This window comes from Neoaquamicrobium sediminum (assembly GCF_040970315.1).
GTDB classification, from domain to species: domain Bacteria; phylum Pseudomonadota; class Alphaproteobacteria; order Rhizobiales; family Rhizobiaceae; genus Aerobium; species Aerobium sediminum.
In genome coordinates this window covers 57,672-114,033 of sequence record NZ_JAZHFV010000008.1, presented here as the reverse complement: position 1 = coordinate 114,033, position 56,362 = coordinate 57,672, and the positions used below count along the sequence as shown (strand labels likewise).

Here is a 56,362-nt window from a genome sequence, read left to right as displayed (position 1 = left end):
CACCGGACAGTCTGGTATTGGGTGACGACGCCCCAATAGCTGCTATTGAATGCAAGCTGATTTCAGGGACGGTTTCTGCCTCCGCCATTCGCGGTCAGGCCGCGCCAACCAAGAGCAGCCGTTTCTTAGCGCTCGAGTCCGCATCGAGAGATACTGGACGCTTCAATGGCAGCAATCAGAGCAAACCAGACCAGCCGCCATTGCTCTTTAGCGCGCGATGAGTTTGTGTGACGACAGAAGCTAAAGTGAATTAGCTGCACTTCGAGGGACGCAATGACGTTGCCGGCAGTACTGTCAGATCTGATCGCTTACGACGCTGACACACTGCGAGTCACCAGCCGCGAGAGCAAGCGCCTCGAATTTAAGCAGGCATTCGTTCGGAACAACCTACCGGCGTATGAGCGCACGATGGCTGCTTTCGCCAACGCTCAGGGCGGCGTCATCGTCTTCGGCGTCGACAACAACCCGCGTGTCATCGTCGGAACTCCGCCAGCGGACATCGCTGATGAGGCTGACATCACGACGTTGCTACGCCAGGATTTCGCACCGGAGCTGGCTTTTGAGAGCAGGACGTACGAGGTCGACGGCAAGACGTTGTTCGCCATCTCCGTCGAGCCGGCTCTCGATCGACCGCTAATCTGTACGAAGACGCGGAACCGCGCTTACACCGATGCGGCTGGTAAGAAAGTGACCGAACCAGTAATCACCGAGGCGGCGATATACTATCGGTACACAGCGCGCACGTCTGCAATCGGGTATCCTGAACTAAAGGCACTGCTGGACGACCGTGAGCAGCGCCGTATGACAATGCTGTTGGAGACGATCGAGGCAGTCGAGCGCGTAGGCGTCGAGCGGGCCGGCGTCGTGGACATCACGACGTTCGGCGACGCGAATAGATCCACCAATCTCTATGTATCGCAGGAGACCGCCCGGTCGATGAACTTCATCGAGGAGGGGCGCTTCACTGAGAAGGAGGATGAGGGCTCGCCGGCGTACATGGTCGTCGGCAAAGTCTCGTTAGGTGAAGTCATACGGGCACCTCTCGAAGACGCTGATAAGAATCTTCCTTCCGAAGCCGCTGCGGCGCTTGCCGATGTCGTGCATGAGGTGTGCGGCGACGAGGTCACGCTAAACCAGAGCGGTGTCCTTCCTCTGCTCAAGGCATTCGAGCTAATGGAGCTGCCGCACCATGAATACGATGCAAAAGTGAAGCGGCGATATATCACCCGCACCGGCATTACTGCATTGAAGGATGCGATCCGAGCCGATCCGCTCAAGGCACTGCATAGCTTCGCCTCTAAGAAGACGATCGAAGCGTACTTGGCCAAGCTGCCAGCAGCAGTCCCCGCCATGTCTGGTCCTATGACTTTGTCGAGGGGCGGACCAGGCATGCCATGATCCGACAGTTGCAAGGTGCACGTCCAATGCCTGGGACTTCGACCGTTACTTTCAGTGTACGCCGACCTGATATTCGACGGCATGGACAAAGCACGTGAATTCAAAGAAAATCTGCCGCGGGACGCTAAAAACGTCTCGACAGCATTGAGATGTAAAGACCTCGGCGTTTCGGAGCGTAGATCAAATCTGTCGGGCCGCAGGGCGTCCTCCAGCTTCACCAAAGCGTGGCGCTGGTCTGTGCTTGCCGTCGCCCGCAAATGCACCGGACTTGTGAGCCAGATCTTCGATGATCGGGCATTCGGGTCTGTCATCGCCAACACAGTGATCGGCGAGGTGTTCGAGTGTCCGGGTCATGGCTTCCAGTTCGATGATTTTTGCTTTCAGTTCAGCAATGTGCGAGAGGGCCAGCGCCTTGACATCGGCACTTGCTCTGCTGCGGTCTTGCCAAAGAGTGAGAAGTCCACCGATCTGCTCGACCGTAAAGCCCAGATCGCGTGCCCGCCGGATGAAGCGGAGCGTATGAACGTCCTGGTCTTCGTAGTTCCGGTAGCCGGCATCCGTTCGATATGCTTTCGCGATCAGGCCGGTGGTCTCGTAGTAGCGGATCATCTTCGCCGAGACGCCGGAAGCCTTCGCTGCCTGCCCAATATTCATCGCTGTCCTGTCCTTCCATTACGCGGCTCAAGCCGCATTCGCCTCGTCGGGTGTGAAGAATACGTCCGCATGAAGATCCTGTGTCCGCAGTCCCCGGTCGCTCAATATCTGGAAAGCTGCGTCGACCATGGCCGGCGGGCCCGCGACGTAGGCTTTCCAACCATCAAGGTCACGTAAATCTTCTGCGACGGCATCGGTCACAAAACCGGTACGCCATATGCTCTGTGGCGAGGCATCCGACAAAACGGCACTAACACTAAGATTGTGGTGTCGCCTCGACAATGTTTCGAAATGGTCTACGAGATAGAGGTCGCGTTCTGATCGCGCTCCGACGTAGATATGGATCGGCTGCTTCATGCCGTGCTCGAGCGCGGTTTCGACGATTGACTTGATCGGCGCTAGGCCGGAACCGCCGGCGATGCAGAGGATCGGTCCGGTATGCATCTCACGTAGATAGGATGAGCCGAAGGGTCCGTCGACCTGGAGCGTGTCACCGACTTTGAGGTTCAAGGCTATGTGAGTGCTCGTTTCGCCGCCTGGAACGCGGCGAACATGAAACTCAAGCTCCTGTTCGCCAGGTTTGTTGGCCATTGAATAGTCGCGCGACGGGGCGCCGGGAAGGGTCAGGCGGGCGTATTGCCCTGCGGTAAACGCGAATGGCCCGCCATCCTCGATAGCCAGCCGGATGCGCTTGATGTCATGCGTGGCGTCGTCGAGTGCTACGACGCGGCAGTGCAGCTTGCGGCGCGGATGGTCGGCTGTCTCGGCGCTGCCGCCCAGCCATGCGATACGCGAATCCACCTTTGGCAATGCCCGGCAAGCAAGCACGAAACCCTCCGCCTTTTCCTCATCGGAGAGTGCAAACCGGGTATGTTCAAGCAAATCGACCTGACCGGAGACGAGACGAGATTTGCAAGAGCCGCATCTGCCGGAGCGGCAACCGTGAGGGTAGGGGATGCCTTCCGCTAACGCCGCTTCCAGGATCGTGCGGCCCTCAGGCACCTCGATCTTGCGGCGGGCTGGTAAAATGTCGACGCGTCTGGTCATGGCAAAGGCTCCGCTTCATGCAGCTTTCGAAGCGCCGAGAGCGCTTAGGATGCCCGGCTTCTGCGCGGCGAATGTTCCGAAAAGAATCCGGTCGCCGATGATGGTGATCGGCGCCACGCGAACACCGGTTCTTGTCTTGGCCTCCTCGGCGATCGCGGGATCGGTCAGATCCTTCTCGACGAAAGGAATGCCTTGCGCATTGAGCCAGGCTTTCAGTGCGTGGCAGTCGGGGCAGGTCGGTGTTGTGTAAACGACGATCCATGCGTGCTGTTGGCTGTTCATATCGAAACTCCTCGGGGATTGGGGGGCAGCCCGCCGGATGGCGGCTTCAGACAGTCATTCGGCCGGAACTGGATGAGGCGTGCCGAGCCGCCCTTCCTGGGCGCCGATCGGAACCGGCGCCCGGAAGGACTTCAGGCGCAGCGCATTGCCGAGCACGAAGACGCTGGAAAGTGCCATCGCGCCTGCCGCGATGACCGGCGACAGAAGCATGCCGTACGTCGGATAGAGAACTCCCGCGGCGACCGGGATCAGAAGCGTGTTGTAACCGAAGGCCCAGAACAAGTTCTGGCCGATGTTGCGAAGGGTCGCCTTGCTGAGCGCAATGGCGTTGGTGACACCACGCAGGTCGCCGGACATCAGCACCACATCAGCCGATTCGATCGCCACATCCGTGCCGGTGCCGATCGCGAGGCCGACATCAGCCTCGGCAAGCGCCGGCGCGTCGTTGATGCCGTCGCCCACGAAAGCGACCGCGCGCCCGCCCTGCCTCAGCCGCTTCACCGCGTTGACCTTGCCGTCGGGCAGTACGTCGGCAACAACTTCGTCGATGCCGAGCTGACGTGCAATGGCGTTTGCCGTGCCTCCATTGTCGCCCGTGATCATCGCCACCTTCAGACCAAGCCCGTGCAATGCCCTGATCGCATCTGGCGTGGTCGGCTTAATCGGATCGGCGACTGCGATCACCGCAGCCGGCTTGCCGTCTATGGCCGCGTAGAGCGGGCTCTTGCCCTCGCCAGCCATGCGTCGGGCTGCCGGCAGCAGATCGGATACATCGTAGCCGAGCTTCGTCATGTACCGGTCGGCACCGACCTCTACTCGGTGACCCTCTACAATAGCCGAGACGCCGAAGCCGGGAAGCGCGTCGAACGTTTCAGTCGCGGCAAGCGACAGTCCGCGCTTCCTTGCGCTGCCCACAATTGCTTCCGCAATCGGATGCTCGGAACGCGCCTCCACTGCCGCAATCAGCGCCAGGGCCTCATCTTCCGTGTACCCATTCACAGTCACGAAGTCGGTGAGCTCGGGCCGGCCCTTGGTGAGCGTGCCGGTCTTGTCGAGGGCTATGACGTTCACGTCGCGCAGCGCCTGCAGTGCCTCGCCCCGGCGGAACAGCACGCCCATTTCCGCCGCGCGGCCCGTTCCGACCATGATCGATGTCGGCGTTGCCAGACCCATGGCGCAGGGGCAGGCAATGATCAGCACCGCGACAGCATTCACAAGCGCGAAAGTCAGTGCCGGGTCAGGGCCGAAAACGAGCCAGACCAGGAATGTGAGTGTAGCTGCTGCCATGACCGCCGGCACGAACCACATCGTGACCTTGTCGACGATTGCCTGGATCGGCAGCTTGGAACCTTGCGCCTGCTCGACCATGCGGATGATCTGCGCGAGGACAGTGTCCGCGCCGACCTTTTCCGCACGAAAGGAGAATGAACCTGTCTTGTTGATTGTGCCGCCGACGACTTCGGCGTCGACACTCTTCGCAACCGGGATCGGTTCGCCTGTGATCATGCTTTCGTCGACATAGCTCGAGCCTTCGACGATTAGGCCGTCGACCGGGACTCGCTCGCCCGGACGGACCTGAACGACGTCGCCCGGCTGAACCTCCGTAAGCGGGATTTCGACTGCCTCGCCATCGCGCAGAACACGCGCTGTCTTTGCCTGAAGCCCCATCAGTCGCTTGATCGCTTCCGAGGTTCTGCCTTTCGCACGCGCCTCAAGGTAGCGGCCGAGCAGGATGAGGGTCACGATTACGGCGGCCGCTTCGTAATAGACATTTGCGGTGCCCTGCGGGAGGACACTGGGAACAAATGTTGCGACAAGAGAATAGCCGTAGGCGGCCGCTGTCCCGAGCGCCACCAGGGAGTTCATGTCGGGTGCGCCGCGCAGGAGCGCGGGCACGCCCTTCTTGAAGAACCGCAGGCCAGGGCCGAACAACACCAGGCTGGTCAAAGCGAACTGCAGATACCAGGCTTGCGGATGGCCGATCGTCGTCATGACCCAGTGATGCATGCCCGGCACAACGTGGGAGCCCATTTCGAGCACGAACACCGGCAGGGTCAGAACAGCCGCAACCAGAAGATCGCGGCGAAGCCCCTGCGTTTCCGCTTCCCGCCGCTCTCCTTCGATGTCGGCAGGGGCGTTGTCCGTGAGCGGGCGCGCTTCGTAACCGGTGGCCTCGACGGCTGCCACGAGATCGCCGAGGGTCAGCGCGCCGGGGACATATTCCACATGGGCGCGCTCGGTCGCCAGGTTGACGGTAGCACTCGTTACGCCGGAAAGGCGGGCAAGCGCTTTCTCAACCCGACCGACACACGACGCGCAGGTCATGCCGTCAATCGCCAGTTCGGTCGTTTCCCCGCGAACGGCATACCCCGAGCTTTCAATCGCTCGCACAACACCGGCGACATCCGGCTCACCTGAAAATGTGACTTCCGCACGTTCTGTCGCAAGGTTGACTGAAGCAGCGGCAATGCCTGGCGTTGCTTTCAATGCTCTCTCGACGCGACCGACGCACGACGCGCAGGTCATGCCTTCGATGGGAATCGTGATTGTTCCATCGCTCCCGGGGAAACGTGTTTCTTTGCGCTGAAGCGCGTTTGTGGCAGCCATTGCATCCACTCCTGTTGAATCGAATGGACGGAAGGTGGGGCTTCCAACGATTGGAAGGTCAATGGGGCGCCGGATCTTTTTTTCACCTTGACCTTACCACGGTGGCAAACCCTAGCTTTTGACGAGTGAGCAATAAGGAGACCACCAAAATGCTTCGTTTCAACATCCCCAACATGACCTGCGGCGGCTGCGCCGGTTCGGTTACCAAGGCCCTGCAGAGCGTCGATGCTCAGGCAAGGATTTCGGCCGATCCGGGCTCGCGCGAAGTCACGGTAGAGAGTGCCGCTGATGAGCAGCGTTTCCTCGCGGTTCTGGAGGAAGCTGGCTATCCGGCGGTACAGGTAGCAGGCTGAGGACGCCAGTCGGCCGCAGGCGTCGCGGTGGATGTTCAATGTGTCCGCCGGTGTGATTGCGCCCATTTCGATGTGTGAACCGGAATGGACGCAACCTGCTCGGGCGCTGGGATCGATGCTTCCGGACCTGCCGGGTGCGGAAGCATCTCAACTTTGGCAAATCTGGGCGACAAAATCGCGCGCTCTCGAAGTTTGGGGCGAGCCGAAGAATTCGTTGGGCGGGGCCTTCTCCACGATCCGGCCCTCGGCCATGAACACCACATCATGACAGACGCGCCGAGCGAAGCCCATTTCGTGCGTGACCACGATCATCGTGCTTCCTGCTTCGGCCAACTCCACCATCAGTTCGAGCACGCCGCCGATTGCTTCAGGGTCAAGTGCCGACGTCGGCTCGTCGAACAGGAGTACTTCCGGCTTCATGGCCAATGCACGCGCAATGGCAACTCTCTGCTGCTGACCGCCAGAAAGCGATGCGGGCATTTTGTGCGCGTGCCCAGCAAGACCGACCGTTGCAAGCAGCGACGCCGCGCGTGTCTCCGACTCGTCGCGCGAGAGCCGCATATTGATTCTTGGCGGGAGAGCGACATTGTCGAGCACCGTAAGATGCGGAAAGAGATTGAAGTTCTGAAAAACCATGCCAACCTTCCTGCGCAACGCGACGAGGTCTCGTGCCCTGTGGCCGACGGGGTTGGCACCGAACCGAACCTCTCCGGTGTCCCAATCTTCCAAGCCATTCAGACAGCGCAGAAGCGTGGACTTGCCGGAACCGGACGGACCGCAAAGCACGAGGCATCGACCACGTCCTACCGTCAACTCTATGTCGACCAGAGCTTGAAAGCCGCCGAACGATTTCGACAGCCCTTCAACCGTGATTGTAGGAATTTCGTTTTCCGGCAAAGCTCATACCCCCGCAGCTCTAGATTGGCCCTCGCCGAGACGGCGCTCCAGACTGTCGCCGACACGCGTGAGAAAGAAACAGAAGCTCCAATAGACTAGACCGACAAACACATATCCTTCTGTCGCCAGTCCAAGCCATTGGGGATCAGCGATCGCTGCGGTGACAATGTTGAGGAAGTCAAAAAGGCCGACGACCAGGACATAGGTGGTATCCTTGAAGAGCGCCACCACGGTATTGAGGATGCCGGGTAGCACCGCTCTGATCGCCTGAGGGATGAGGATGTATGCCTGCGCGTTCCAGAATGTGAAGCCGAGCGCGGCCGCGGCTTCACCCTGTCCCTTGCCGATGCTTTGCAGCCCGCCACGGAACACCTCCGCGAGGTAGGACGAGGTGTACAGCGAAATCCCGATCAGTGCCAGCGCGAGACGGGGAAATTCCGTTCCCGGCGGCAAGATTAGCGGCACCATAACCACGGCGATAAATAGGACCGCGATCAGTGGTAAGCCACGCCAGACCTCGATGAAGACAGTTGCGAGCACATACAACGCTGGCAAGCGTGACATGCGGGCAAGTGCCAGTAGGAAACCAATGGGGAAGGCCGATACGAATGCCACGGTTCCGACGTAGACGGTCATCGTCATGCCTCCCCACTGGGTCGTGGGGACGAGCGTCAGTCCAAGCAGTTCGCCATGCAGGATCAGGGTCGAGAAGACTGGATAAGTTGCCAATACAAATACGACGATCGGTGTGCGCCATCGGAAAGCGGGGCCGAGGGCCAGGCCCAGGGCGATGATCGGTGCCAGTAGCGCGACGGCGGCGCGCCAGCGCTCCTGTGAAGGGAAGAACCCGAAGGCAAACTGCGGTAGCCGGCTTATTACAAAGGCCCAGCATGCTCCATCCGGATCGCAGCCTTGCCGGTTTTCGGCTGACCAGGTCGCATCAAATATGGCCCACTGCAGGAGCGCGGGAACCAACATGGCCAAGGCCAGCAGGAAGATCGCCCATACTGCCATGCTGAAGGGACGGTCGCGCAGTGTTTTGAAGGCGGACCATGCCAGGTTCGGTTTGGGTCCGCCAGGGGGCCGGCTCCGGTGTAATGCAACAGCGTCTATCGTCATCGCTGCTTCAACCCTTTTCGACTGTTGTATGCCGCGGAGGCCGACCCAAGCGCGACGTTGATCGTCAGATATACAAGCGCCGTCAGGATGACGATCTCGACAGCGCGGCCAGTCTGGTTGAGCGAGGTGCCGAGGAAGACGTTCACGAGATCGGGAAAACCTACAACCGTCGCCAACGAGGAAGCTTTTACAAGATGCACGTATTGATTGGTGATTGGCGGAATCATCAGGCGCATTGCCTGCGGCAACACGATGCGGCGTTGGATGAAGCCATGCCTGAAACCGAGCGCACGGGCCGCTTCAACCTGCCCCTTGTCGACGCTGATTATCCCTGCCCGGACGATTTCGGCGATGAAGGCGGCATTGTAGACGACAAGCGCGACAAGCAAGGCCACCAACTCGGGCATGAGCTTTATACCGCCGTTGAAATCGAACCCGCCTAGTTTTGGGCGTTCCCACTCGAGAAGTACTGCTGCGGCCAGCATCGAACCTGCGGCAAGCATGGCTGCGACCAACATAGGTGCTCTTTCTCGTGCCCGGCTGACTGGTACGCGAGGGCGCGTCAGATAGGCAGCTACAGCGGATACCAATCCAAGAACAAATAGACCTGCAGCAAACGTGGTGTTTGGTCCTGCGAGGGGAGCGGGAAGATAGATGCCGCGATTGCTGAGAAAGAAGCCGCCGCCGAGGTTGAGGGCGTCGCGCACAACGGGAAGCGATCGTAGCGCCACCGTTTGCGTGAAGATAAGGATCAGGAGGAGCGGAACGTTGCGGACCGCCTCGACATAGACTTTTGCCATGACCCGGATAGGTCTGGCCGGCGCGCTCCGCGCAAGCCCGACGGCGACGCCGAGGAGGGTTGCCAGAACGAGCGCCATGCTGGCCACGAACAAAGTGTTCAGGATGCCGGCTATATAAATCCGCCCGTATGTCGCCTCGGCGGTCATCGGGATCAAGCTGAAGCTCATGGAAAAGCCGGCTTCTTGCCAAAGGAAGCTGAATCCGCCGGTGAGCCCGGTCGCCTCCAGGTTGCGCACGACATTAAGGCTGAAATAGCCGAATGCGAATGCAGCGCAGAGAACGACCAGAACCTGATAAATGAGCGCACGACGGCGCCGTTGCACTCGTCGCTCACGGTTGTTGAATCGCTTCCCCATTGCATCGTCTATCGCGGATGGTGGAGAAGGGCTCACCGCCTCGGCCAAGGTTGACACGGCTCAGCGCACCGGGGGAGCGTAGAGCAGGCCGCCTTCGGACCAGAGTTTGTTTCTCCCGCGCTCGACGTTGGCTTTGCTCTTGGAGCCGAGGGTGCGCTCGAACAACTCTTCGTAATTCCCGACAGCCGAAATGACGTTGACGGCCCAGTCGTTTTCAACGCCCATCATCGCGCCGAAACCACCTTCCGAACCGAGAAGACGTTTAACTTCCGGCTTTGATGCGGTTTCTGCCATTTCGACTGCGTTAGCTTGAGTAATTCCCAACTCTTCACCGATAATCAGTGCATAAAGTGTCCATTCGACGACATCCTCGAATTGCGGATCGTCTTGGCGCACCACGGGCCCCAGCGGCTCCTTGGAAATTATGTCCGGCAAAATGACGTAGTTGTCCGGTTCCGAGAGGCCGAGACGATAGGAAGCAAGGCCGCCAACTTCGTTGGTGTATGCGTCACAGCGGCCAGCCTCGAGATTGGCTGTGCTTTGGTCAGGGGAGCTTACGGTGATCGGCGTATATTCCAGGCCGTTGGCGCGGAAATAGTCCGCCAGATTGAGCTCGGTGGTGGTGCCCGAGGTTACGCAGATCGAGGCTCCGGATAGCTGAGCCGCTTCTGCAATGCCGCTATCCTTGCTGACCAGGAACCCCTGTCCGTCGTAGAGGTAAACTCCAGCCCACTCAAAGGCGAGATCGTTGTCGCGCGAAAAGGTCCACGTTGCCGACCGGGCGAGCATGTCGACGCTTGACGACTGGAGCGAGGCAAAGGCATTCTTGAACTCGAGCGGAACGAAGTTCACCTTTGTGCCGTCGCCAAGAACGGCGGCCGCGACCGCTCGGCAAAAATCCGCCTCGAAGCCCGTCCAGTTGCCCTGGTCATCAAGCGTGCTCTTGCCGATCGACGTGCCGGTGCTGACGCCGCAGTTCAGCTCGCCCCGCTGCTTGATGGTATCGATTGTGACGCCAGCATGTGCGGTAAACGGCATCGCGATTGCGGCAGCCGCAAGGTATAGAGGCTTCAGTTCTTTCATATCCATCTCCTCCATTGCGCCGTTTAGCACTTCATCTACTCGGTCGTGGCGCTGCGACCAGTCGCGCGGTTCTTACTGGGCGGCATTCTCGAATTGGCGCATGTACCGTTCGAGGCCGAGTTCCAGATCGTCGCGGAGATCCTCCGCTGCTTCCAGTCCGATACTTATTCGTACGAGCGGGCCTGTATCTGCCCAGTTCGAACTGCTCCGCATCGCGCGCATGTCTGCCGGCGCCACCAGGCTGTGCAGTCCACCCCAGCTTGCGCCGATGCGGAAAATGCTGAGCTGTTCGAGAAACGCGGCCAAGTTGTTGGAGTACCTGGGGTCAAGCAGGACCGAGAATACGCTTCCGGCACCTGCAAAGTCGCGAAGCCATATCGGGTGGCCTGGGTCGTTGACCAGGGCCGGGTGCAGAACTCGAGTTACCCCATCACGCCCGTCGAGCCATCGTGCGAGTTCCAATGCCGTGGCCGATTGCCGATCCATGCGCACGGATAGCGTTCCAAGACCACGTAGCGTGAGGTAGCAGTCGTCGGGCGAGACGCCGTAACCCAGAGCCTTCATCCGGTCCTTGAGCCGCCGGAAGCGCGATTGATCTGCAACGGCGACTGATCCCATGAGGACATCGGAATGGCCGCTCACATATTTCGATAGGGCCTGAACGGCATAGTCTACGCCGTGCGAAAGAGCTTGGAATCCAAGTGGTGAGGCCCACGTTGCGTCGGCCGCCACCTCTGCGCCCCGGGCATGGGCGGCTGCGACGATGGCCGGCACATCCTGCATCTCCATTCCAAAGGACCCCGGAGCTTCTACCCATACCAAGCGGGTCCGGTAGGATATGAGGGTGGAGACGTCCGCATCCGGTGGGTAGAAGGTCACGTCGATGCCCAGAGGCGCAAGCAGGGCGTCGGCTGCCTGCCTGGCCGGCCCATAGGCGGATGTGGGAATCAGCACCCCATCGCCCGCCTGAAGAGCGGTCAGGTTTACAAGCGTGATTGCGGCCATGCCGGATGGCGTGATCAACGCCTTCTCAGCGCCTTCCAACGTTGCGATCGCCTTCTCGAGGGCACGCAGGGCGGGGTGGCCGTAGAGGCCGTATGCATAGCCGTCGTAGAACGCACGATGGCGGTCAAGGAACTCGTTCACCGTGTCGAAAACGATGGTCGATCCGCGATGCACCGGCACGGTCAGTGCGGGAAAGGGAAGGTCGCTGGCATCGACATGCAGCAATTTGGTGTCACGCTTCATGGGCTATCGGCGTTCCTGTGTTGGACAGGACCAACATCCGGCAACCCTGGCATGATTTCAAATACTGAAGTGTTCGGACTCTATGCAGAAACCTGATATAGATCCTGAATGAACTTTCGTCAGATCGAAGCCTTCCGAGCCGTAATGATCTGTGGCACCGCGAGCCGTGCCGCCGAAATGTTGCGAATTTCACAACCCGCCGTCAGTAGGCATATCGCTGAACTCGAGGCATCTGCACGGCTAACGCTGTTCGAACGGTCCAGAGGGCGCCTGAAAGTCACTGCCGAGGGCAAGGCCTTTTTCGAAGAGGTGACCAGAGCGTTTACCGGTATCGAAAGGCTACGGTTTGCTGCAGAGAATATTCGCAGCTTCGTCGGTGCCCGCTTGCGAGTCGTAAGCATGCCGGCGCTTGGGCATGCTTTCCTTCCAAGGGTGGTTGGCAGGTTCGCGAGGCAGTTCCCGAATTCCTCGGTGCTGTTGCAGGTACGAAGTTCGGAATTCGTTCGCGAGGAGATCGCGGCGGGCAATTACGATCTCGGCTTCGCCGCCGATGAAATCAACTCCGCCGGGGTTGAAGTGCAGCCTTTTGCCAGTCCCGACGCAGTCTGCCTCTTGCCCCAGGGGCATCGCCTTGCTGGCTATCAAACGGTCAGGCCGGTCGATTTTGACAACGAGCGGTTCGTGACCTTGGCAAATGAAGACGCTGCGCGCAGCCGTTTCGACCGCATTTTTGCGGAGGCAGGCGTTCGTCCGAAGATTGTCAGCGAGACGCAGTACTCGTTGACGGTCTGCAATCTGGTGCGCAACGGCGTCGGTATTGCTCTTGTCAATCCGTTCTCGCTCGATGGTCTCGATCTTACCGGTATGGCGCTCGTGCGCTTTCGTCCTTCCGCGCAATTTAGATCCCTGCTGGTGCGCCCACCAAACGCGCCCCAATCACGGCTGGCGGACGCGTTCCTCGGGATGGCCGAGTTGGAACGCGACAGGCAAGCCGCTGGCTGGCTTTAGTCGTATCATAACGTAAGAGGCCACCGAGCTGCGCAGAACCTTGCGACAATAGGAATTGGCAAAAGAGATTTGCAAGAATCCGATTGACCTTCCAGTAGATGTAAGGTCTAGCCGTTGCCCTCTTTGTAAGGCGTGGCCAGCGCGTCGTACATGTGCTTGGTACTGAACTCCCGTAAGCAGACTCAAGAACTGGCAGCGACGGACGTCGACTTGCTATCGACGCGGACAAGCCGATTCGCCAGGCCACGCAACCTGAGTTCGGAGGAGATATTGTTATGTTCGTCCAGCCCATAGACTACATACTCGCAGTATGGTTCCTCCTCGCTGCCCTGAGCACCGCCTATGTCGCGTGGGACCAGTTCCAACACAATCCCGAGCCGCCCGTCATGAAGTGGGGCTTCGTGCTCGTGACCCTCTACCTCGGACCGGTCGGACTGCTGCTTTATGTTCTAGCGGACAAGGAACCGAGACCCGGTACGCACGAGCAGTTCATCAAGCCGCTCTGGAAACAGGGCCTAGGCAGCACCATCCATTGTGTCGCCGGCGACGCGACCGGCATCATCATCGCCGCCGCCGTGACGGCGATCATCGGCCTGCCGATGTGGGTCGACATCATCGTCGAGTATATGGCGGGCTTCGCGCTCGGTCTGTTCATTTTCCAGGCGCTGTTCATGAAGCGCATGATGGGCGGAAGCTACTGGGAGAATGTGCGAAAATCGTTCATCCCGGAATTCATCAGCATGAACGCGATGATGGCCGGCATGGCACCGGTCATGGCGGTGCTGATGATGGGGCGCGATATGCGCGCCATGTGGCCCGGCGAGTTGCTGTTCTGGGGCGTGATGGCACTCGGCATCGGCGTCGGCTTCTCGGTGGCCTATCCCTTCAACGTCTGGATGGTGTCCAAGGGTATGAAGCACGGGCTCATGACCGATCGTGGCGGCGCGGCGGGCGCCGCGCACCATCATTCGCCTGCCGAGGCGAAGTCGGCTGGCGGCTACTCGAGCGGCAGCAACGGCGAAAGCCGCCTTTCGCTGGCCTTCGCGCCCACGAGGACGCAGATCACGGCGATGGCCTCCTTTACGACGCTGATGCTAATCGGAGGGTTTGCCTATCCGTTCACGCAGGTGAACATGGCGCTCAGCGCCCACGACGTGGGCGACGTTATCATGCCGCCCGGGATGATCATGGATTTCGACACTCCCGGCGATGCGATGCGTGACATGGCCGCTGTCGATCCTCGCCGCGTCGCATATCGCGCCGGACCGGACGAAACAGGCGGCCGCCCTCTCGAGCCACGCGTCGAGGATGGCGTCAAGGTCTTCGATCTCGAGGCCGCCGTCATACGATGGCAGATTCTACCCGGAGAGTATGTTGATGCGCTGGCTTACAACGGACAGGTTCCCGGCCCGACGTTGCGCGTCACGGAGGGCGACAGAGTTCGCATCAACGTCACAAACAGCCTACCCGAGACCACGACAGTTCACTGGCATGGGCTGATATTGCCCAACGAGATGGATGGGCCGGCCCATGTAACGCAGGAACCGATCGCACCGGGCGAGACGTACAGCTACGAATATGACGTGGGCCAGCACGGCACCTACTTTTACCACACGCACGATCATGTCGACCGCCAGCAGTCGCTGGGCCTCTATGGAACGCTTATCATCGATCCCCGCGAGCCGGGCGATGAGATTGAAGCTGACGCCGAATATACCGTCCAGTTGCAGGAATGGCTTAAGCGCGAGTGGCTGACCTATCCGGCGATGCCAATGGAGGGTGGTTTGCCGAATTTCTTCACGATCAACGGCAAAGCCTATCCCGCGACAGAGACGGTCAAGCTGAAGGTTGGCGAGACGCTGAAGGTCCGCTTCGTCGGCTCGCACACGATGGCAATCCATCCGATGCATATTCACGGCGGGCCGTTCCTGGTCGCCGCCGTCGATGGCGAGACGCTGCCCGAGAGCAACCGCTACCTCGCGGATACCGTCAATGTCGGACCAGGCCAACGCTTTGACGTGCTGTGGCCAGCGCGGCAGCCAGGAAAATGGCTGCTCCACTGCCACATCCCTCACCACACGACAAACAACAACGTCGAAATGGAAGGCGGCGGCGGTCTAATGCTGGTGATCGACGTCTCGGCAGACTGAACGAAAGGCTACGACAGTGGCGTCGGAATTCAGGTGATGGGATGCGGCGCTCGCATCGACTGTCTGGCGCAATTCCCCGCCGGGGCGAAACGCGCCGTTAGGCTTTGTCGCGTAGTTGGAGAAGCATGACCGATGAAAAACCCGCGATTATTCTCAACGGCCGAAACCAGTTCCTAGCCGCAGCGATGTTCGGCCTGCTGGCATTGGCCTTTCTTGCTGACATGCATGCGATTGATCGCTTGCTGCTGGCAGGTCTCGGAGACCCAGGCAATGTTCGGCAGGGATCGGGCATCGTCCACGCGTCGGCATGGGGTCTTACGATGCTCGGAAGTCCGCACTTTTTTGTGCTGGCCTCGGCGATCCTTGTCGGAACCCTGTTAGCTCGACGAGAAATTGATCGAGCGATCTTTGCCGTGCTCACATTGCTCGGAGGGGCGGCCTTGGCATACCTGACCAAAACGGCGTTCGGTATCGCCAAACCCCACCATCTGCCAGGATCAGAGGAGATTGCAGCGACAAGCTTCCCAAGCGGCCATGCAGTCCTTTCCTTGCTCTTGGTATCCACGCTGCTTGTTCTGTGGCCTTCGCCCGGGCGAATTCTACAGGGGGCGGTGTGGATATTGGCGGCAGCAATCGTGCTCGGCGTCGGCGTGAGCAGGGTATTCCTGGGCACGCACTGGCCGTCGGATGTGTTGGCAGGCTGGCTTTTCGCCCTCCTCTGGATCGCTGCCGTTCATCGCGGCACATCCCGTCTCGGAAGGCCTGTTGGCCAAGGGTAACAGCAACCCCGTTCCGTCGTCCAAGGTCTAACATGGATTCCAAGGCGGGCGGGTTTTGCCGCCCGCCTTGGAAGTCATCAGAAGTAGCGGGTAAAGCGCATGAAACCGGACACTGTACCTCCGAGGCCGTCGATTTTGCTGTAGGCAAGTTCGTTCCGGACCTCGAAATTGGTGACCGGCGTCCAGACGGTCGACAACTCGGCAGCGTACGCATCCAGGTTCGTCGTCACGAGACCAGCGTGCAAATTCCGGTAGTAGTGTGCACCCACGGAAGCCGACAGGTTGGACGTAAATTGGTGCTTGTAGGACGCAAGCGCTGACCACTCTGCGCTGATCTTGTCGAACTGCCCGCGCGAATAATCGTTCGCGTTGCTGGCATATGATCCTACAACACGCACTGACGAGCCGGTGGCATTCGGAAGGTTCCACTGCAAGCCGACTTTAGCGGCGTATCCGTCCGAGCCCAGGAAGTCCTCGTCGTAGCCGAATTGCGCCCAGGCGCCGCCCCATCCCTGATTTACGCCGACTTTTGCAACGGCATCTGGAATGTAGCCGTTGCCTGCCAGGGCATCGTCTTCCAGTGAAAGGGTTGCGAAATAGCCCGAGCCGAACGTATGCGTGTACGAAAGCTGCGCCCGCTGCATGTAGCCGTAGCCGAGGCCAGCCCACGAGTGGGTGCCAGGGTAGTTGGAAACGCCCCCTGCCTGAGTCGACGTCCAGGCGGATTCTGTATACCCCATGCGCAAGCCGCCCAGTTCAAGATAGGCTTGGTCAATGTAGGCAGGGCCGTCGCTACCCCCGCCGAGGCCATTTGTTCCGTCCCAATTCGCTTCGACGCGGACATAACTGCGTAGCGTTCCCCAATCGGTCTGAGACCGGGCATCGAAATTGACACGCGTCCGCACGGTCTTGTACCAGCCGTCGGTAAGCTCGCCCCCAGGATGAAAGGTGAGCGGCGGCGTATCGCCTGGTCCGCGACTTTCAGCGCCGATCTGATAATAGACGTAGCCGCCGATCGAAAGACACGTTTCGGTGCCGGGAATATAGAAGAAGCCGGCCCCATAGGTGTCACATATACGGACATACTCGAGGGGTTCGGGCTCGGGCACGGCGTAGACGGTCGGGTCCGCGGCATATGCCTGGGATGCGCCCATAAGCGCGGCAACCGAGCTAAGCATAAGTTTGGTATTCATGGTCCCACCTCCAGATTGGGATTGAAGAGCACGACGCGATTTCACGAAACGAACCGCGTCGAATGGGACTAGGCCGGGCGAGTTTTTCAGCAGGCTTGCGGGAACTTTACATTGCTGTAAGGGACGCTCGCGGCATTCGTTGGGAACAAGTAGTGTTGCCCATCTGCAACGCAGGCGCGCGATGCACCGCACCATGCCGGTGCTCTTGGTCCGCATTGGTTGCATGGTGGATGCCCGTCGACAGAGGCGGTACCGGTAAGATACAGCCTGCTGTTAAGCCCGTTCGTTTCGTGTATCCGAACTGACGCCGAGCCAAGCCCGAAGAACAGAGATGCGCCCCTGCGCGGTGTTTAGGCGACCACCCGAGTAGCCGCACAATTCGCACCCGATGCTGCTTGGACCCCAGCGCGTGGGTGAGGTCGAGGCTTCTTACACATCTGTAAGATTCGGGACAAACAGCCACAAGAAATGCGGCCTAGCATAAGCCGGTATCCGATGTTGACGCAGCATCCCTGCCTCGTCGACCAAATTGCCCGCCTGTGTGTCTGACCTCCACAGGCGGGCTTTTTTTGGTCTTCGGTAGATCGGCGTGAAAGCGTCAGGCATGAAGCTTGGTCGGAAACACTACGCGCACGGCCAAACCTGGCGCGCGATCCGTCAGGATAACATGTCCCCCGTGCAGATCGGCAACAGCCTTCACCAGGCTCAGGCCAAGGCCGGTTCCTTCGGTCGTCCTGCTCTTTTCCAAACGGTAGAATCTCTTGAAAACCTTGGTACGTTCTGCCTCCGGGATCCCGGGGCCATTGTCGGCGACCATGAGAAAGGGCCTGCCCTGATGGCAGCCGCTGGCAAGGCGGATTATGGCGCCTTTCTGTGTGTGACGAATGGCATTGGCAATTAAGTTGGCGCACATCTGGCGCAGCAAATCTTCGTCGCCCCAGACTTCCGATCCGCCTCTATCTCCTCCTGGAAGCAAACTCAGTTGCTTGCCCGCTTCGTCCGCGATCGGTTCATGGATTTCATACATTTCCCCCAGAAGTAGCTCAAGGCTCACGAGACCGAAACGCCCGCGGCGCGCACCGGCTTCTATCTGAGAGATCCTCAGCAATGCCTCGAAGGTGGACGAGATCTGAAGAACTTCGGCAAGTGCCCCTTCGAGACGCAACCGAGCTGCGGTGTCCGACCCAGATTTGTCGATGGCATCTTCAAGCGTGAGGCAAAGCCTGCCGATCGGTGTTTTCAGATCGTGGGCAATATCAGTGGTCACTTGTTTCATCGCGGCCACGCTGGCTTCTAACTGCTTTAGGGAGACATTGACTTCGGTGGCTAGGACATCAAGATCGTCCTGTCTGGCTGATACCGGAAGTCTTGTCCCAAGTTGTCCAGCGCCGACGAGTTTCATGGTTGCCGACAACGTTGCGATGCGACGGCGCGTACGGAATGCCAACAGCGCTCCTCCTCCAAGTCCAGCGCCCAGAACGACAGCGGTTGCCCAGCCAAAGCTCAACAAAGCGATCCGTCTCAGGCGATTCGTATCGTCGTAGTTGACGCCGATCACCAACTGCAGTTCGCCAAGAGATCCTCGATAGAGCCTGTAGTTCGTGGTGGATCCGTCCTCGTTCTCGCCGGTAAAGGTCGAAAACCCCTGTGGAACGGAGGGTACCCGGAAGTTTCCCGCGAGGAATTCTCCATCGGAACCGCGGAGGAGATAGAGCGTTTCCTGGCCGCGGATTGCGGGACCGTGACTGCCGATCATTGCGGCAGCACCTTCTATTCCACGGGCTTCATATGCTGACTGGATTTCGCGATAACGTTCCATAACGTGGGAATCCAGTCGTTCGTATAGATAGGCCGCTACCATGTTGTAGGCGACGACATTTCCTCCAGACAGCGAAGCCAGGAAAAGTGCCACGTACAGTGCCGCAAGGCGAAAGGGAGTGCTGCGTACCAGTCTACCGAGGTGCATGTAGACTGTATCCGGTGTTGCGAATCGTGTGGATCAACTGAACTGCGAACGGCTTGTCGATCTTCGCACGGAGACGGCTGACATGTGTCTCTACAACGGTGCTCTGTGGATCAAAGTTGAAGTTCCAGATCCGTTCCAGCAACATCGTTTTTGTCAGGACGCGTCCTTCATTCTGCATGAGAAATTCCAGCAACGCGAATTCGCGTGGGAGTAATTCGACGCAATGGCCGGCCCGTGTTGCAACTCGCCGTACCAGGTCGAGTTCCAGATCCGCCACTCGTAGTACGGTTTTTTGCTGAGCGATGGGTGGACGCCTGCCAACCGCATTCAAGCGTGCAAGCAATTCGCTAAACGCGAACGGTTTGGCAAGATAGTCGTCGGCACCTGCGTCGAGGCCCTCTACCCGATCTTCGAGGCCACCCATCGCGGTCAATAGGATGATGGGGAGCTTGCCGCCGGCTGCCCGCAAGCTGCGGACTAAGGAAAGGCCATCGAGGCCTGGGATCATTCGATCGACAATAGCGGCATCGTATGGCTCTCTCAGCCCGGCTGCTAAAGCATCCCTACCGTCGCGCAGTACGTCCGTTACATGACCCGAGGATGCTAGGCCGCTCGAAATGTAGTCACTTGTCCGCTTGTCGTCTTCGACCAGCAAAATCCTCATATTAATCGCCCCGTTTCGGAGATAGCCTCCCGCGGTGATGACCTCGTGCGATACCCGAGCTGGATGCGTAGCTCGGGCGGGCGTATCCGTTTTCTTTTTTTGATTTTTGGCGATCGGGGTCGCTGTAGTGTCAGCAACCACCGCCCCGACGGGGCGGTGGTTGAACGCGAATGGTGACTATTTCAGATCCGTAATCGTCAGCTTTCCGCGTACGCGATCGGCCACGAATTCGATGTCGCCGCCTTCTTTAAGCTTGTCGAGCATGGCCGGGTCAGCGACCTTGAACACCATGGTCATGGCCGGCATGTCGAGATTCTTGAGTTCTTCGTGCGTCACAGTAACCTTCTCTTGGTCAGCCTTGATCTCCTTGACCGTGCCCTTCGTGTATTCTTGTGCCATGACCGGAGCGGCAATGGAGACGGCTATGGCTGCGGCGATGATGAACTTGGTTTTCATTCTTTGTGCTCCTTCTGGTGAAAGTTACATTGCAGAAACTTCGACGGTACCGTGCATGCCGGATTCGTAGTGGCCGGGTATCAGGCACGCGAACTCAAAAATGCCCGCGTTGGAGAATGTCCAGACGATGTTGCCGCGCTTGCCCGCTTCCAGGCGAATGGCATTGGGATCATCGTGCTCCATCTCGGGAAACTTCATCATCAATGCCCTGTGCTCGGCGTTCTTTTCCTTCTGGTCGAGCACGAATTCGTGGTCGAGTTCCCCTTTGTTCAGGATGCTGAAGCGGACGGTCTGCCCTTCCTTCACCTCGAACGTATTGGGTTGAAAGAGCATCTGGCCGTCTTCATTTTCAAACATGGTGACGTTGATCGTTCGCGTCGCCTTGTTCGCGTCTCCTGGAATTCCGACCGCCATTTCCTCATGGCTACCAGAATGGCCTGGTGAGGCAGCGGCCATGCTTGCGGACAGGATCAGTAGTGCGACGGATGCGATTACTGTCTTCATTCGGTCTGTCTCCATTGTTGATGCTGATGTTGTTGGTCTTCGGGTCAGTCGTGGCCGCCGTGCCCGGCTGCCGGTTCTGGCGCCGGCTTGGCCGGTGCCTGCGTCTTCGCGCCTGTTGTGCTTGATGCGGCAGGCAAGTCGCCCGTCCATTCATAGGCAACGGTTCCTGGCGGGTGCTCATAGTCACCCGGATCCGAGTAATCGTCGGAAGCGATGCCTTCGCGAACCTTGACCACCGAGAACATTCCGCCCATCTCGATCGCACCGAACTGACCCCATCCCGTCATCATCGGAATGGTGTTATCGGGCAGCGGCATCGACATCTCGGCCATGTCTGCCATGCCCCTGGTACCCATCGGCATGTAATCGGGTTGCAGGCGCCGGATCATTGACGTTACGCGCGATTTCTCAGCGCCGATGAAGGTCGGCACATCGTGTCCCATGGCGTTCATCGTATGGTGAGACTTGTGGCAGTGGATCGCCCAGTCGCCCTCATGGACGGCGTTGAACTCATAGGCCCGCATCGCGCCCACGGGAATGTCGATCGATACCTCCGGCCATCGCGCTTCGGGCTTCACCCATCCGCCGTCGGTGCAGGTAACCTCGAAGTCGTAGCCATGCATATGGATCGGATGGTTGGTCATGGTGAGGTTGCCGACCCGGACGCGTACCCGGTCGTTTCTCGAAACCACCAGGGGATCGATGTCGGGAAATATGCGGCTGTTCCAGCACCACATATTGAAATCGGTCATCTCCATGACCCGCGGCAAATAGGAACCGGGATCGATATCGTACGCGTTGAGCAGGAAGACGAAGTCTCGATCGACGCGCATGAATTGCGGGTCTTTGGGATGAATGACGAAAAAGCCCATCATGCCCATTGCCATTTGAACCATTTCGTCGCCATGCGGGTGGTACATGAAGGTACCGCTCTTCACGAGGTCGAACTCGTAGACGAACGTCTTCCCTGCGGGGATGGCGGGCTGTGTAAGTCCTGCCACCCCGTCCATGCCACAGGGTAGGATCATGCCGTGCCAATGGATGGTGGTATGTTCCGGAAGCTTGTTGGTCACGAAGATGCGTACCCGGTCACCTTCTACAGCTTCGATCGTCGGGCCTGGCGATTGGCCATTGTATCCCCAAAGATAGGCGGTCATCCCGTCGGCCATTTCGCGTTCAACGGGTTCGGCGACGAGATGGAACTCCTTGACGCCGTTGTTCATTTTGTGGGGCAACGTCCAGCCGTTGAGGGTGACGACCGGCTGGTAATCCGGACCGGATGTCGGAACCAACGGTGACTGCGTCGAAGCGCTTTCCATTATCGGCGCGTCTGGCAGGCCCATGGCTGAGGTCTTGGTCCATGCCGCAGCACCAACGACGGTGGCGCCGGCACCAAGCAATTGTCTTCTATTCATCATAGCTCCAACCTTTCTCAATGGCCTGCCGCTTCGCCCGCATCGGCGACTGCCTCTGGTTCTCCGCCACCGGTCTCCGCGCCGCCGGAGCGGCCTCCGTAAATGGTTGGAGCGAGATTGGCCTCGGCGAGCCAGAAATCGCGCTTCGCATCGACGGAGAGCAGGACGGAATCTATCTTGGCGCGCGTATCTGCCAGCAATTCGAAGGTGCTGGTGATCATGCCGTTGTAAGTCAGCAGGGATTGTTTCTCGATCGTTGTGCGGAGGGGGAGGACGTTGTTCCGGTAGTGGCGCGCTATGTCATAGGTGGACTTGTACTGGTCGTAGGCTGAGCGAGCCTCTGATCGCACCGTTACAGCCCTTTCCGCGAGACGGTTGGCTGCCGCCATGTAGTCCAGTTCAGCGCGTCGCATGCGTGCTCGGCCGCTGTCGAAGATTGGAATTGCAAACTCGACCTCCAGGTCCAGGTCGCCCGAAACTGACACTTTCCGTTCACCGTCCTCTCGTTCCCCCTCGGCTTCAAAGCCGGCTACCAAAGCGATATCGGTCATGTACCGGGTGACATCGGTCAGACCGTACTGCTTGGCCAGCGCCTCAAGTTCCAAAGCGGCTGCCTTGAGGTCTGCGCGATGACCGAGGGCATCGGTTTCAATGGTTTCGATACGGGCGAGTGATTTCGGCAGCGGGGGCAATCGGTTTGGAACCTCGTATTCTACGTTCGCCCCCCAAAGCCCCATCAGACGGGTGAGTTCGGCCTTGGCGCTCCGAGCCGCGAGCCGAGCTCGCGCTGTCTGCCCTGCCAACTCGGCGTAGAAGACATGTTCGCGCGCCTGACCGGATTTGTTCAGAGCCCCAGTATCACCAAGTCTGGTCGCTAGTTCCGACGCTGCATCGGCAGCTGCCTTGGCCTGATTGAGATAGGCAACACGCTCCCACGCCGAGGCGGCTTCGATCCAGGCGCGACGAGTATCCGCGGCCAATGCCAATGTCGCGACCGCCGCATCAAGCTGTGCCTTGCGAAAGCGGGTGTCCGCAATGTCGATGCGCCTGTCCCGCGTCACGAGCGCAAAGATGTTGTTTACGATCATTCCCTCGACAGCTCGGAAGGCACCGAGTTCGGGCGCGCCCAGGCCGAGTACGCCGATCGAAGCCGTCGGATTGACGAACATGGTTTCCTGCCATGCGTCGGCAGCTGAAAGTCCAAGCTCGGCGTAGGCAGCCTGAAGCCCCTTGTTGTTCAGAAGAGCGACCTGCACGGCCGTGTCGGCGTTGATCGTTTTGCCTCGGACCAAAGCCTGGACTTTCGAGCTTGTCGCGTCGGCAGTCTGCTTGTCTTGGATCCAAACGGCATTCTTGCCGGTGGCCGTCCGTGTGGTGGCCTCTACCGTGCTGAAGCCAGCGAAGGCGTCCGCGTAGACGGCCTCCTGGGCGGTGACTGCACACCCGCCCGCGACAAGAGGGAGGGCAAGGATCAATGCTGTTCTCGCTGTGCGGTTCATCGACCACCTCCCGGTCTCTGAGCATCGTTTTGCTCCCGCCACGGGCGAGGCTCTACCGGGGTGCGGTGCGTGTAGGCGCCAATCGGATTGTGGTGATGAAGCGGGCTTACCTCATAGGGCAGTTCGGGTGATCGAGTCGGTGTGACGTCAGTCGGCAAAGTCGCTGCACAACCGCCCATGAATAGCGGCAGCGCGACCATCGAAACGGTCATTTTCATGTGAATTACCTGATCGTTGAATTCGAGGAGTCCTGCCGCGGACAAAACTCCTGCGGTCATTGACTCGGCAAAACGAAATTCAGATCAGGTATTCGGAGGCCGGTGCGGAAGGACCCACTCGCCTGGCGCCACATTCGTATCGACGAGCATGTGGGTGACAACTATCGGTTCGCGGGATGCAAGCCCGTAAAACGGGACGATACAGGCTACGCCCGCACAGAAAAGGTCACAACACTTCTCTGCTGTGGCCGCAAAGGGCAACGCGGCACCGTCGGCTTCACTTACCGTGTCTTCAGCGGTTTCCCCCCGCGAATGCCCATGTACTGAGGCGGGATGGCCGTTGGTGTCGGCAGATATCGTCATATGATGGTCCGCGTCGGCGAATGTAAAGTTTGCAGACGCTACCTGCGCATAGGGGGCAGCAAACAGCACAAGTGCTAGGAGCAGCCTGGCCGCAAGTCCCAGAAGTCGTGTCGATATCCGGCGCGATTCACCCATGGCTAATGCTATGCTGGAAGCTCCGTCGTCGGTCAAGGAGTCGTCCTTTACATTTCTGTAAGGTGAAAACGTGGCGGCAAGCGACGCTCTGACACCCAAAATGCCACAGGTTCATGTTCACAAGGTTGGGGATTTATGCTCGGCGACGCCAAACCTTGATCAAGGGGAGCGACGGAATGAATGCCGTGGAGTCGTCGCTAGGCTCGGGCGCCCACATCGTCCCAAGTCTGCAGGGTCAGGCCATTGACCCTGCACGTTATTGCGATCGATATTGCCGGGCATGTTTTCCAGCTAAGGCCGGCAGGCGTCGCACCCGATTGACAGCCGGTCCCGTCTCAAATGTGAACGCCGTTCAGCGACCGCCGAGACGCTCCCGAACCTGTTGCTTGGGGTTCATGATGGAAACCGTACCGTAGCGTTCGTTTGTGCGCTCAACCAGCCCATTGGCGAGGACACGAAATGATATCTCGGGATTGGACCTCGAAGTAGCAGTTTCTCCCGGTTGTCCGTGACCCTGCAGGATGGCATTCAATCTTGATGTTCCCTCGGCGAGTGGCTCGATCGCCAGAGCAGTGGAACTCATGGAAATCAGGGCGAGCGACACGAAAATAAGCTGCTTCTTCATTTGGTCTATCCTTTTAAGAGCACGTCAATGTGCCGAGGAAAGATCCTAGGTTGGGACATTTTCCGGGAGCTTCCATGAAGTATAAAATAATGTAATGTTCTGTCGGCTCGGCTGTGCGAGCCTGCCATGCGATCTCAAGGTGTGAGTTTGAGGCTTATTGCAATGAGAACCGGCCGCCGAACGGGTCGATCGGCAGAGCTTCGCCAACGATGGCACGCTTGAGCCAACCGCCTTTCCACGCCAGCCGGCACGCCGTGTCCGCTATGTGCGAGCCTGGCTGAGGGCTCGTACGACAATCGCGCTGCTTTCTGCCGGTGAGCACGCCGCTTAGGAGCGCCGCGAACCGCGCGGCGCCTGTGGGCTGGCCGGCCGCCTCGGGTTTTTCGACGTCATTGACACTCCGCCTCGATCCAAACGGGTTTCATCCGGGTTTGTAACCTCATCGCCGCAGATGAGTTTGTAAGCCTTGGCGGGACAAGCATGGCAGCAGCCATCCCGTTCCAAGCGCTCGAGCGCCATCAGAAGATGCTCCGCTACCTGCAGCCGTTGCTCAGTGAGGGCAATGCGGAATGCATCGAGAATCGCTTCAGCGAGAATTCTGTCGTCGGAGGCCATGGATTCCTCCTTTGGCAATCGCGTGTGTTCGTCCCGAACATGCCATGGTCCACCTTCCACCGACTGTAAGGTCAATGCTTTGTTTCGATCGAACGGGAAGGCGAATTACAGGCCGCCCCGCTATCGTTGGTCAGATTGGCGGCGGATGAACGCTTCGAAGGTGCTGAGAGAACACCATTTAGGCGATCAATTGCCATTCGATGGAGGTACAAAGGCCAGGGCCGAAAGGCTGGAGTTGTGTACCAGCGGGCGAGATCATGACGATCCCTCTTTCTGTTCCCTGCGACTTATCTCCTTTTGATAATCGCGTTCGCGTTCTGGCCAGGTGCTCTTTATGTAATCGAGCACCGCCCGGATGTCGCTGTCCGGCAGAATATCGCCAAAACCCGGCATGTCGCTCTGGTAGCCGCCGCCGACAACAGCGGCAGTCCCTTCCCTGGTAATACGGTAAAGCACGCCGTCGGGGTGGTGCCAGGTGTGGCCTGTGGCGTCGTGCGGCGGCGCGGGCAGACGCCCAGTTGGGAGCGGTTGCTTCCAGTCCGGCTGGCCCTCGAGGTTGGCCCCGTGGCAGGAGGCGCAGTGCTCGGCGTAAAGCATGCGGCCGCTCATGATATCCTCCTTGGCGCCGCCCACCGGCAGCCTGCCAGTGACCGCTAGCAAAATGACGGCGAATGCGCCGACGGCGACAGCGACCAAGGTTAGGGGATGTTTCATGAGCGCTACTCCCGCGCATAGATACCGGCGACGGTGCCGGATTTCGAAATCTCGAGGATTTCAAACGGGCGTTCCTTGGCGCCGCCCATACCGGGCGAACCGAGCGGCATGCCGGGCAGCGTCACGCCCTTGATGTCAGGGCGCCCCGTCAGCAACTTCGAGACAGTCGCGACCGGTACATGGCCACTTACGGCGTAGCCTTCGATGATCGAAAGGTGACAGCCTTGCACGTCGTCGGGCACCCCTGCCTCGCGGCTCATGGAGGCGAGTTGATGGGTCGGCTCTACGGTTACGGTGAAGCCGTTCTGCCGCAGGTAATCGGCGTAGCTCTCGCAGCAACCGCATTGCGGATTTTTGTAGAGCATCACCTCCTGCGCTTCGGCCGTGCTGGGCAGGAAGGCATAGATTGAAGCAGTGGTGGCGACCGTGGCGGCGAGTACGGTGAAGGTCAGATTGCGCATGTCTTGCTCCTTTTCTGATTTGATCAGGCAACCCGGATGACGCTGGTCATGCCCGAGGCCTGGTGTTCGAGGATGTGGCAGTGAAACATCCAGTCGCCGGGATTGTCGGCGACAAATGCGATCTCGATCCTTTCGCGCGGCGCCATCAGCACCGTGTCGCGCCATTCGCGGTGACTTGTTGGCGCGCCGTCGCGCGAGATTACCCGAAACGAATGTCCATGCAGGTGGATGGGGTGATGCCATGCGGTTGCGTTGGTCATCGCGAGCACGCAGCTTTTGCCGCGCGGCAGAGCGAGCATGGGCTCTAGGACATGGCCCTCCGCCGCGACGCCGTTGACCAGCCAGATCCCGCCGCCGCGCATCATGGCGCCCATTCCGTCCACAGTTCCTCCGGAGGCGGTGGCAAGGCCCATCTCTTGCATCACCATCGCGCCCATCATTCCGCCGGTAAACAGCACCTCGTGGCGCAAAGCATTGGCGAAATCGGGCTCGGCAAGTGGGTTGGCGGGCAATTCCAACGGCCAATCGGGCACAGCCTCGCGCAGCGGTTCATCTTGATAGGCAATGGTGAGGAGATTGTATTCCAGCCCGGTATAAAACGTGTCCTCGATGGTGAAACGCTCGCCTGGGCGCCCCGTGCAATCGAGGACAATGTCGGCACGCATGGCGGGGCCGAGGACGATCCGGCCCGCCTCCTGTGAGTGTGGCGTGACCGGTTGACCGTCGAGTGCGATCACAACCGGCTGATGGTCTCTGAAGTCGAGACCGAATATTCGCGCATTGGCGGCGTTGATCAGCCGTAGGCGAATCCGTTCGCCGCGGCGTACCTCAAACGTTTCGGGCACCTGGCCGTTGATGGTGACGATGTTGCCCATCCGCCCGTTATGGGCTGCGTCATGCGGGTGTCCGAAATCGTCGCTGGCATCGCCTTGATGTGTTAGCCGCCAGTCATCCAGCACCCAGACTAGGTCCCGGTCGACGGGGATGGGGTTAGCCTCCTCGATGACCAGGGCGCCGTAAAGCCCCCGGTCCACCTGTTCGAAGCTGCGCTGGTGGGGATGGTACCAGAAGGTACCTGCGTCAAGTGCGTCGAATTCATAGGCGAAACTGTCGCCTGTCGCGATTGGCCTCTGGGTAAGATGTGGCACGCCGTCCATGGCGTTTGGTGTCCGGACGCCATGCCAGTGCACTGTGGTTTCCTTCGCCAGCCCGTTCTCGACCATGATGCGCAGGCGGTCGCCTTGTCGGACCCGCAATTCCGGTCCCGGCACGGTTTTGTTGTAGGCCCAGACCCCGGTTTCCTGTTCCGATCGCGGGTTGAGACTCGCCGTCCCGGTGGCGGCCCGGAGGCGGAATTGTCTTACGTTCGGCGCAGCCGCACCAGGGCTCGTCGTCGCCCACGGCAGGACGGCTGTCGCCAGTAAGGAAGTCAGGAAATTGCGGCGCGACAGCGCCGGCATGCAAATGTCGTTCATGGCAATGATCCCGGAAATGCGTGAGTGCGCGGCGATGGGCGATCGCGAACCGATCAACAACGCCACTTGCTGCGCACGAACGTGGCGCGAAGCGGTGATGTTCAAACGTTCTGGTTGGCGCCTGCAGCGGAATCTAGCGGGGAGGGTGGTGTTCAGGCGGGCCGGTACGGTCCGGCATGCCGCGATCGGACATCGCCGGGGTAGGCGATCTTTCTGGCAGCGGGAGTTCGGACCCCCGAATGGGCAGCGCCACTGAGGACGCGACACAGACCATCTCGCAGGTGTCCGCAATCGAATCCATGTCCACGCATTCGGTACAGCCGGACATTTGATCTACCTGGCCAAGGGCCAACTTGACCAATGGCGTTGCGGTGGCAGCGCTACTCGCCGCCCCGCTGGCGGAGATAGCGGCAAACAAGATCAGAAGCGCGGCGCATAGGTGTCGCATCGTCGGACAATTACCTTCGATTGCCGGCCGTGTCGAGAACATTGGCCCGTCGTACCGAGCATTCGCAGACGGTGGCCCGGCCAGATCGCAGGGTGACCGGATAATGCCGTAAGTCGGCGACCTTGGAACATCTTTGGCCGATGGTGGTTTCTCACATACCCATATGGGGTATCGACGAGAATGGATGCGGAACGCAGAAAATCGAAAGTTGCTCGCCTCAACCGGATTGCCGGCCAGGTGCAGGGCATATCGCGCATGATGGCGGAGGACCGCTACTGCATCGACATCCTGCACCAGATCCAGGCCGTGCGCGTGGCGCTTTCGCGTGCTGAGAACGAAATCCTTCGCGACCATGCAACCGAATGCGTGGCGAGCGCGATCGCGTCCGGAAATGCGGCCGACCAGAAGCAAAAGGTCGACGAGTTGATCAATCTTTTCGACCGCTCGAAAGGTTGATCCCGCGAGAGGCGGGACGAAAAGCAGGAGCATTTGAATGTCCTATGTCCGTTTTGGACTGATGATCCTCACCTCCACCGTGGTGATGTTCATCCTCATGTACCTCAACACCTATGCGTGGGAGCACGTCTTCTTTTCGGAGACTCGCACCTATATGGCGGTCCTGATGGGCGCGACGATGGCGATCATTATGCTCGCCTACATGCTGGGGATGTACAAGAATACGTCGCTGAACATCGCCATCTTCGTTGGGGCGGTAGTCGTCTTCGCATTGTCGCTTTGGCTGGTGCGCAGCCAGGTCACGGTTTCCGGGCCGAGCTACATGCGCGCGATGATCCCGCATCATTCAATCGCCGTCATGACGTCCGAGCGGGCGCAGATCCGCGATCAGCGTGTGCGCAAGCTCGCTGACGAGATCATCGAGGCGCAGCGGCGGGAGATCGCCGAGATGCGCTATCTCATCGCTGACGTCTCGGGTGGCAATGTCGCCGACGACGTCTACCAGGACCCTCCAGCCGAGCCGGGTGACGTAGAAGATGCTCTTTCGAATTTGCTCGTTTCCACACTCGATCTGGCGCCGATGAGCGAGGCGGAGGCATCACAAGTGATGGAAGGGGGCGCCAGTTGCACGTTCAACCGCAGTCCCGAATCCGAGCCGATCCTCTGGGCCGGCGAGGATGGCGCAGCCGCCAAGCTGAACGGCGTTCTGCTCGCGCTGGATGCGGCGGGCGATCCCCAAGGCGAGGCGGCCGGGTTCACCACGCCCGGCATGACAGTCAGCGTCCGGCGTCTCGGCGACGAAGGCGACTGGCGCGCCGATGCCGAACTCGTTTTTGAGCTCGAGCGGGGTCTGAGTGTCGGATATCGCGGCTTCTATACGTGCAGCGGTTGAGGCTTGTATCAATTGCCCGATCCGCGCGCCGACGGGCAGCGAAGGGAATTCAGTCATGGCACTAGATCGAAATGCAAAGAAGGCCACGCTCTACAGGATGGTCATGCCGGACCATCTTTGTCCGTATGGCCTGAAATCCAAGGATCTTTTGGAGCGGAACGGTTTTGACGTGGAAGATCGGCACCTTGAGACTCGTGAGCAGACCGACGCCTTCAAGCGCCAGCATAGGGTCGAGACGACCCCGCAGACCTTCATAGATGGACAGCGGATTGGCGGGTACGACCAGTTGCGGGAATATTTCGGAGAGCATGTCGAAAACAAGGACGAAACCAGCTACCAGCCCGTCATAACCATCTTCTCGGTCGCGTTTCTCATGGCGCTTGCTTTCAGCTGGGCGGCCTTCGGAACCGTCCTGACCATCCGGGCCATCGAATGGTTCGTCGCGATCAGCATGACCATACTCGCCGTGCAGAAATTGCAGGACGTCGAAAGCTTCTCGACGATGTTCCTGAACTACGACCTGCTGGCCCGTCGCTGGGTCCGCTACGGATATCTCTACCCTTTCGGCGAAGCGCTGGCGGGTATCCTGATGATCGCCGGCGCGCTTATGTGGATAGCTGCTCCCGTTGCGTTCTTCATTGGTACCATTGGCGCGACTTCGGTCTTCAAAGCTGTCTACGTTGATAAACGCGAGCTGAAATGCGCCTGTGTGGGCGGTTCGAGCAACGTGCCGCTCGGCTTTGTGTCCCTAACCGAAAATCTGATGATGATGGCAATGGCGATCTGGATGCCGTTGAAGGCGTTTTGGGCGGGTTGATCGCCCTGTCGAGCAGAATTTCGATCGGTGCTGGAGTTCGATTCTTCACTGATCAAGTGCGCATTTTGATTTGTTGCGTTCTCTTCCAAGCAGAAAAGCTCGCCGGTCTCGGATCAAATGTCGTCCAGCGGCCAGATCGGCCGCCTTATGTGCTTGTAGAGGCGAGCGAGGAAGTTTTTGGTCGAAAGCGCCCCGGTATCGACCTCGATCACGTTGCGGGCAATCGGCTCGAATGCGGCGCAGAAATGCTGCATCGACTTGACCACAAGCGTGGATTTGCGGTGGGGGTCCACGCCCAGTGACGTGAACTGCGCCAGATCGGTCGCCTGCCCGTTATTGGTGATCACCACGACTTCAACGCCATCGATCCGCAGAAGCGCGCTGAGGCCGTGGTTGCGCCATGTGCCGCCGCCGATCGGGCCGTAGGCGATGAAGTGGCCGCTGGAGAGCGTTACGACCTCCCCGGTCACATCCAGAGGCGCCCCGCCGATGGACGGGTCCACCTTGCCGCCCAGCTTCAGGCGCACCGTGTTGCCGACGCCCGCTTCCTGCGCTTTCAAAGCCGCTTCCGGATCGCATATGGCATGGAAACCGACATTGGTCAGCCCGGCCTCGAGGATCGGGTGGAGCAGGGTGGTCGCGTCGCCATAGGCGCTCGATCCGGCGCCGGCCGTCACGATCCTCACACCCGACGCGCTGCGTCTGCGACACGAGCCGCAGGCCGACTGCGCTCGCTACGACAGTCTCAGGAGGCCAAGCTGATGGAACGCACCCAGGTTCTGGACCTGATGGGAACGCTGAAGCTCTACGGCATGCGCAGCGCCTACGACGAGATCATGGCCACCGCCATCAAGCGCCAGCACGAGCCGCCGAGGGTCGTCGGCGACCTGCTGTCGGCCGAGATCGCCGAGAAGCAGGCGCGTTCGATCAAATGCCAACTCACCGTCGCCAAGCTGCCGCTGGCCAAGGACATCGACGACTTCGACTTCGCCGACACGCCCGTCAACGAGACGCTCGTGCGCGACCTCGCCACCGGCGCCTTCGTCGCCGACCAGCGCAACGCCGTGCTCATCGGCGGCACCGGCACGGGCAAGTCGCACCTGGCCATCGCGATCGCCCGCTCACTCATCCGTAGTGGAACACGCGGCCGCTTCTTCAACGTCGTCGATCTGGTCAACCGCTTCGAGACCGAACATCGCGCCGGCAAGCAGGGGCGCATCGCCGACTGCCTCACCCGGCTCGACTTCGCCGTCCTCGACGAACTCGGCTATCTGCCCTTCGCGCAGGCCGGCGGACAGTTGCTCTTCCACTTGATCAGCCGGCTCTACGAACGCACCTCGATCATCGTCACAACCAACCTTGCGTTCGGCGAATGGCCCGCCGTCTTCGGCGTCGCCAAGATGACGACGGCGCTGCTCGACCGCCTCACCCATCACTGCGAGATCATCGAAACCGGCAACGAGTCCTGGCGCTTCAAGAACCGATCTCAAAGCTAAAGCCAGGGAGCTCAACCCACGCGCCCGACCGGGTTGCGCAACCCCGACCAGCTCCACCCGGTCGGGCGCTCACCGTCGAGCCCTACGAGGGGGTCTCGATTGCACGCCGATCCAGGGTCCCCATTCCGAGCCGATTGACACCGGCTGCTTGAACGGACCACGCGTGCGATCCACATCGTCGTGGGGTCGATACTTGCGGTAGTGGCTGCAAACACGATTGCCGCATAGGGCCGGCGTCAGGTCTTCCTCGCCAGGGCCATCAAGGTCCACCCGAGGCCGAGCCGCTCCTTCAGGCTTTCGAACCGGTCTCCAACGAGCAGCCGGACCGGCCTGTTCAGCGTTCGGGAATTGATCAGCCGCATCACGCCCTTGTTCGCCCTGGGCGAAACAGAGAAGAGCTCCTTCACGGCAAAATCGCGTTCGAGCAGGCCCGCGAGTTCACGCCGATCGAGCCACCGCCGTAGCTGGCCGGGCCCAGGTGGAAGCACCCGGTTGAAGCGCTCCAGAACGACGCGGTTCTGCGTAGCCAGCATCAGGTAACCGTCCGGCTTCAGCAACCCCGCTACCTTTTCAGCGAACGCCTGCTGATCTGCAACATGCGACAGAACCTCCAGCGCGACCACGACATCGTATGCACCGCCGTCAAATGCCAGCTTCATGAAATCCCCGGCTACGAAGCGTGCTCCCGGCACCCGCGACCGCGCCCTGTCGAGCACTTCATCGGAAAGATCGGTTCCGGTCACGCGTCCGTAACGCAGCAATTTCGGGCACAGCCAGCCCGTTCCGCATCCGACCTCGAGAATATTGAGGTCGCGTCGACCAAGACGCTCCAGCCAACCGAGGACCACCTCTGCCTGACGGAGGCTGACATCCTGTACGGACCTTTCGCGGTTTTCGCTGTTCCAGCCATTCCAGAAATGTCTCTGTTGCGCCAGCGGGTCGCTATCTGTGTCCACGGTGAACCGTCTCCATGGGGAGGGTTTGGGAAATAGTATGCCTCCCGCGGCGCTTGGACAGCTACCATTCCGAGGCGTGCGTCCACCAATCGGCTTAGGCAGCCGCCTGCTTTGTCCCGTCGTTCGCCTTGCCTAGAGAGAGATCAGGCTTTACGTCCAGTGCGAGGCTGGCGCCGAAGAGGAAGTCCCGAACCCTGTTTGCGATTGCAAGAACATTGCTGATTGCCGCGCGCTGCGTCGCCGTTGCTGCCTTCGCGTTCCCCGTTGGACCGGGCATGGCTGACGCCCATGGCGTCGCGATCGGCGATATGGGAACGACGGATAGCCATCACGGCTATTCCCATGGGGACGACCTCGACGAGGCGCACCCCGAACACCACGGCGCCGATCACAGCCATGACACGCCGACCGACCCAAATCGCGTCCATCATGCCTTGAAACTGGTCCCGGAACCGCGCCACGCGGCGACATACCCAGCTTACCTCGCGATCGGACCGGCGCCCGGTGAAAGACCTCCCAGATCGCCTACAGCGAGCTCAAGCGCATGATCTGATAATACCGCTTACGTACGGTCCGCCATCCCCAGTGACTCAATATCGGGGAAGTTGCGCCGAAGATGGTGGGTGGGCCAGCGACGTTGGCTTTCCCACCATCGAGACCACGCAAAGCTTCCGCGACAACATCGAAGTGAGCAGAAGATTCCTGGATACCCATTGGTCTTCAAACGTAATCGCAGGTAGCTCTTTGCCCTTCTCCGGACCGCTGTCGTACACTGCTGGAACGCGCGTTTTTCAAGTGTCTTGGCGCGCGGTTAGGGCTCGTTCCTTCAGGGGTGTCCCGTTGCGGCGCAGATACGTTTTATGCGTTTAGGCGCCGGATCGGGGATCTTCCGGCCTGCGCCTCCAATGCTTTGTGAAAGGTGGAGAGCCGCAAGGACATTCTTACAGCTCTCCAAAGGTGACGTATAAATCTTATGACAGTAAATACTCCATATATCAATAACGGTGTTTTCTAATGGTTTTAGATGCTAAGTACAGACAAAATCTGTTCTCCTTGCTGCATTGCGCTGTCTTTAACGGCTTTATTTTCTGTGTTTATCTCTGATTGGATCAATGGCGCATTATCTATTGCGTTCCGCGTCTGGTTCATGAGTATATCAACCTCGAAACATTCGATGTGCTGCCGATACTCGCGCTGGTTGTACCGCTCCAGTAGATCGTCATTCTTCGCATTGTAGCTCAGCGATATCGTCGGTAGCCCCATCATGAGTGCGCAGACGACGTTGTGATAGCGGGACGCGACGACTAGCGTTGCGTCCATCATCGCTTCCATCACCGCATGGAGTGATTCCGTATTGCACGTTTCGACTTGGTCGCAAGTGTGGGGTTTGAGGCGACTCAGAAGATCGCTAATTGCAGTTGCGTCGAGCACGTCGCCAGTAATCAGCCGCACACGGTAACCCTCGTTAACGAGCTTCGTCACATAGGAGGCAAGCTTGCCCAAATAGCGCTCGTATATGCTTGGGCCGCTGGAGTCGGATTTCTTCCATCCCTGGTAATACATGACGCCCAACACGATGGTTAATCGTTCTGAGGATGCAGATCGCGACGGAGTAGGAAGATTAAACGCCAAATCAGGATAGCATTGGTCATCTATAAAATTGCCTCCGATTTCATGCATATATTTTCTAGAACTTTCGTCGCGATAGGATATGTAAGACGCGCATTTTACTGATTTCTTGAACAGAAATCGACTCAATGGATGCATGATAGGTCCTGCGCCGACGCTAACAAAAGCGATAGGTATACCAAGTACCTTTGCTGCCACACACCAGCGAAAGAGAACGAATGGCCACCCGGAGGCTGTTTCCTGAAAATCATCAAGGATGCCGGTCCCGGGGATAACAAGGACCTTCACACCGCGCAGCTTTATAAATATTTGCGCCAGACCTAACGTCATGCGGGGCAGTCCGGCCAGCGCTCTGTCGACAAGCGCAATGCGCCCGTGTAGCTCTGAACCGCCTACAGAGATACTGGGCACTGCGTAGCGCTGTGAAATCACAGCCGGCGCTGGGCAGATGCAGATTAGTGGGCTTGTAGGTAGGACCGCCTGCAAATAGTTTAACATAGATTCAAGAGAACCGTCGTTGCCGCTGTTGCCGCAGCCGAATAAACCAAGTAATGCGATAGTCATGACAGATATCCTCCGAATTTCTTTACGAAGGATTCGCTAACCAACGTAGATTTCTGTTGATAATGCCTGTATTCATTGTGCGAAATAGATCGCACTGGTAGGAAATAATTGATCTTCGAATCATTGATGCTATAGGATCGATTCGGAAATATCCTCATTGATCCAGCCAAAACGAACGTAGCTGTCATCGTATTTTTTCCCGTTTAGATTCGTTGAAGTCATAAGCCTTCGGGAATCCAAACGGGGTGGCTTCTTGATTGCAGCGAAAGTTTGCCGAGATAATTTCTGCAGTGTAGGACGCGGTCGCACATGACGGAGCTGCGGAAAACTCAGCAACGAAGCCGCCCCTGCTGATGGGACCTCATGAGATTGGTTGGCCGAGTGCGCGTGGCCGCCAGACTGTTCGCAATTTGTGCCGCAGGCCGAACTGCGCTCGTGATCATGATGTTCATTGGCAGTATGCCGGTGGGGATCTCCATAGATTGCGTGCACATGGAAGCTAGGCCCAATTGGTTGAAATGTGCCAATCGCCATGATCAACATCACTCGCGTAATGAAAGCATGAAGAGAACGTGCTGCAGGTATCGCCATCAAGTATCAGCCAGTAGGCACACAAACTGCATCCTAGCCTTCTACTCCGGCGATGGCATCTTGACTATCGGTAGACGTTTGCTAATCCCTTCGGCTGGGTACGATATAGAGCATCACGGCACTGGTTCGGCCCGCCGGCGTTGTGCGAAAGCCATGCCCAGCAGTGAAGTCAAAGGCGTGCCACAAGCAGCCGGCGCGGCTATCCGCTATCTTAGAGCCCGTCTCGAAAGGGTTGAGTAGCTGGCGCGGTCGTGATTCCGAATTTGGTGTCGAAGCCTATTCGGAGAGACCTGATGTGGACGCCAGCTACCCGTCGCCAGCATAGCCGAGAGAACCTCCGCTACGAAACCGACCTGACGGATCGGGAGTGGAATTTGATCGCGCCGATGATGCCACCTGTGGCGAAGACGGGGCGGCCGCGCCGATGGTCGCTGCGCGAGATCATGAACGCGATCTTCTACGTCATGCGCGGCGGCATCGGCTGGCGGCTTCTGCCGTCAGACTTCCCGCTCAGAAGCACGGTCTTCCGCTGGTTCCGCCGCTTCCGCGATGAGTGCCTGTTCGAGAAGATCAATCATCGACTGCTGATGCTGGACCGCGAGCGCTGCGGCCGGGAAGCCTCGCCCACAGCCTCGATCATCGACAGCCAGAGTGTGAAGACGTGCGAGAGCGGCGGGCCGTGCGGCTATGACGCCGGCAGGAAGATCAAGGGCCGCAAGCGTCACGCGCTGGTCGACACCGACGGTCGGGCGTTGGTGCTGTTTCCGCACCCTGCAAGCATCCAGGACCGCGACGGTGCAGGCTCGGTTCTGCAGGCCTCGCGGCGACCGTTTCCCTTCGTCGGCAAGGTCTTCGCAGACGCGGGCTATCAGGGACCGCGTGTCGCGGAAGCTACCTCCATCGCCGTCGAGATCGTGAAACGGAAGCCCGTTCAGGTCGGCTTCGCCGTCCAGCCAAGGCGATGGGTGGTCGAACGCTTCTTCGCCTGGATCAACCGCAACCGAAGGCTCTGGAAGGACGCGGAGGCCACTATCGAATCCACCACCGCATTCCTCTACGCCGCAGCAGTCATATCCTCGTCAGACGCATCGCGCGCCACTCATGAGCAGTTTCGGCGCGGACTCTAAGACGTTCAATAGCTCCAATGCGAGCAAGGATCCCACGAAATACTACGACAAAAAAGTATTCGCCACACAGGTCGTAGCCAAAGACAAGGCAAACGTGAAGTTCGATGGGTTTGAGCCTCTCCTGGACGCCATCGTGAGTGTCATCAATCATCACAAAGCGAAGGTGGTGCCGATCCCTGCTCCGGCGGTCACGATCAGCGCCACAGCTCCTTAGAACAAACACATCAATTACCTCGCAGGTTAAGTGCGATCGGTTGCGTACATCTCATTGGCGGGTGACATCTGCCCCGCCCTCTTGGCAAACGGCTGCTTTCAGCATCTGCTATCTACCGATTGAACGGCAGAAATGGCGGCGCAAAGCTGCCATGGCAGTTTTCGGCCCGGCCCGCTCCCGAGTTACCCAAAACCGCTCGCGGGACGTCACAATCAAGAAAGTTTCTGACCGCTCGGTTGATCGCACGGAAGGCTTGCCATCTACTGACACTCTCCAGTCGAATGTGTGCCGGCAAGGGAGAGGATCGTATGACAAAGCTGAAAATCAGTGCCGGCGGGGCGTTGGTGGCTTCCCGACGGCTGTCCTGGTCGGCCCTTGCTATTTTCTTCCTAATGTCAGTACAGGCGGCTGCCCAAGCGGTCGAAGAGCCCACCGCACCTGAGCAGGCGGTGACCATCGAGCCTGTGGCGCGCGACGAAGCGATTGAGGAGCGGATTAGCCGCATACTGGAAGCGACTGGCTGGTATCGTAGTGTCAAGATCGCTGTCGACGAAGGAATCGTGTTCCTTGACGGAATCGCGGGTTCTCGGGAGCAGCGGACGTGGGCGCGCGATCTGGCAGCGCGGACCGAGGGGACGGTTGCAGTGGTGAACCGGATTGATGTGCGCGAGGAGGTAAGCTGGAATCTCGCGCCCGCCTTATCGGAGATCGAGGCGCTGGCCCGCAGGATCGCCGTTTCGCTGCCGCTGATCGCGCTTGCGGTGCTGATCCTGCCGCTCGCGTGGTGGCTGTCGAACGCGATCGCCTCGCTTATACGCCGGGTGCTCGCGCCGCGTGTCGAGCAGGACTTCCTGCGCAACGTCATCGCACGGGCGATGGCAATACCGGTGCTTCTGGTCGGCGTTTATCTCCTGCTTCAGCTGGCCGGGCTGACGGGGCTCGCGGTCTCGCTGCTGGGGGGCGCCGGTGTGATCGGCATCGTGCTGGGATTTGCGTTCCGGGACATCGCCGAGAACTTCCTGGCAAGCCTGATGCTCAGCATCCGCCGGCCTTTCCGGCAAGGCGACGTTATTGGTGTAGCGGGATTCGAAGGCGTGGTGCAGACGATGAACACGCGATCGACAATTCTTCTGACGATTGACGGCAACCACGTGCAGATACCGAATGCGACCGTTTTCAAGAGCACGATCGTGAACTACACGGCGGGTCCGGCGCGGCGCGTGACGACGGACGTCGGCATCGGCTACGATGCGTCGATCGGTGACACCCAGCGCCTGATCGTGGAGGTCTTGCGCGGCCACGAAGCGATCCTGAACGAGCCGCCACCCATGGTGCTGGTGGATGCGCTGGGGCCTGCGACAGTAAGCTTGAAAGCGCACTTCTGGATAGACGGACGTACGCTTTCACCGCACAGGGTGCGGTCCTCGGCACTTCGGCTCATCAAGCGGGCGCTCGTCGAGCACGGTGTTTCGATGCCCGATGAAGCACGCGAGGTTATTTTTCCGCAGGGGGTGCCACTTGTGCGTATGGACGATACGCGCTCGAACGTCTCGCCTGTCCAGACCTCAGCTGCGGCTCAAGGCAGACCTGCGGCGTCGACAGCCGAGCCGGATACGGAGGCAACCTCGGCCGAGGGCGGGCTGGGCAATGAGATCAGCGAATTGCCGCAGGACATTGCAAACGCAACCATTCCCGAGGCCGCGTCAGGCAACCTCTTGTCGCGCCAAGTGCCACGACGCGATCAATAATGCGACCTATATGTGACCCGGCCTAGGTAGCAAGCCGCCTAATTTGCATCTTCGAGTTGGGCGTACGCCCAGGTCGCCACCATCATCAACTATGAACTCGATTTGAGGGTGTGACGCTACGCTTTAATCATCCGTCCCCACCAATGCCAGCATGTCGGGCGAGCGTCTGGAGGTGAAGCTAAGACTGAGCGGATCGTTTAGCCAAGCGCACGCCCGGACCGCCGCCGTTCTCAGGAATGAATTCTATTCCGCTGGCTTCGAAAGCTGCACGGATAGCGAGCAGGGTAGCAGAATGCGCAGATTTGCCATTCTCGATACGAGTGATCGTAGCCGCGGTCACTTGAGCATTCGCAGCTAGATCTCGCACCCCCCATCTTAAGGCTGCCCGCGCCATACGAATTTGATCAGGTGATATCAAATTATATCCTTGACATAATATCTTCGGTGGTCAGAATGCCCTCTTGCAATGCAGCCGTGCAGGATGGGCAAACATCCAGCACGGCCTGACCACGCCCAAGCTGTCTGGAGCTCGGATCATGGCTGATTCCGACAATACCACGACTTTGCCTTCCGTCACGCCTTCACAGACGAGTCGGACGGCGTCTACGATTCGCTTTGCGGACTGCGGAGCAACCCCCACTGACCCGGTCTTGTCGTTGTCCCGCGCATGGTCAGAGGCGCATACCGCGATGGCGGAACAGTGCCTGAGGCAACAGCGGCTCGAGACCGAGCTGCTGGAGTGCGGACAGTCCTCCCAGAACGTCGACGGAAAGCCTGCCAGAAGGGCAGGGGGCCGCAGCGGCATAAAGCAAGCCTATGCAAAAGCAAAGGCGGCCGAGGCCTTGGCAGTCGCGCGCGAACAGGAGCTGCTGGAGCGCCTCCCGCAAACCCCTGCGCACTCCCTTGCCGGCATCGCTGCCAAACTCACCGTCATTCTGACCGAACTCGAGGACAATACGGACCTGACGGATTTTCCGGCACCGCACCTGCGCTCCGCCTTGGAGGATCTAACGCGTCTGATGGATCAAGCAAACGTCGATGCATTTCCGGTTTCGGACAGCGAGCAGGAGATCGCAGACGACATTTTTCACGCGTGACATCAAACAATTCAAAGGGAGAGGTGGAAATGGCACCACAGGCATTGAGGAGAATGGGGCTGTTGGGGATCGCGGCGGCGCTCGTTCTAAGCTGGAACGGGAACGCGACGGCCGAAACGACCAAGGAACGGATCCTGCGCGAAGGCAGGATCGTTGTCGGCATCCACAACCGCTCGCCCTGGGGCTTCCGCGACGACAAAACGGGCGAGCCCACCGGCTGGCACCCCGATATCCTCAAAGCCGCCTTTGCCGAACTGGGTGTTACCAACCTGGAGTTTCAGGTGACCGAGTTCGGAGCCCTCATTCCGGGCCTGCTGGCGGGCCGTTTCGACGCCGTGGCGTCGGGTCTCGCGATTACGCCCGATCGTTGCAAGCAGGTCGCGTTCGGCGCACCGGACCTGCAGGCTCCTGACGCGGCTATCGTGCTCGCGGGCAATCCGAAGGACATCCATGGCTATGCCGACATCGCCGACGATGAAACCATCATCATGGGCGCCGGGCGCGGCAGCGTGGTGACCACCAATGCGAAGGCAGCAGGCGTGCCTGAGACCCGCATGCTGCTATTTCCCGATATCGAATCCAACCTCTCTGCGCTGCGCGCCGGACGTATAGACACAGCACTCATGGCCTCGCCGACGGTTATCGGGCTTCTGGCCGGCAACGCGCACGGCCTCGAACGAGCCCTGCCATTCGATGTGGGTCAAGCAAGTACAAATTTCGCGGCGATCGCCTTCCGTAAGGAAGATGTCGACCTGCGCGCCCTCTACGACGAACAGCTGGCCAAGCTGAAAGGCACCGAAGCCTTCGCTGCGATCATGGGGAAATACGGCTTCGGCGAAGCGGAAGCGGTGCCGCCGGGCATCACCGCCACCGACCTTTGCAACAGAGAGCCGTGAGACGCAGATGACGCTGATCGATATCTGGCTGGGCATTTTGCAGGGGCTCGGTACAACGGCCGCCGTCACCGCCTATGGTCTGGTCTTTGCCATTCCCTTTGCGCTCGCATTCGGCGTCGCCCAATACCTCACCGGGGGCGTCGCGCGGCTGCTAGTCACCGGCGTCATCGAATTCTGGCGCAGCTCCGCCGTCATCATCCTGCTGTTCGTTTTCTACTATGCGCTGCCCGTCGTCGGGATCACCCTGTCGGCCATGACGGTGAGCGCCATGGTGCTTGGCCTCAATGCAGGAGGCTATGCCAGCCAGGCGGTGCGCGCCGGTCTCCAGGCGCTTCCGTCAGGCCAGAGGGAGGCCGGTGCAGCCCTCGGCCTGTCACGCCCGGCAATCCTGCTCCTGATCGAACTGCCGCAGGCGCTGATCACGATGAGCCCGACCTTCGTCAACACAGTCATCCAGCTGGTAAAGGCGACGGCCCTGGTGTCGCTCGTGACTTTGACCGACATGACGTTCCGCGCCAAGGAAATCGCGCAGGTCGAATACAAACCCGTCGCGATCTACACAGCACTCCTCCTCGCCTTCTTCGTCGTCTGCTATCCGATCGCGCTCGCGGGACGCTGGCTGGAGAGGCGTGTCGCAGCACCCGGGAGCCGCGCTGATGGGATTTGATCTGGCCTTCGCATTGTCCAGCGTACCGATAATCCTAGGCGCGGTGGGCACGACCCTGTTCGTTGCGCTCGTCAGTTGCATTGGTGCAGCTGCAACCGGCTTTCTCTTCGAGATGGTACGCCGGGTCGGTGGCATCGCCGGCCTCACGATTGGTTTCGTGATCGATTTCATCAGGTCGACGCCGGTATTGGCGTGGCTCTATTTTCTTTACTTCGTCCTCCCGTTCTACGGCATTCGCCTCGGCTCCATGACAGTCGGCGTCATGGGTCTCAGTCTCTATTACAGCGGCTATCTGGCCGAGGTGTTCAAGGCGGGGATCGATGCCATCCCGAGGGGTCAGTCGGAAGCAGCGCGTGCGCTGTCGCTTAGCCGGCGCGATGCGGTCATCCATGTCATCGCGCCGCAGATGTTGCGAAACATCGCGGCTCCGCTCGGCAACTACTTCGTCTCGATCCTCAAGGCGACGCCTTACCTGGCAGTGCTCGCGGTTCCGGAAATGCTGGGCCAGGCCTTCGATATCGCCTCGGAGACGTATCGGTATACCGAGCCGCTGGTCGTCGCCGGCATCATCTTCCTGGTGCTGGCGCTCGCCATTTCCCACGGCGTCAAACGTCTGGAACGGCGGCTCCTCGCGGTGGGCGCACGATGACCATGACGCCGCCGATGGAATGCTGGTCGACGAAGATCCACGAGAAATCAGGAGAGGGCATGAGCACACAATCGGATACCATCGTCGACATCCAGGGTCTCAACAAATGGTTCGGCGCCCTGCACGTGCTAAAAAACGTCGACCTGACAGTTGGAAGCGGTACGCGCGTCGTGGTGTGCGGGCCGTCGGGTTCAGGCAAATCGACCCTTATCCGCTGCATCAATGGGCTGGAAACCTATCAGCAGGGCACGTTGCGTCTTGCGGGGACGATGCTCGGTCTCAATGCCAGGGAGACGGCCGCGGCGCGGCGCCAGACCGGGATGGTGTTTCAGAGCTTCAACCTGTTTCCGCATCTGACGGTGCTGTCCAATTGCACGCTGGCGCTGCGGCGCGTCGCCGGCCGGAGCCGCGCGGAAGCGGAAGACATCGCCATGGCCCATCTGGAAAAGGTCAGAATACCTGAGAAGGCGAAGTCCTATCCCGGCCAGCTCTCCGGCGGACAACAGCAGCGCGTGGCGATTGCACGGGCACTGTGCCTCAACCCTCGCATCATGCTCTTTGACGAACCGACATCGGCTCTCGATCCGGAGATGATCAAGGAGGTCCTCGACGTCATGGTCGCGCTGGCCCGCGACGGCATGACGATGGTCTGCGTCACCCATGAGATGGGCTTTGCGCGGGAAGTCGCCGACCAGGTCGTCTTTATGGACGGGGGATGCATCCTCGACAGCGCATCCTCACGCGACTTCTTCGGCTCGGCGGGACATCCCCGCTCGCGGCTTTTTCTCGAAAAAATCCTGAAGCACTGAGAGGACGTCAATGACAAGTTCGATGCAGGTTTGGACGCCGCTCGATTTCGAGGCGGACGGGAAGCAATGCGACTGGCTGCGTGTGCCCCATTCAACAGATTTATCGGGTTACGGCGTGGTGCCAATCCCGATTGTGTGCATCCGAAACGGTGCAGGGCCCACGGCTCTTCTTGTCGGTGGCAACCATGGCGACGAGTATGAGGGTCAGGTCGCGCTTGCGCGCCTGTGCCGCGAGATCGAAGCAGCGGATGTTCGTGGCCGGATCATCATTCTGCCTTCCCTGAACACACCCGCCGTCGAGGCGGGTCGGCGCGTGTCACCTCTGGACGAAGGAAATCTCAACAGATCGTTTCCGGGCGATCCGGTGGGCGGGCCGACAGCGATGATCGCGCATTATGTCACCACGGTGCTTCTCGCCATGGCCGATGTCGCAATCGACCTTCATGCCGGTGGCCGCTCGTGCCACTACCTTCCGTGCGCCTTGATCAGAAGTGGTGGCGGGGCGGACGAAAATCGTGAGCTTACCGACCTTGCGACCGCGTTTGCTGCCCCGATTACCTCCATCAGCGATGGCTCAGGTGGAGGCGGCATGACAACGTTTTCGGCAGCAGGCCAGGGCCTTGGTGTGCCGGTGCTTACCGCCGAACTCGGCGGTGGGGCCACCCTCTCGCGGGCGGGCCTTGCCATTGCAGAGCAAGGGTTGCGGCGTGTCCTGCAGCTTTATGGAATCTTGCAAGGCGAGGATTCCAGCCCTGCATCGCCCACCCGCTTCATGCGCGTGCGGGGCAGGGGCGCCTTCGTCTATGCGATGCGCAAGGGCCTGTTCGAGCCGGCGGCACGTATGGGCGAGGTCGTGCAAGCTGGCCAGCTTGCCGGGGTCATTCACACCATCCATCGGCCGTGGGAAGCGGCGGAACCGGTCACATTCACCGAAGGTGGCATGGTTGCCTGCCGGCGCGCGCCGATGCTGACCGAGCCAGGTGATTGCCTCTACAAGCTTCTCGTCGACGTCGATCCGGGCTGATCGCCACAAACGCGCTCGACGCGGGCGATCATGAGTCTTTGTGGACCTATGCGTCCGTCGAAAATCCGCCCCGTGGGCGTCAGGCCGCAGGCAAGGTTCAAATGGAAAGCGGCGAGATTGGCCACGTTCACGCTCGACATCACATGTGTGACATCCGGCCGTTCCCGCGAGATCCATTGCGCGGCGAGGCAGATCGCAGCCTTGCCGTAGCCGCGCCCTTGCAGGCGTGTGTCGATCCGCAGATTGTTCAGCGTCATGCAGCCTGCCTCGGCCCAGACGGGTAGGGCTGCTTTTTCCCGTGCAACGATGAAGCCCACAACCCTGTCGCCATCGGCGAGTGCAAAAGGGGTCTGGCGCGGCGGGGAGGCTCGCAGCTGCTTGAAGATGTCGCCAATTGGTCCACCGGCGTAAGCCGCCTTGTCGGGATCGACGGCGATGTCGGCAACAACGGCCTCATCGTCGAGACCAAGCACACGCAATGTGAGTGTCATCTCTCCCACTCCGAACGGTCAGACTGATCATCAGCCTGGCATGCAGTCATGCAGACCAGCCTCACGGAATCCGGGGATTGACGGACTATGGCGTCAACGAGTGCTCAGGGGATCCTGACGGCGCGGATGAGATCGCGGCGGGCGGTCTCAGGCAGCCATTCTGCGGAACGTCCTTCAGGCGGCACTGTCGCGCACCGTCATGCCGGCGATGGCAAATCGATCACGATCGGCCGGTCGATGCCGTAGGCGCGGCGCGTGCTCCCGATTGCATCCGGCGTGACATCGATCAACAGCGCGATGATGTCGCCGTCCTCGTGCTGCATGATATCTCCCAGCTCGGCAATGCTCCATCCAAGGGCACGAAGACGCTTTGGCCAGAACGATTCACAGACGACACTGATCTGGCGAATGCCGAGTTTCAGGGCGACCTCGAGTAGGCCGCAGAGAACGACGCCGGCGACCGGCGACGGGCCGCCGCGGCTGCGCAGGGCGGGAGTGATGAAGAAGCGCGTCCATTCATAGATATCCGAGGCTCGCGGTGGCCCCGCGACTGCGAGTTGCGGAAACACATCGCCCAGGAGGTGAGGCTGTAAGGTCGGGACGAGGCGCGAGCCGCCGACGATCTTGCCGGCGCTATCGAGCGCCATCAGGTAAATGGCATGCTCGGTGTCGAACGCATCCATTTCGATGTTGATGGGTCGTGCCACCGAACGCCATTGCCGTCGCTTCACATATATGTCGTAGCGGATGCGAAAATAACGCTCCAGCAAGACCCTGTACTGTTTCCTGTTGGCCCAAGTGACCACCTGAATTCGAACCATGACGCCTCCAGACAAATGGAGGCGTGGTAGGTGAATGCGTTTGGAAAATGCATGCCGGAATTTCGGTATAGCTAGATCTGAATTTCATGCCTTCGCAGTGCTTTCACGATGGCATGGGCCACGTTGGTGGCGTTTAGCTTCTCGCGGATGTTGCGATGGTGGCTCTCCACCGTATTCATCGTTACGCCGAGGATGCAGGAAATATCTTCGGCCGACTTACCGTCTGCGCTCCATTCCAGGAGTTCGCGTTCCCTCGGCGTCAGGGGCTTACCCTCCTCCGCACCCGATTTGCTTTCCAGGCGGCTTATTTTGCGGAAGAGGTGAACACACAGCGCTTCTATCAGTGGCATCGCGCCGGGCGGTATCTCCATCCGATCGCTTGCTGCCGTCACCACAGCCGGTCCAGACAGCGGCATATGGATTGGCACACATAAGCCGTCCTTCATGCCAAATTCGGCGGCCTCGTCCATCACTAGACTGGCACGTGTTGTCAGACGACCAGCGCGCAGTTCATGCCAGAGGAACGGTTCGGTGGCGAGACGGCTGCGTGCGGCGCAAGGATCGTAAAGGAAATGCCCCTCGGATTCGTAGCGGGCGAACCATTCGCTCGCCCATCCGTCATGAAGAATCTCACGATGCCATTCGCTGTCCTGGGGGACCGGCAATCCCGTGATCAGAAAATTGTTCAGGCCGTACCGATTGAGGACGCCCTGAAAAACTTCGAGTGCGCGATCAGATGAGGGGGAATCGTCGATCGCTGATATCGCAGCGAAAAGCTCCCCAACGGCAGCGTTGTTCATCGATAAACCTCGATACACCCCGCAGCTTCAATCTAAACACCCCACAGCTTCAACCTAAGCGTGTTCCACAACCGGCTTCAACGCCGCGGACGTCGATTGTCTACTGTAGGAGTCAAGGAAGGCACTATTTCTTGGGTCGGCGTGCCACAGGTTGCAAACGCAGGGGTTTAGTCCTGTGAGCCACCGGCCGGCTGCCTGGTTGAGCGTCAAGTGTGACGCTTCGGTGCCGTTGCAGTGATGAGGTCCTTCGGCTCCACGTCCAACGCCGTCGCCAGGACTTCCAGTGTATCCAGCGTTGCGTTTCGCCGCCCGGCTTCCACGCTGCTGATATAGGCCCGCGTGCGCCCCGCGGCGAAAGAAAGCTGCTCCTGAGACAGCCCTTTTTCCCGGCGGAGCCGCTGCACGTTCAGACCAAACACAGCGCGAAGATTCATCCTGCAAGCAGTGCGCTGATGTACACTATGGTGCGACACACTCTAGTGAACATTCCGCATTGACACCGGCATCACCGCCTGTTTGAACCGGGGCGTGGATGAACGATCCTGCACGGAGGAATTGCAATGGCCAGTCAACCCCTTAGCACTCTTCGCGCAGGCCTTTCGGAAACCAATTCCGCACACCCTCGGAAGGCAAAAAACAGTGGAACCGATACGGCCGTGGTGCCGGGGGGAGGGACCGTCGTCGGGCTCACCTGCATTCGCTGCGGCAGGTCCTATCCGGCTACGGTCGAGATCGATTCAAGGGGCTGTCCGGCCTGCCACGAAACCGCGCCGGCCAATCTCAGACCTGTCTATGCCTCACCCGCTGATCCGCTATCGATCGCGGCGAATGCACCGCGATCGTTGTGGCGCTATGCCCATGCTCTGCCTTGCTCGGCGGAAGACGCCGTTTCGCTCGGGGAAGGGCAGACGCCCCTGGTTGAAGCGAGCCGGATCGGCCGACTATTGGGAGTTGCAAACCTCTTCATCAAGGACGAGGGCCGTAACCCGACCTGGTCGCACAAGGACCGGTTTTCAACGGTTGCAGTGTCGGTGGCCAGGGCGCAGGGAGCAAAGGTCGTGGCGACGGCTTCTTCCGGTAACGCCGGCGCCTCACTGGCTGCTTACGCTGCGCGCGCGGGTCTGCATTGTGTTGTCGCCACCTTTGGCGGGTCCGCTGAAGCGATGCTGGCGCAAATCAGGAAATACGGCGCAACGGTTCTGCCGCTCGCCAACAAGATGGATCGATGGACCTTGCTTGCCCAAGCAGCGGAACGCCATGGCTGGTTCGTGGCTTCGCCCTACCAAGCGCCTGTCGTTGGCAGCCACGCCCTGGGCATCGAGGGCTACAAGACCATCGCTTATGAAATCGTCGAGCAGTCGGGCGGTATTGCCCCCGACTGGTGTGTGCTCCCAGTCTGTTACGGAGACGCACTGTCGGGTGTCTGGTCGGGATTCGAGGAATTGTTTGCGCAGGGCGCGATCCCGCGACTGCCCCGAATGGTGGCTGCCGAGGTGCATGGCTCCCTGGCTCAGGCGCTTGCCTCGGGCAGTGACAGGCTCGAAGAGCGTGGGATGGAATTCGAAAGCCGCGCCATTTCGATCGGTGCCCCGCGCAGCACCTACCAGGCTCTGAAGGCGCTGCGCGACTCCTCCGGGAGCGCGGTTCCGGTGAACAATGACGGGCTGGTCGAGATGCAGGAACGCCTGGCACGCATAGAGGGCATATTCGCTGAACTGGCCTCGGTCACGCCCCTGCTGGCGATCGCAAAATTGCGCAGGCAGCGCGTTATCGCCGATGACGACCGCGTGGTGGCAATCGTCACCGCCAGCGGCCTGAAGGACCTCGACCAATCGGTCACGAGCCCCACGCACAAGACGATTTTTCAATCTACCGGCGAGGCTTGGGAATGGCTCCGCGACAAGGATGGGGGGCTGCTTGAGACGCCGACAATCCCTGCCGCCAGTCGCGGAGAAACCTTTAGTGCATAGAGTGCGCCTGGCGCACCTGATCGAGGCTGCGTCTTGCCCAGGCAAATCGCGTCCACTCTGTCTCCGACGCGGGCTCAAGGGTCGTCAGCATTCGGGGTTTGGAAGGCGATGCGCTCGGCCATTCAGGAAGTGAGGCAAGCCAGGCGTCGTCAAAGACGGTATCGGCGTAGCGGTGACCCTCGTCCGGCATGATGGCTGCGACGCGGGCTCCGGGACGATTTTCGGCGGTCCACCTGGCGACGAGTGCGGCAGCAGCACTGGTCGGACCCTGGAAAATGCCATGTTCGCGTAACAAGTCGCGAGCGCCCCTGAATGCCGGGTATGCGCCAACCCAGTGCACTTCATCGACAAGTTCGTGGTCTAGATTGGCGGGCAATACACTGTTGCCGAGACCACGCAACAGCCGACCGCCGACGGGTTGCCCGAACAGGATGCTGCGGTGCGTGTCGACCGCGATGATGGACATCTGCGGAAAAATCATGCGCAGAAATGCTCCCGTCCCGCATAGCGAGCCGCCGCTTCCCACGCAGCCTACAAGGCAATCGATCCTGCCCATCGATCGCACCAGCGTTTCGGCCAGACCTGCATAGGACAGCGCGTTTTGAGGATTGTCATATTGCCTTGGCCAGAAGCAATGCGGTTCCTCGCTCCGAATCCGCTGTAGTTCCTGGAGACGCCGCACCTGATCGCCATTGCCGTCGGGATCTTCGGTTACGATAATCGTGGCACCGCTCCCTTCCAGGCGCGCGCGATACTTGGCGTCGATGAGACTCGAAGCGGTGACTAGCGTGAGCCGGTATCCGCGCGCAGCCGCCAGCAGCGCGAGAGCCATGCCGAACGTACCGGATGTTGACTCGACGATGCGGTATCCGGGCCGAAGTGAGCCGTCCGCCGCGGCACGGTCCAGGATGTATCTGGCCGGCATGAGCTTCATCAGAGGAAACACGGCTGCGACCAGATTGGCGGACAACAACGCCATGCGCGGGGTCTCGAGCTCACGGAAGTAGTCGGCGTCCAAAGCTACCATCTCGCGCCGTCGTCATTTATCTGGTGAAACGCGACGTCGCGAAAACCCAGCCGCTTTGCCAATCCCGCGACCCGACCGGCGCGCTGCCGCAGGTTCTTTGCGGTGCGGTCGAAAATAATGCCGATCAACGAGCCGCTATGGGCGACCTGAACGCCGCAGGCGCCGGCGTCTTCGGCAATGGCCAGGACCTGGTCGAAATGCTCCTTGGGCAGATGCCGCTGACTGATTCGGGCGCTGGCGGTTGCCGCACGGCCAAGGCAGTTGGCATCCTGATAGCGTACGGCATGGGCGACCAGCCCCCGCAGGACTCGGAACTGCTGGATCTCCGCTTGATCATAGCGTGCAGGAGGGAGATTAAGTGTGTCTATTGGCAGCCCGTCACGGCTCTTGAACCCGACCAACAGCAGGGGCGGCAACGCGCCGCCAAAATGCTCCAGAACGACGCCCTGTCGCTGCGCGAAGAGCAACGCCTGCTCACCGAAGGCGATGGCATCGCTGGCTTTTTCTGCGGCGACCGCCAACTGGCTGATACGCGAAGGCTGAAGGTGTACACAGTAGGCATCCGCAACCGCTCGAATAGCGGCAACGACATCGGCAGTGGAGGAACCATAGCCGTGACCGATGGGGATGTCGCTTACGATCTCGACCGCCCCGCCTTCGGCGATAGCCAGATGATCGAGCGTGAGCCGCGCCGCCACGCCGGCCTTTGCCCGGCCATGCGGGCGCACAGTGATGTCGGGTGACTTGGTGGCGATGAATGTCGCTCGCGACATCATCGCCGGGAGAGGCAGGGTAACCAAACCGCGATGAAGCCGTCCGTTTCCGACTTCGAACACGCCTTGCAGAAGCTCTCCGTGATGAGCCATCGCGGCGCCGACGCCCTCTAGAGATAACGGTTCGTTGATCCGCGACAAGCTGGAGACTGCAAGCACGATACACTCCCGGTGTTGCGCGTCGGAGATGATCGTGGCGTCGACGGTGACTCGGTGCCGTCACGGAATTCCGGCATAGACCAGGTTTTTATCGCGCGGTTCACTGGCCCGACGGATGCAGCGCAGCCGGAATGGCGCAATTCTCTCCCGTGCGGGAGGCCGCGAGCGGTCGCAAGTATCCCATCGCGAATTGCGGACGTGAATTTTGGACACAGTCATTCCCGGTAAGAAAAACATGCTCGGATTATTCACGCGATCCGACAAGACGATGTCGTCGAAGATCGCAAGTCACAAGCGATTTCGGACTAAACGGATTGCACTGGATGGGCGTCATGAGCAGACAAAGTTGCGCCTGCACTATCCAATGCTGATCTACTTTCGCTGGCGTGAGAAGCGTGCTTATTCACATCTGCTTTCATCCAAGCCGGCAAATGCTGAAGATGCGTACGAAAAGCTGATCTACCTGATGGCGTTGATGACTTCCACCGCGCCACCCGTGCCCCTCAATGACGTGCAACACGCGGTCACAACCCTGCGTCCCTTCGGGTCGCATTTGGCCAAGGCTCTCGGTTCGAGATCGCGTCGTTGTCTGTAACCAAAACCACGTCGGGACAGCCGCATGCGTGGCTGCTGGCCAAACGCCATTCGCTGCTGTTCCTTGCCTTGCAGCAACTATTGAACCGATACGGTGTCCGGCCGCTCAAAACTTGTCATGCCGCACCACCTCGATCGCTGATTTCAGAATTAACAGGCCATGCGTTTCCAGGAGTGGATGGAGAGCCTCAACGATCGCGTCTGCAATTTCAGGTGACACGATCGTCAGGAGGAGGGCTTTTGTGTCGGCACCGGTCACTTGGTCTTCCTGCCAACGGCCGCCTCCTCCCATTCCGCCCGACGCATTGAAAAGCGTGTAGCCCTTTGCCCCGGCACCCGAAACTATTCCGACCACTGTGTCACGAAGCGGGGCGTCATAGAGAACCTCAATCCTTATGCGTTCGATCATCGCTGTCATCGTGCACCCATCAGTTGCGCGAACCAGATATAAAGCGGGATCCCGGCAACGACGTTGAACGGAAAGGTCACGCCCAACGACATAGCCAGAGATGTTCCGGCATTGGCCTGCGGCAGCGCCATCCGCATTGCGGCCGGAACGGCAATATAGGAAGCGCTGGCGGCGAGGATGGCGAGCGCCGCCGCATCGGCGAGAGACAGCTGCCCCAACGCTCCGAGTGCTGCTCCCACGAATCCGTTGCAGACCGGCACGACAACTGCGACGGCAGCCAGGTTAACCGTCAGCGACCGTGTCTCCCGAAGGCGCCTGGCAGCAACCAGGCCCATGTCGAGCAGGAAGAGGCACAGGACGCCTCTGAAACCGGCCTCGAAAACGGGTGCTATCTGCGCAAACCCATCGGAACCGATGGCCAGTCCGATCAGGAAACTCCCGATCAGCAGCACAACTGACCCGTTCAGCAGGGTCTCGTGAAGGAGACCGCTGGCTGGCTGCTGCACAGCCAATGCGCGGCGTGCCAAGAGCAACCCGGTAACGATCGCCGGCGTTTCCATCAACGCCAGGACGGCGACCATATGACCGCTCGGGAGGAGGCCGGCGAGCTTGAGCGTCTCCAGCCCGGCAACGAAAGTCACCACGCTGACCGAGCCGTAATGCGCCGCAATCGCAGCAGCGTCGACGGGCGACTGGCGACCGACGACACGCGTGATCCAGTAGGCTGGCAGAGGCAGCACAAAAGCGAGCGCGACACCGATCGCCGCGGCCGCCATGAGCGACATCGTGATGCCTTCGCCGGCAACGGCGACACCCCCCTTGAGGCCGATCGCCACCATCAAAAAAATGGCCATTCCCTTGCCGATAGCTTCGGGGATGGCGAGGTCGGAGCGGGCGAATGCGGCGAAGGCCCCAAGCCCGAAGAACAGAACCATCGGCGACAGTAGCATTGCGCTCAATTGGTGGCCTCCGTCTTGCGGGTCCGCCAGAGCGAATAGAGGATGCCTGCGGCGATGATGACCATGGTCACGGTTAGGGAAATCGAGGCCGGGAACTTTTCCAGTCCGATCAGATCGGCAACGAAGATTTTCGAACCAATGAAGATGAGCACGATCGCCAATGCCGGCTTCAGGTAGTGGAAGCGATGGATCATCGCCGCAAGCGCGAAATAGAGCGCTCGTAGACCGAGGATGGCGAAGATGTTGGACGTGTAAACGATGAACGGATCGGTCGTGATGGCGAAGATGGCCGGAACGGAGTCAACCGCGAAAATAAGGTCCGCGATCTCGACCATGACGAGAGCCATGAAAAGCGGCGTCATGAACCAGACGAGTTTGCCGCTCTTCGGATCGAGCTTCTTGACGAAAAAGTGCTGGCCGTGGTGTTCGTCGGTGACGTTGAAGCGCCGTCGCAGGAAACGGACCAACGGGTTGTTGCCAATCTCCGGCTCCTTATCCTCCATTGCCAGCATCTTGATGCCGGTGATGATCAGAAAGGCGGCGAAGATGTAGAGCACCCAGTAGAACTCGGAAACCAGGGTGGCGCCAAGCCCAATCATGATAGCGCGCAGCACGATCACGCCGAGAATACCCCAGAACAGAACCCGGTGCTGATAGAGCCGCGGCACCGCGAAGACTGAGAAAATCAACGCGATGACGAATACGTTGTCGAGCGCGAGCGTCTTCTCCACGACGAAGCCGGTTACGTAATTCATGCCGGACTCGGCGCCCAGTTGCCACCATACCCATCCGCCAAAAGCCAGGCCGAGACTGATGTACATGGCCGACAGCAGCAGGCTTTCCCGAACTTCGATCTCACGGTTGTCACGATGGAGCACGCCGAGATCGAAGACGAGCAGGGCAATGACTATGCCCAGGAAGGACAGCCACATCCAGACGGGCTTGCCCAGCCAGTCGACGAAGAAGAAGGCGAATTCCATGTCTGTGTACTCCGGCCGGCTGTCGATGGCGGGGTGTTGTCCGACATGGCGAGAGAACCGGCTTCTCTCGCCAGTGGGGACCGGACTGGTCGAACAAGGGCGAAGGCCACCGCCTTCCAGTGAAGCGGCGGCCATGGGTTGAACGGGACCTAGCTGGTCGGGCGGCTCGCCAACTCCGACAGCCCAAGGATTGCCAGCAATCCGAGCAGCCAAATGATGGCGGTGACCGGGCCTGCGACGCTCTCAATGAGTGTGCCAGCAGGGGCAAGCCAGTCGTCGAGGGCGGTCAAGGCCAGCGTGCACTCACCGAGCCAGCTCGCCGTCGCGTGAGTGACGATCGCGATCAGCGACCATGAGACGAACGCTGCGAACGCGCCGTATCGGATCACGCAACCGAGCTTTGCCGATCTCTTGAGCACAGGTCGCATTTGACTTCTGCCGACAAGACGCTTTGCAAGGCATAGTCCCTGTCGCCTCGAAGCGGCCAGTCCTCGAGATTAAGCTTGAGTTGGCGATAACGTTCGATGACATCGCCAAAGAGCTTTTTGTCTTTCGCAAACACGACGCCCTCAGGACCGCCCCTGGAGCACTGGCCTGAACGAGCGGCGGCGGACGACCGGGACGACGGAAGGCTGGCCATTACGGTTCATGCGCTCGATGAACTCGATCTGGTCTCGGAGCCTGAGCCTCATCTTCTTCATCATCCCTACCTTCAAGTGATCGGGAGCCGGGCGGGCTTGCTCGGCCTCGATACTCGCCGCCACTTTCGCCCTTCGGTTGCGCAGAGCTTTGAGAAACTGGTCTTTCACGACAACCTCCATTGTGTTCGATAATGGAGATGTGGACATAGAGGCACCATAGCGCCAATTGATTGTTGCAATCGCCGCATTAGGCGATAACTATCGGACAATGCCCTTTCGACCGACGCTGCGCCAACTCGAATACATCATTGCCATCGCCGATTGCGGTCACTTTGGGATGGCTGCAAAACGCTGCCATGTCTCGCAGCCGACTCTCTCGGTTCAGGTTGCGCTCGTTGAACGGGGATTGGGCGTTCAGCTATTTGAACGCACGCCGACGAGAGTCCTCATGACGCCGACCGGCCAGACCTTCGTCCATCACGCCCGTCTAGCGATCGCATCCATGGAGGACCTCTTGGACGCGGTTGCCGACGACGCCGGTTCGCTCGGCGGTCTGATTAAACTTGGCACGCCGCCGAGCTTTGGCCCATACTTCCTGCCGACGTTCCTGCCGCCGATCCACCGAGAGTTTCCGGCCCTCAAGATCTACATCGTCGAGGACAGGCCGGCAGCGATCGAAACGGCGGTCAACGAGGGCGTACTCGACTGCGGGCTCGGACCGGAAAGCACGGAGGCAGGTCTGAGCTTCGTTCGCATCGGCACCGAGAGGCTGTTTCTCGGCGTTCCGGCAGATCACAAGCTCGCAAGCGGCCGTTCTGTGAACGCGAAGGCACTCAGAGGAGAACGACTGCTGGCACTGGGCAGCGGCAATCGCCTGCTAGAGAACGTTCGACACCTGGCGCAAGCGTCGGGCGCTACGGTCGTTGACGACTACGAAGGAACGAGCCTCGACGCCATTCGCCAGATGGTTTCCATCGGCATGGGTCTGTCGGTTTTCCCCGAGCTCTACGCGCGATCCGAGTTCCGAAACGCCGATGACGTCGTCCTGCTCGAGATCGACGGCTGGATCGAGACACGCAGCTTCGGGCTCTACTTCCGCGAGGCTACAGGACGCAGGCGGCATTTCGAAACGCTTGCCGGCGAAGCGAGGCGCGCCGCGACCGCTCTGCGGGTGGATGGGGGTTGTTAGGCGTTGACTGCGGCCGGCGGGCTGCGGGTGTTGTAGCAACAATTTGGTGCCCGCAACGATTTCTGGGGTGGCCGAACCTTGGCGGACACAATCTGGCCTAGCTGTCGGAACGACGAGCAACCATGAGGCCACCGCTACGCCGAAGTCTCAATCCAGTAATCGGTGATCGACACCTGGCTCATTGCGGTGCGGTAGGTATTCGACCACGAGGGCGACCATTCGCGCTGGACTGCCTGCCGGTCGATCTCCGGCAAAGTGTGAACCTGCCAGCAAAAGTTTGCACGCCCTTTCATGCGCACGTGCCACTCTTCGCGACTTCTTTTGTACGGCAGGAGAAAAGGCGTTAAAAACGCCTTTTTGCTAGGGAGCCCCGGTGTCTTGCGGAAGCTCAAGAAAAACTGGGCCTTGTTATTCTCGAACGAGGCGCCCATCGCGCGTCGTGGCGCCGAGTGGATCATACGCACGTTGCAGCTTTTTAAGGTCAACTTGTCAGTAGCGCTCGACTAGCGGCGCAGATTGAACCAGTGCCGCGTGACATTGCCGTCATGCTGTCTGATGTCGAAATAATAGGGATCCCGCCGCAAAGGGCGTGGCATCGTGACGGTTTGCTCACAGCCCGTTCGACCGCCAGATCGTGAGTCGCAGATGTTTCGGACCTGGACGCAGATACTCTGCGGGCGTCCGCCTTGGTCCTCGTTGCTCGATGCGGCGCTCCAACCGGCCGGACAGTGGTCATACGCCTCATAGCCAGGTTTACCCGTGCCGGCTTCGGGGCAGGTGGGCCAGGAGAACCGCCAACTGTTCATCGCCGAGATAAGTCGGTGCATTGGTGGATGACAGGCAGGAATGCTGCGCCATGACGGCTCTGAAGACGATGCACACAGAAGCACCTCGCATCCCCACTCGCTCGCTGCTGCGCGGTCGGTTAATGAACTCAGCGTGGCCGCGGACATAATGGCGGTGATGAAAAACTGCCAGACACGGTGCATATGCCGTCTCCTTTGATCGACCAACAAGCTAACGGTCGGTTCGTGGGGGATGCCTTCGCGCATCCTCAAACGGCGGGGAGATTTCGAGACCGCGCTCGGCAAGCAGATTGAAATCGGCGATCGGTTGGCGAGACAGCGTCCGGTCGGCGGCCTTTGCGCGCCACTCGTCCATGTCGAGCACGTAGGTTGCCCACATGCCGTATCGGGCCGACATGGCGTGCTTCTGCCATGCCAGATAGTGCGCGGGCGCCTGCGAGGTCGCCCGGGCCCAGCCGACCCGCACCATCTCCAATGCGAGGTCGCGGCCGTTCACGGTGCAGCGGCTGCGAGGAACGCCATCGCCATCGTTGCCTTGCACGACGCAGCTCACGCGAGCGTGACCCACCGACCGCTTC

At 59.8% G+C, this 56,362-nt stretch carries 60 protein-coding genes (1 of these 60 running past the window's edge); 21 read left to right on the top strand and 39 right to left on the bottom strand.

All coding sequences use genetic code 11. The features are described from left to right. Positions 1-273 precede the first annotated feature (273 nt). Positions 274-1,398, top strand: a complete 1,125-nt coding sequence (locus V1479_RS22245) for an AlbA family DNA-binding domain-containing protein (RefSeq protein WP_173194322.1) — start codon at positions 274-276, stop codon at positions 1,396-1,398. Positions 1,399-1,578: 180 nt separating this feature from the next. Here the strand turns inward: V1479_RS22245 and cueR are convergent, their stop codons facing one another. From cueR to V1479_RS22225, 4 genes are read right to left on the bottom strand one after another with little or no spacing between them, the layout of a single operon-like run. Then, positions 1,579-2,052, bottom strand: coding sequence for a Cu(I)-responsive transcriptional regulator (gene cueR / locus V1479_RS22240; protein ID WP_173194320.1), 474 nt, complete (start codon positions 2,050-2,052; stop codon positions 1,579-1,581). Positions 2,053-2,079: 27 nt separating this feature from the next. Then, a complete protein-coding gene (locus V1479_RS22235) occupies positions 2,080-3,099 on the bottom strand; it encodes a 2Fe-2S iron-sulfur cluster-binding protein (protein ID WP_173194318.1) in 1,020 nt (339 codons plus the stop codon). A gap of 15 nt (positions 3,100-3,114) precedes the next feature. Then, complete coding sequence (locus V1479_RS22230; protein ID WP_173194316.1) at positions 3,115-3,381, bottom strand: glutaredoxin family protein; 267 nt, start codon at positions 3,379-3,381, stop codon at positions 3,115-3,117. A gap of 54 nt (positions 3,382-3,435) precedes the next feature. Next, complete coding sequence (locus tag V1479_RS22225) at positions 3,436-5,988, bottom strand: heavy metal translocating P-type ATPase (RefSeq protein ID WP_368804790.1); 2,553 nt, start codon at positions 5,986-5,988, stop codon at positions 3,436-3,438. A gap of 149 nt (positions 5,989-6,137) precedes the next feature. On the opposite strand from V1479_RS22225, the gene V1479_RS22220 reads away from it, so the two are divergent. Continuing rightward, positions 6,138-6,341, top strand: a complete 204-nt coding sequence (locus V1479_RS22220) for a heavy-metal-associated domain-containing protein (RefSeq protein ID WP_173194312.1) — start codon at positions 6,138-6,140, stop codon at positions 6,339-6,341. Positions 6,342-6,488: 147 nt separating this feature from the next. Here V1479_RS22220 and V1479_RS22215 read toward each other — a convergent pair whose 3' ends face one another. The 5 genes from V1479_RS22215 to V1479_RS22195 form a co-directional block, all read right to left on the bottom strand. Further along, positions 6,489-7,238, bottom strand: a complete 750-nt coding sequence (locus V1479_RS22215) for an amino acid ABC transporter ATP-binding protein (protein WP_194248642.1) — start codon at positions 7,236-7,238, stop codon at positions 6,489-6,491. A 3-nt stretch (positions 7,239-7,241) separates the two neighbouring features. Further along, positions 7,242-8,357 (bottom strand): amino acid ABC transporter permease, encoded by a 1,116-nt coding sequence (locus V1479_RS22210; RefSeq protein WP_368804789.1) that lies wholly within the window; start codon positions 8,355-8,357, stop codon positions 7,242-7,244. After that, complete coding sequence (locus V1479_RS22205) at positions 8,354-9,514, bottom strand: amino acid ABC transporter permease (RefSeq protein ID WP_368804788.1); 1,161 nt, start codon at positions 9,512-9,514, stop codon at positions 8,354-8,356. Before V1479_RS22205 ends, V1479_RS22210 begins: the two co-directional genes overlap by 4 nt. Before the next feature lie 60 nt (positions 9,515-9,574). Further along, positions 9,575-10,597: an amino acid ABC transporter substrate-binding protein gene (locus V1479_RS22200; protein WP_368804787.1), complete on the bottom strand. Its 1,023-nt coding sequence runs from the start codon at positions 10,595-10,597 to the stop codon at positions 9,575-9,577. 72 nt (positions 10,598-10,669) lie between these two features. Next, positions 10,670-11,845 carry a trans-sulfuration enzyme family protein gene (locus V1479_RS22195; protein ID WP_173194305.1) on the bottom strand — a complete coding sequence of 392 codons (1,176 nt, stop codon included), beginning with the start codon at positions 11,843-11,845 and terminating at the stop codon, positions 10,670-10,672. Between the two features lie 108 nt (positions 11,846-11,953). On the opposite strand from V1479_RS22195, the gene V1479_RS22190 reads away from it, so the two are divergent. The 3 genes from V1479_RS22190 (at position 11,954) to V1479_RS22180 (ending at position 15,782) form a co-directional block, all read left to right on the top strand. After that, positions 11,954-12,853 (top strand): LysR substrate-binding domain-containing protein, encoded by a 900-nt coding sequence (locus V1479_RS22190; protein ID WP_173194303.1) that lies wholly within the window; start codon positions 11,954-11,956, stop codon positions 12,851-12,853. 275 nt (positions 12,854-13,128) lie between these two features. Further along, positions 13,129-15,003, top strand: coding sequence for a multicopper oxidase domain-containing protein (locus V1479_RS22185; RefSeq protein WP_368804786.1), 1,875 nt, complete (start codon positions 13,129-13,131; stop codon positions 15,001-15,003). A 125-nt stretch (positions 15,004-15,128) separates the two neighbouring features. Continuing rightward, positions 15,129-15,782, top strand: coding sequence for a phosphatase PAP2 family protein (locus V1479_RS22180; protein ID WP_368804785.1), 654 nt, complete (start codon positions 15,129-15,131; stop codon positions 15,780-15,782). 77 nt (positions 15,783-15,859) lie between these two features. On the opposite strand, the gene V1479_RS22175 is transcribed toward V1479_RS22180, so the two are convergent. From V1479_RS22175 to V1479_RS22120, 12 genes are all read right to left on the bottom strand, one after another. Then, a complete protein-coding gene (locus tag V1479_RS22175) occupies positions 15,860-16,975 on the bottom strand; it encodes a porin (protein ID WP_173194297.1) in 1,116 nt (371 codons plus the stop codon). Between the two features lie 598 nt (positions 16,976-17,573). Next, positions 17,574-18,887 carry a sensor histidine kinase gene (locus V1479_RS22170; protein ID WP_368804784.1) on the bottom strand — a complete coding sequence of 438 codons (1,314 nt, stop codon included), beginning with the start codon at positions 18,885-18,887 and terminating at the stop codon, positions 17,574-17,576. Between the two features lie 40 nt (positions 18,888-18,927). Beyond that, positions 18,928-19,605 (bottom strand): winged helix-turn-helix domain-containing protein, encoded by a 678-nt coding sequence (locus tag V1479_RS22165; RefSeq protein WP_368804783.1) that lies wholly within the window; start codon positions 19,603-19,605, stop codon positions 18,928-18,930. Between the two features lie 177 nt (positions 19,606-19,782). After that, entirely contained in the window at positions 19,783-20,061 is a 279-nt protein-coding gene (locus V1479_RS22160; protein ID WP_368804782.1) for a copper-binding protein, read from the bottom strand. A gap of 24 nt (positions 20,062-20,085) precedes the next feature. After that, on the bottom strand, positions 20,086-20,565 hold the full coding sequence (locus tag V1479_RS22155; protein WP_368804781.1) for a cupredoxin domain-containing protein: 480 nt from the start codon (positions 20,563-20,565) through the stop codon (positions 20,086-20,088). Positions 20,566-20,609: 44 nt separating this feature from the next. After that, positions 20,610-21,983 (bottom strand): multicopper oxidase family protein, encoded by a 1,374-nt coding sequence (locus tag V1479_RS22150; RefSeq protein WP_368804780.1) that lies wholly within the window; start codon positions 21,981-21,983, stop codon positions 20,610-20,612. A 14-nt stretch (positions 21,984-21,997) separates the two neighbouring features. Next, a complete protein-coding gene (locus V1479_RS22145) occupies positions 21,998-23,479 on the bottom strand; it encodes a TolC family protein (RefSeq protein WP_368804779.1) in 1,482 nt (493 codons plus the stop codon). A 1,068-nt stretch (positions 23,480-24,547) separates the two neighbouring features. Then, positions 24,548-24,820: a hypothetical protein gene (locus V1479_RS22140; protein ID WP_173194287.1), complete on the bottom strand. Its 273-nt coding sequence runs from the start codon at positions 24,818-24,820 to the stop codon at positions 24,548-24,550. A gap of 327 nt (positions 24,821-25,147) precedes the next feature. Then, entirely contained in the window at positions 25,148-25,435 is a 288-nt protein-coding gene (locus tag V1479_RS22135) for a hypothetical protein (RefSeq protein WP_173194285.1), read from the bottom strand. A 255-nt stretch (positions 25,436-25,690) separates the two neighbouring features. After that, positions 25,691-26,149 carry a c-type cytochrome gene (locus tag V1479_RS22130; protein WP_368804778.1) on the bottom strand — a complete coding sequence of 153 codons (459 nt, stop codon included), beginning with the start codon at positions 26,147-26,149 and terminating at the stop codon, positions 25,691-25,693. Positions 26,150-26,154: 5 nt separating this feature from the next. Beyond that, positions 26,155-26,610, bottom strand: a complete 456-nt coding sequence (locus V1479_RS22125) for a DUF411 domain-containing protein (protein ID WP_173194281.1) — start codon at positions 26,608-26,610, stop codon at positions 26,155-26,157. Positions 26,611-26,633: 23 nt separating this feature from the next. Further along, positions 26,634-28,085, bottom strand: coding sequence for a multicopper oxidase family protein (locus V1479_RS22120; protein WP_173194552.1), 1,452 nt, complete (start codon positions 28,083-28,085; stop codon positions 26,634-26,636). Between the two features lie 628 nt (positions 28,086-28,713). Here V1479_RS22120 and V1479_RS22115 point away from each other — a divergent pair. The 3 genes from V1479_RS22115 to V1479_RS22105 are packed head-to-tail and all read left to right on the top strand — an operon-like array spanning position 28,714 to position 30,698. Then, positions 28,714-28,989, top strand: a complete 276-nt coding sequence (locus V1479_RS22115) for a metal-sensitive transcriptional regulator (RefSeq protein ID WP_173194280.1) — start codon at positions 28,714-28,716, stop codon at positions 28,987-28,989. A 37-nt stretch (positions 28,990-29,026) separates the two neighbouring features. Then, positions 29,027-29,881, top strand: coding sequence for a DUF6692 family protein (locus tag V1479_RS22110; protein ID WP_173194278.1), 855 nt, complete (start codon positions 29,027-29,029; stop codon positions 29,879-29,881). A 55-nt stretch (positions 29,882-29,936) separates the two neighbouring features. Beyond that, positions 29,937-30,698, top strand: coding sequence for a glutaredoxin family protein (locus V1479_RS22105; RefSeq protein ID WP_173194551.1), 762 nt, complete (start codon positions 29,937-29,939; stop codon positions 30,696-30,698). 113 nt (positions 30,699-30,811) lie between these two features. Here V1479_RS22105 and V1479_RS22100 read toward each other — a convergent pair whose 3' ends face one another. After that, positions 30,812-31,375, bottom strand: coding sequence for an MlrC C-terminal domain-containing protein (locus tag V1479_RS22100; RefSeq protein ID WP_368804776.1), 564 nt, complete (start codon positions 31,373-31,375; stop codon positions 30,812-30,814). An 84-nt stretch (positions 31,376-31,459) separates the two neighbouring features. Between V1479_RS22100 and istB the strand changes: the two genes are divergently transcribed. Continuing rightward, a complete protein-coding gene (istB, locus tag V1479_RS22095; RefSeq protein ID WP_368804775.1) occupies positions 31,460-32,194 on the top strand; it encodes an IS21-like element helper ATPase IstB in 735 nt (244 codons plus the stop codon). 236 nt (positions 32,195-32,430) lie between these two features. On the opposite strand, the gene V1479_RS22090 is transcribed toward istB, so the two are convergent. The 3 genes from V1479_RS22090 to V1479_RS22080 all read right to left on the bottom strand — a co-directional run bounded on the left by V1479_RS22090 (position 32,431) and on the right by V1479_RS22080 (position 35,343). Beyond that, positions 32,431-33,150, bottom strand: a complete 720-nt coding sequence (locus V1479_RS22090) for a class I SAM-dependent methyltransferase (RefSeq protein WP_368804774.1) — start codon at positions 33,148-33,150, stop codon at positions 32,431-32,433. 143 nt (positions 33,151-33,293) lie between these two features. Further along, a complete protein-coding gene (locus V1479_RS22085; protein WP_173194270.1) occupies positions 33,294-33,548 on the bottom strand; it encodes a hypothetical protein in 255 nt (84 codons plus the stop codon). A 622-nt stretch (positions 33,549-34,170) separates the two neighbouring features. Beyond that, positions 34,171-35,343: a polysaccharide pyruvyl transferase family protein gene (locus tag V1479_RS22080; protein WP_173194268.1), complete on the bottom strand. Its 1,173-nt coding sequence runs from the start codon at positions 35,341-35,343 to the stop codon at positions 34,171-34,173. 884 nt (positions 35,344-36,227) lie between these two features. Here V1479_RS22080 and V1479_RS22075 point away from each other — a divergent pair. The 3 genes from V1479_RS22075 (at position 36,228) to V1479_RS22065 (ending at position 39,023) form a co-directional block, all read left to right on the top strand. Beyond that, a protein-coding gene (locus V1479_RS22075) for an IS5 family transposase (RefSeq protein WP_244649387.1) occupies positions 36,228-37,039 on the top strand; the annotation gives its coding sequence in 2 pieces (ribosomal slippage) (positions 36,228-37,005 and positions 37,005-37,039; 813 coding nt in all). Then, positions 37,036-37,275 (top strand): hypothetical protein, encoded by a 240-nt coding sequence (locus tag V1479_RS22070; protein WP_368804773.1) that lies wholly within the window; start codon positions 37,036-37,038, stop codon positions 37,273-37,275. The genes V1479_RS22075 and V1479_RS22070 overlap by 4 nt, the downstream gene beginning before the upstream one ends. A 308-nt stretch (positions 37,276-37,583) precedes the next feature. Next, positions 37,584-39,023 (top strand): mechanosensitive ion channel domain-containing protein, encoded by a 1,440-nt coding sequence (locus tag V1479_RS22065; RefSeq protein ID WP_368804772.1) that lies wholly within the window; start codon positions 37,584-37,586, stop codon positions 39,021-39,023. 178 nt (positions 39,024-39,201) lie between these two features. Here V1479_RS22065 and V1479_RS22060 read toward each other — a convergent pair whose 3' ends face one another. After that, complete coding sequence (locus V1479_RS22060) at positions 39,202-39,417, bottom strand: transcriptional regulator (RefSeq protein ID WP_368804797.1); 216 nt, start codon at positions 39,415-39,417, stop codon at positions 39,202-39,204. Between the two features lie 142 nt (positions 39,418-39,559). On the opposite strand from V1479_RS22060, the gene V1479_RS22055 reads away from it, so the two are divergent. From V1479_RS22055 to V1479_RS22030, 6 genes are read left to right on the top strand one after another with little or no spacing between them, the layout of a single operon-like run. Continuing rightward, a complete protein-coding gene (locus V1479_RS22055) occupies positions 39,560-40,120 on the top strand; it encodes a hypothetical protein (RefSeq protein WP_368804771.1) in 561 nt (186 codons plus the stop codon). 29 nt (positions 40,121-40,149) lie between these two features. Beyond that, a complete protein-coding gene (gene ehuB, locus V1479_RS22050; protein ID WP_368804770.1) occupies positions 40,150-41,016 on the top strand; it encodes an ectoine/hydroxyectoine ABC transporter substrate-binding protein EhuB in 867 nt (288 codons plus the stop codon). A 7-nt stretch (positions 41,017-41,023) separates the two neighbouring features. Then, positions 41,024-41,683, top strand: a complete 660-nt coding sequence (locus V1479_RS22045) for an amino acid ABC transporter permease (RefSeq protein ID WP_368804769.1) — start codon at positions 41,024-41,026, stop codon at positions 41,681-41,683. After that, positions 41,673-42,332, top strand: coding sequence for an amino acid ABC transporter permease (locus tag V1479_RS22040; RefSeq protein ID WP_368804768.1), 660 nt, complete (start codon positions 41,673-41,675; stop codon positions 42,330-42,332). Before V1479_RS22045 ends, V1479_RS22040 begins: the two co-directional genes overlap by 11 nt. 59 nt (positions 42,333-42,391) lie before the next feature. Then, positions 42,392-43,141, top strand: coding sequence for an amino acid ABC transporter ATP-binding protein (locus V1479_RS22035; protein ID WP_368804767.1), 750 nt, complete (start codon positions 42,392-42,394; stop codon positions 43,139-43,141). A 10-nt stretch (positions 43,142-43,151) separates the two neighbouring features. After that, positions 43,152-44,165, top strand: coding sequence for a succinylglutamate desuccinylase/aspartoacylase family protein (locus V1479_RS22030; protein WP_368804766.1), 1,014 nt, complete (start codon positions 43,152-43,154; stop codon positions 44,163-44,165). Here the strand turns inward: V1479_RS22030 and V1479_RS22025 are convergent. From V1479_RS22025 to V1479_RS22010, 4 genes are all read right to left on the bottom strand, one after another. Next, the gene (locus V1479_RS22025; protein WP_368804765.1) at positions 44,132-44,656 is read right to left on the bottom strand and encodes a GNAT family N-acetyltransferase; all 525 of its coding nucleotides are present in this window, start codon (positions 44,654-44,656) and stop codon (positions 44,132-44,134) included. The genes V1479_RS22030 and V1479_RS22025 overlap by 34 nt on opposite strands. A 197-nt stretch (positions 44,657-44,853) precedes the next feature. Next, a complete protein-coding gene (locus V1479_RS22020) occupies positions 44,854-45,426 on the bottom strand; it encodes an acyl-homoserine-lactone synthase (RefSeq protein WP_368804764.1) in 573 nt (190 codons plus the stop codon). 122 nt (positions 45,427-45,548) lie between these two features. After that, positions 45,549-46,277, bottom strand: coding sequence for a LuxR family transcriptional regulator (locus V1479_RS22015; protein WP_368804763.1), 729 nt, complete (start codon positions 46,275-46,277; stop codon positions 45,549-45,551). Between the two features lie 206 nt (positions 46,278-46,483). Then, the gene (locus V1479_RS22010; RefSeq protein WP_368804762.1) at positions 46,484-46,696 is read right to left on the bottom strand and encodes a helix-turn-helix domain-containing protein; all 213 of its coding nucleotides are present in this window, start codon (positions 46,694-46,696) and stop codon (positions 46,484-46,486) included. 423 nt (positions 46,697-47,119) lie between these two features. On the opposite strand from V1479_RS22010, the gene V1479_RS22005 reads away from it, so the two are divergent. Then, a complete protein-coding gene (locus V1479_RS22005; protein ID WP_368804796.1) occupies positions 47,120-48,247 on the top strand; it encodes a threonine synthase in 1,128 nt (375 codons plus the stop codon). On the opposite strand, the gene V1479_RS22000 is transcribed toward V1479_RS22005, so the two are convergent. Next, positions 48,237-49,274 (bottom strand): PLP-dependent cysteine synthase family protein, encoded by a 1,038-nt coding sequence (locus V1479_RS22000; protein ID WP_368804761.1) that lies wholly within the window; start codon positions 49,272-49,274, stop codon positions 48,237-48,239. The genes V1479_RS22005 and V1479_RS22000 overlap by 11 nt on opposite strands. Continuing rightward, positions 49,268-50,206, bottom strand: a complete 939-nt coding sequence (locus V1479_RS21995; protein WP_368804760.1) for a GHMP family kinase ATP-binding protein — start codon at positions 50,204-50,206, stop codon at positions 49,268-49,270. Before V1479_RS21995 ends, V1479_RS22000 begins: the two co-directional genes overlap by 7 nt. A 205-nt stretch (positions 50,207-50,411) precedes the next feature. Here V1479_RS21995 and V1479_RS21990 point away from each other — a divergent pair, with 205 nt between their 5' ends. Continuing rightward, positions 50,412-50,801 carry a hypothetical protein gene (locus V1479_RS21990; RefSeq protein WP_368804759.1) on the top strand — a complete coding sequence of 130 codons (390 nt, stop codon included), beginning with the start codon at positions 50,412-50,414 and terminating at the stop codon, positions 50,799-50,801. Positions 50,802-50,906: 105 nt separating this feature from the next. Here the strand turns inward: V1479_RS21990 and V1479_RS21985 are convergent, their stop codons facing one another. From V1479_RS21985 to V1479_RS21965, 5 genes are all read right to left on the bottom strand, one after another. Beyond that, the gene (locus tag V1479_RS21985) at positions 50,907-51,209 is read right to left on the bottom strand and encodes a P-II family nitrogen regulator (RefSeq protein ID WP_368804758.1); all 303 of its coding nucleotides are present in this window, start codon (positions 51,207-51,209) and stop codon (positions 50,907-50,909) included. 5 nt (positions 51,210-51,214) lie between these two features. Further along, positions 51,215-52,159 (bottom strand): sodium-dependent bicarbonate transport family permease, encoded by a 945-nt coding sequence (locus V1479_RS21980; RefSeq protein WP_368804795.1) that lies wholly within the window; start codon positions 52,157-52,159, stop codon positions 51,215-51,217. A gap of 5 nt (positions 52,160-52,164) precedes the next feature. Next, the gene (locus V1479_RS21975) at positions 52,165-53,148 is read right to left on the bottom strand and encodes a TerC family protein (RefSeq protein WP_368804757.1); all 984 of its coding nucleotides are present in this window, start codon (positions 53,146-53,148) and stop codon (positions 52,165-52,167) included. Between the two features lie 149 nt (positions 53,149-53,297). Beyond that, positions 53,298-53,576: a hypothetical protein gene (locus tag V1479_RS21970; protein WP_368804756.1), complete on the bottom strand. Its 279-nt coding sequence runs from the start codon at positions 53,574-53,576 to the stop codon at positions 53,298-53,300. Positions 53,577-53,717: 141 nt separating this feature from the next. Then, the gene (locus V1479_RS21965) at positions 53,718-53,957 is read right to left on the bottom strand and encodes a YdcH family protein (RefSeq protein ID WP_368804755.1); all 240 of its coding nucleotides are present in this window, start codon (positions 53,955-53,957) and stop codon (positions 53,718-53,720) included. Positions 53,958-54,057: 100 nt separating this feature from the next. Between V1479_RS21965 and V1479_RS21960 the strand changes: the two genes are divergently transcribed. Continuing rightward, a complete protein-coding gene (locus tag V1479_RS21960; protein WP_368804754.1) occupies positions 54,058-54,978 on the top strand; it encodes a hydrogen peroxide-inducible genes activator in 921 nt (306 codons plus the stop codon). A 134-nt stretch (positions 54,979-55,112) separates the two neighbouring features. On the opposite strand, the gene V1479_RS21955 is transcribed toward V1479_RS21960, so the two are convergent. Both V1479_RS21955 and V1479_RS21950 read right to left on the bottom strand, forming a co-directional pair. After that, positions 55,113-55,409, bottom strand: coding sequence for a hypothetical protein (locus V1479_RS21955; protein ID WP_368804753.1), 297 nt, complete (start codon positions 55,407-55,409; stop codon positions 55,113-55,115). Positions 55,410-55,995: 586 nt separating this feature from the next. Further along, a protein-coding gene (locus V1479_RS21950; RefSeq protein ID WP_368804752.1) for a thermonuclease family protein crosses the window boundary here: on the bottom strand, positions 55,996-56,362 show its 3' portion. The gene runs 302 nt beyond the window's last position; only the last 367 of its 669 coding nucleotides appear in the window; the start codon falls outside the window, past its right edge — the gene reads right to left on this strand; its stop codon occupies positions 55,996-55,998.

Coding starts and splice junctions, on each gene's coding strand:
- V1479_RS22245 (WP_173194322.1), top strand. CDS start 274: ATGACGTTGCCGGCAGTACTGTCAGATCTGATCGCTTACGACGCTGAC.
- cueR (WP_173194320.1), bottom strand. CDS start 2,052: ATGAATATTGGGCAGGCAGCGAAGGCTTCCGGCGTCTCGGCGAAGATG.
- V1479_RS22235 (WP_173194318.1), bottom strand. CDS start 3,099: ATGACCAGACGCGTCGACATTTTACCAGCCCGCCGCAAGATCGAGGTG.
- V1479_RS22230 (WP_173194316.1), bottom strand. CDS start 3,381: ATGAACAGCCAACAGCACGCATGGATCGTCGTTTACACAACACCGACC.
- V1479_RS22225 (WP_368804790.1), bottom strand. CDS start 5,988: ATGGCTGCCACAAACGCGCTTCAGCGCAAAGAAACACGTTTCCCCGGG.
- V1479_RS22220 (WP_173194312.1), top strand. CDS start 6,138: ATGCTTCGTTTCAACATCCCCAACATGACCTGCGGCGGCTGCGCCGGT.
- V1479_RS22210 (WP_368804789.1), bottom strand. CDS start 8,357: ATGACGATAGACGCTGTTGCATTACACCGGAGCCGGCCCCCTGGCGGA.
- V1479_RS22205 (WP_368804788.1), bottom strand. CDS start 9,514: ATGGGGAAGCGATTCAACAACCGTGAGCGACGAGTGCAACGGCGCCGT.
- V1479_RS22200 (WP_368804787.1), bottom strand. CDS start 10,597: ATGAAAGAACTGAAGCCTCTATACCTTGCGGCTGCCGCAATCGCGATG.
- V1479_RS22195 (WP_173194305.1), bottom strand. CDS start 11,845: ATGAAGCGTGACACCAAATTGCTGCATGTCGATGCCAGCGACCTTCCC.
- V1479_RS22190 (WP_173194303.1), top strand. CDS start 11,954: ATGAACTTTCGTCAGATCGAAGCCTTCCGAGCCGTAATGATCTGTGGC.
- V1479_RS22185 (WP_368804786.1), top strand. CDS start 13,129: ATGTTCGTCCAGCCCATAGACTACATACTCGCAGTATGGTTCCTCCTC.
- V1479_RS22180 (WP_368804785.1), top strand. CDS start 15,129: ATGACCGATGAAAAACCCGCGATTATTCTCAACGGCCGAAACCAGTTC.
- V1479_RS22175 (WP_173194297.1), bottom strand. CDS start 16,975: ATGAATACCAAACTTATGCTTAGCTCGGTTGCCGCGCTTATGGGCGCA.
- V1479_RS22165 (WP_368804783.1), bottom strand. CDS start 19,605: ATGAGGATTTTGCTGGTCGAAGACGACAAGCGGACAAGTGACTACATT.
- V1479_RS22160 (WP_368804782.1), bottom strand. CDS start 20,061: ATGAAAACCAAGTTCATCATCGCCGCAGCCATAGCCGTCTCCATTGCC.
- V1479_RS22155 (WP_368804781.1), bottom strand. CDS start 20,565: ATGAAGACAGTAATCGCATCCGTCGCACTACTGATCCTGTCCGCAAGC.
- V1479_RS22150 (WP_368804780.1), bottom strand. CDS start 21,983: ATGATGAATAGAAGACAATTGCTTGGTGCCGGCGCCACCGTCGTTGGT.
- V1479_RS22145 (WP_368804779.1), bottom strand. CDS start 23,479: ATGAACCGCACAGCGAGAACAGCATTGATCCTTGCCCTCCCTCTTGTC.
- V1479_RS22140 (WP_173194287.1), bottom strand. CDS start 24,820: ATGAAGAAGCAGCTTATTTTCGTGTCGCTCGCCCTGATTTCCATGAGT.
- V1479_RS22135 (WP_173194285.1), bottom strand. CDS start 25,435: ATGGCCTCCGACGACAGAATTCTCGCTGAAGCGATTCTCGATGCATTC.
- V1479_RS22130 (WP_368804778.1), bottom strand. CDS start 26,149: ATGAAACATCCCCTAACCTTGGTCGCTGTCGCCGTCGGCGCATTCGCC.
- V1479_RS22125 (WP_173194281.1), bottom strand. CDS start 26,610: ATGCGCAATCTGACCTTCACCGTACTCGCCGCCACGGTCGCCACCACT.
- V1479_RS22120 (WP_173194552.1), bottom strand. CDS start 28,085: ATGAACGACATTTGCATGCCGGCGCTGTCGCGCCGCAATTTCCTGACT.
- V1479_RS22115 (WP_173194280.1), top strand. CDS start 28,714: ATGGATGCGGAACGCAGAAAATCGAAAGTTGCTCGCCTCAACCGGATT.
- V1479_RS22110 (WP_173194278.1), top strand. CDS start 29,027: ATGTCCTATGTCCGTTTTGGACTGATGATCCTCACCTCCACCGTGGTG.
- V1479_RS22105 (WP_173194551.1), top strand. CDS start 29,937: ATGGCACTAGATCGAAATGCAAAGAAGGCCACGCTCTACAGGATGGTC.
- istB (WP_368804775.1), top strand. CDS start 31,460: ATGGAACGCACCCAGGTTCTGGACCTGATGGGAACGCTGAAGCTCTAC.
- V1479_RS22085 (WP_173194270.1), bottom strand. CDS start 33,548: ATGGCTGTGATCGGCGCCGTGGTGTTCGGGGTGCGCCTCGTCGAGGTC.
- V1479_RS22080 (WP_173194268.1), bottom strand. CDS start 35,343: ATGACTATCGCATTACTTGGTTTATTCGGCTGCGGCAACAGCGGCAAC.
- V1479_RS22070 (WP_368804773.1), top strand. CDS start 37,036: ATGAGCAGTTTCGGCGCGGACTCTAAGACGTTCAATAGCTCCAATGCG.
- V1479_RS22065 (WP_368804772.1), top strand. CDS start 37,584: ATGACAAAGCTGAAAATCAGTGCCGGCGGGGCGTTGGTGGCTTCCCGA.
- V1479_RS22060 (WP_368804797.1), bottom strand. CDS start 39,417: ATGGCGCGGGCAGCCTTAAGATGGGGGGTGCGAGATCTAGCTGCGAAT.
- V1479_RS22055 (WP_368804771.1), top strand. CDS start 39,560: ATGGCTGATTCCGACAATACCACGACTTTGCCTTCCGTCACGCCTTCA.
- ehuB (WP_368804770.1), top strand. CDS start 40,150: ATGGCACCACAGGCATTGAGGAGAATGGGGCTGTTGGGGATCGCGGCG.
- V1479_RS22045 (WP_368804769.1), top strand. CDS start 41,024: ATGACGCTGATCGATATCTGGCTGGGCATTTTGCAGGGGCTCGGTACA.
- V1479_RS22040 (WP_368804768.1), top strand. CDS start 41,673: ATGGGATTTGATCTGGCCTTCGCATTGTCCAGCGTACCGATAATCCTA.
- V1479_RS22035 (WP_368804767.1), top strand. CDS start 42,392: ATGAGCACACAATCGGATACCATCGTCGACATCCAGGGTCTCAACAAA.
- V1479_RS22030 (WP_368804766.1), top strand. CDS start 43,152: ATGACAAGTTCGATGCAGGTTTGGACGCCGCTCGATTTCGAGGCGGAC.
- V1479_RS22025 (WP_368804765.1), bottom strand. CDS start 44,656: ATGACACTCACATTGCGTGTGCTTGGTCTCGACGATGAGGCCGTTGTT.
- V1479_RS22015 (WP_368804763.1), bottom strand. CDS start 46,277: ATGAACAACGCTGCCGTTGGGGAGCTTTTCGCTGCGATATCAGCGATC.
- V1479_RS22000 (WP_368804761.1), bottom strand. CDS start 49,274: ATGGTAGCTTTGGACGCCGACTACTTCCGTGAGCTCGAGACCCCGCGC.
- V1479_RS21985 (WP_368804758.1), bottom strand. CDS start 51,209: ATGATCGAACGCATAAGGATTGAGGTTCTCTATGACGCCCCGCTTCGT.
- V1479_RS21980 (WP_368804795.1), bottom strand. CDS start 52,159: ATGCTACTGTCGCCGATGGTTCTGTTCTTCGGGCTTGGGGCCTTCGCC.
- V1479_RS21975 (WP_368804757.1), bottom strand. CDS start 53,148: ATGGAATTCGCCTTCTTCTTCGTCGACTGGCTGGGCAAGCCCGTCTGG.
- V1479_RS21970 (WP_368804756.1), bottom strand. CDS start 53,576: ATGCGACCTGTGCTCAAGAGATCGGCAAAGCTCGGTTGCGTGATCCGA.
- V1479_RS21960 (WP_368804754.1), top strand. CDS start 54,058: ATGCCCTTTCGACCGACGCTGCGCCAACTCGAATACATCATTGCCATC.
- V1479_RS21955 (WP_368804753.1), bottom strand. CDS start 55,409: ATGGGCGCCTCGTTCGAGAATAACAAGGCCCAGTTTTTCTTGAGCTTC.